General features: G+C 64.0%; 46 protein-coding genes (2 of these 46 running past the window's edge). 14 read left to right on the top strand and 32 right to left on the bottom strand.

What is annotated here, in order from left to right; all coding sequences use genetic code 11:
- Positions 1–2536, bottom strand: partial view of a phosphoenolpyruvate carboxylase gene (gene ppc / locus PFLCHA0_RS05825; RefSeq protein WP_041751972.1) — the 5' portion only. Its footprint begins 95 nt before the window's first position; 2536 of the gene's 2631 nt are visible here — the first part of the coding sequence; the start codon lies at positions 2534–2536; its stop codon lies beyond the left edge, outside the window.
- 204 nt (positions 2537–2740) lie between these two features.
- On the opposite strand from ppc, the gene PFLCHA0_RS05820 reads away from it, so the two are divergent.
- The 3 genes from PFLCHA0_RS05820 (at position 2741) to PFLCHA0_RS05810 (ending at position 4629) form a co-directional block, all read left to right on the top strand.
- Positions 2741–3085 (top strand): hypothetical protein, encoded by a 345-nt coding sequence (locus PFLCHA0_RS05820; protein ID WP_015634311.1) that lies wholly within the window; start codon positions 2741–2743, stop codon positions 3083–3085.
- 288 nt (positions 3086–3373) lie between these two features.
- The gene (locus tag PFLCHA0_RS05815; protein WP_011059493.1) at positions 3374–3787 is read left to right on the top strand and encodes a DUF4398 domain-containing protein; all 414 of its coding nucleotides are present in this window, start codon (positions 3374–3376) and stop codon (positions 3785–3787) included.
- A gap of 53 nt (positions 3788–3840) precedes the next feature.
- Positions 3841–4629, top strand: a complete 789-nt coding sequence (locus tag PFLCHA0_RS05810) for an OmpA family protein (RefSeq protein ID WP_011059492.1) — start codon at positions 3841–3843, stop codon at positions 4627–4629.
- Between the two features lie 112 nt (positions 4630–4741).
- On the opposite strand, the gene PFLCHA0_RS05805 is transcribed toward PFLCHA0_RS05810, so the two are convergent.
- The 7 genes from PFLCHA0_RS05805 to prfB form a co-directional block, all read right to left on the bottom strand.
- Complete coding sequence (locus PFLCHA0_RS05805; RefSeq protein WP_011059491.1) at positions 4742–5068, bottom strand: hypothetical protein; 327 nt, start codon at positions 5066–5068, stop codon at positions 4742–4744.
- On the bottom strand, positions 5065–5991 hold the full coding sequence (locus PFLCHA0_RS05800; RefSeq protein WP_015634310.1) for an alpha/beta hydrolase: 927 nt from the start codon (positions 5989–5991) through the stop codon (positions 5065–5067). Before PFLCHA0_RS05800 ends, PFLCHA0_RS05805 begins: the two co-directional genes overlap by 4 nt.
- Before the next feature lie 117 nt (positions 5992–6108).
- A complete protein-coding gene (locus PFLCHA0_RS05795) occupies positions 6109–7386 on the bottom strand; it encodes a flavohemoglobin expression-modulating QEGLA motif protein (protein WP_011059489.1) in 1278 nt (425 codons plus the stop codon).
- 35 nt (positions 7387–7421) lie between these two features.
- Entirely contained in the window at positions 7422–7967 is a 546-nt protein-coding gene (locus tag PFLCHA0_RS05790) for a hypothetical protein (RefSeq protein WP_015634309.1), read from the bottom strand.
- A gap of 88 nt (positions 7968–8055) precedes the next feature.
- A complete protein-coding gene (locus PFLCHA0_RS05785; protein ID WP_011059487.1) occupies positions 8056–8772 on the bottom strand; it encodes a TetR/AcrR family transcriptional regulator in 717 nt (238 codons plus the stop codon).
- A gap of 105 nt (positions 8773–8877) precedes the next feature.
- Positions 8878–10380: a lysine--tRNA ligase gene (lysS, locus tag PFLCHA0_RS05780; protein WP_011059486.1), complete on the bottom strand. Its 1503-nt coding sequence runs from the start codon at positions 10378–10380 to the stop codon at positions 8878–8880.
- 112 nt (positions 10381–10492) lie between these two features.
- A protein-coding gene (prfB, locus tag PFLCHA0_RS31625) for a peptide chain release factor 2 (RefSeq protein ID WP_100255254.1) occupies positions 10493–11588 on the bottom strand; the annotation gives its coding sequence in 2 pieces (ribosomal slippage) (positions 10493–11515 and positions 11517–11588; 1095 coding nt in all).
- A 188-nt stretch (positions 11589–11776) separates the two neighbouring features.
- Here prfB and PFLCHA0_RS05765 point away from each other — a divergent pair.
- The gene (locus PFLCHA0_RS05765; RefSeq protein WP_015634307.1) at positions 11777–12292 is read left to right on the top strand and encodes a hypothetical protein; all 516 of its coding nucleotides are present in this window, start codon (positions 11777–11779) and stop codon (positions 12290–12292) included.
- Between the two features lie 5 nt (positions 12293–12297).
- Here the strand turns inward: PFLCHA0_RS05765 and PFLCHA0_RS05760 are convergent, their stop codons facing one another.
- The 8 genes from PFLCHA0_RS05760 to PFLCHA0_RS05725 all read right to left on the bottom strand — a co-directional run bounded on the left by PFLCHA0_RS05760 (position 12298) and on the right by PFLCHA0_RS05725 (position 21736).
- Positions 12298–13299, bottom strand: a complete 1002-nt coding sequence (locus PFLCHA0_RS05760) for a response regulator (protein ID WP_011059483.1) — start codon at positions 13297–13299, stop codon at positions 12298–12300.
- A gap of 48 nt (positions 13300–13347) precedes the next feature.
- Positions 13348–14358, bottom strand: a complete 1011-nt coding sequence (gene cheB, locus PFLCHA0_RS05755; protein WP_011059482.1) for a chemotaxis response regulator protein-glutamate methylesterase — start codon at positions 14356–14358, stop codon at positions 13348–13350.
- Positions 14355–16685 (bottom strand): hybrid sensor histidine kinase/response regulator, encoded by a 2331-nt coding sequence (locus PFLCHA0_RS05750; RefSeq protein WP_015634306.1) that lies wholly within the window; start codon positions 16683–16685, stop codon positions 14355–14357. Before PFLCHA0_RS05750 ends, cheB begins: the two co-directional genes overlap by 4 nt.
- A complete protein-coding gene (locus tag PFLCHA0_RS05745) occupies positions 16682–17368 on the bottom strand; it encodes a chemotaxis protein CheW (RefSeq protein WP_015634305.1) in 687 nt (228 codons plus the stop codon). The genes PFLCHA0_RS05750 and PFLCHA0_RS05745 overlap by 4 nt, the downstream gene beginning before the upstream one ends.
- Positions 17365–18639, bottom strand: a complete 1275-nt coding sequence (locus PFLCHA0_RS05740; protein ID WP_015634304.1) for a CheR family methyltransferase — start codon at positions 18637–18639, stop codon at positions 17365–17367. The genes PFLCHA0_RS05745 and PFLCHA0_RS05740 overlap by 4 nt, the downstream gene beginning before the upstream one ends.
- Positions 18636–19172: a chemotaxis protein CheW gene (locus tag PFLCHA0_RS05735; RefSeq protein ID WP_015634303.1), complete on the bottom strand. Its 537-nt coding sequence runs from the start codon at positions 19170–19172 to the stop codon at positions 18636–18638. The genes PFLCHA0_RS05740 and PFLCHA0_RS05735 overlap by 4 nt, the downstream gene beginning before the upstream one ends.
- A complete protein-coding gene (locus PFLCHA0_RS05730) occupies positions 19172–20794 on the bottom strand; it encodes a methyl-accepting chemotaxis protein (RefSeq protein WP_011059477.1) in 1623 nt (540 codons plus the stop codon). The genes PFLCHA0_RS05735 and PFLCHA0_RS05730 overlap by 1 nt, the downstream gene beginning before the upstream one ends.
- Positions 20795–21010: 216 nt before the next feature.
- On the bottom strand, positions 21011–21736 hold the full coding sequence (locus PFLCHA0_RS05725; protein ID WP_015634302.1) for a tellurite resistance TerB family protein: 726 nt from the start codon (positions 21734–21736) through the stop codon (positions 21011–21013).
- Positions 21737–22008: 272 nt separating this feature from the next.
- Between PFLCHA0_RS05725 and PFLCHA0_RS05720 the strand changes: the two genes are divergently transcribed.
- The 4 genes from PFLCHA0_RS05720 (at position 22009) to PFLCHA0_RS05705 (ending at position 25266) form a co-directional block, all read left to right on the top strand.
- Positions 22009–22419 (top strand): hypothetical protein, encoded by a 411-nt coding sequence (locus PFLCHA0_RS05720; RefSeq protein ID WP_015634301.1) that lies wholly within the window; start codon positions 22009–22011, stop codon positions 22417–22419.
- The gene (locus PFLCHA0_RS05715) at positions 22409–22852 is read left to right on the top strand and encodes a hypothetical protein (protein ID WP_015634300.1); all 444 of its coding nucleotides are present in this window, start codon (positions 22409–22411) and stop codon (positions 22850–22852) included. Before PFLCHA0_RS05720 ends, PFLCHA0_RS05715 begins: the two co-directional genes overlap by 11 nt.
- A gap of 50 nt (positions 22853–22902) precedes the next feature.
- Positions 22903–23925, top strand: coding sequence for a hypothetical protein (locus PFLCHA0_RS05710; RefSeq protein ID WP_228102379.1), 1023 nt, complete (start codon positions 22903–22905; stop codon positions 23923–23925).
- A 147-nt stretch (positions 23926–24072) separates the two neighbouring features.
- Positions 24073–25266, top strand: coding sequence for a DUF418 domain-containing protein (locus PFLCHA0_RS05705; protein ID WP_015634298.1), 1194 nt, complete (start codon positions 24073–24075; stop codon positions 25264–25266).
- On the opposite strand, the gene PFLCHA0_RS05700 is transcribed toward PFLCHA0_RS05705, so the two are convergent.
- A complete protein-coding gene (locus PFLCHA0_RS05700) occupies positions 25263–25796 on the bottom strand; it encodes a GNAT family N-acetyltransferase (RefSeq protein WP_011059471.1) in 534 nt (177 codons plus the stop codon). The two genes, PFLCHA0_RS05705 and PFLCHA0_RS05700, sit on opposite strands and share 4 nt — an antisense overlap.
- A 200-nt stretch (positions 25797–25996) precedes the next feature.
- Between PFLCHA0_RS05700 and PFLCHA0_RS05695 the strand changes: the two genes are divergently transcribed.
- Entirely contained in the window at positions 25997–27616 is a 1620-nt protein-coding gene (locus tag PFLCHA0_RS05695) for a glucan biosynthesis protein D (protein ID WP_015634296.1), read from the top strand.
- Between the two features lie 257 nt (positions 27617–27873).
- Here the strand turns inward: PFLCHA0_RS05695 and PFLCHA0_RS05690 are convergent, their stop codons facing one another.
- From PFLCHA0_RS05690 to PFLCHA0_RS05680, 3 genes are all read right to left on the bottom strand, one after another.
- Positions 27874–28980, bottom strand: a complete 1107-nt coding sequence (locus PFLCHA0_RS05690) for an NADH:flavin oxidoreductase/NADH oxidase (RefSeq protein WP_015634295.1) — start codon at positions 28978–28980, stop codon at positions 27874–27876.
- A 410-nt stretch (positions 28981–29390) separates the two neighbouring features.
- Complete coding sequence (recJ, locus tag PFLCHA0_RS05685) at positions 29391–31100, bottom strand: single-stranded-DNA-specific exonuclease RecJ (protein WP_015634294.1); 1710 nt, start codon at positions 31098–31100, stop codon at positions 29391–29393.
- A gap of 57 nt (positions 31101–31157) precedes the next feature.
- Entirely contained in the window at positions 31158–31700 is a 543-nt protein-coding gene (locus PFLCHA0_RS05680) for a YaeQ family protein (protein WP_015634293.1), read from the bottom strand.
- 219 nt (positions 31701–31919) lie between these two features.
- On the opposite strand from PFLCHA0_RS05680, the gene PFLCHA0_RS05675 reads away from it, so the two are divergent.
- Together PFLCHA0_RS05675 and PFLCHA0_RS05670 are read left to right on the top strand one after the other, a co-directional pair.
- A complete protein-coding gene (locus tag PFLCHA0_RS05675) occupies positions 31920–33656 on the top strand; it encodes a hypothetical protein (RefSeq protein ID WP_015634292.1) in 1737 nt (578 codons plus the stop codon).
- Between the two features lie 70 nt (positions 33657–33726).
- A complete protein-coding gene (locus PFLCHA0_RS05670; RefSeq protein ID WP_015634291.1) occupies positions 33727–35445 on the top strand; it encodes a tetratricopeptide repeat protein in 1719 nt (572 codons plus the stop codon).
- A 29-nt stretch (positions 35446–35474) separates the two neighbouring features.
- Here PFLCHA0_RS05670 and PFLCHA0_RS05665 read toward each other — a convergent pair whose 3' ends face one another.
- The 6 genes from PFLCHA0_RS05665 to bacA form a co-directional block, all read right to left on the bottom strand.
- On the bottom strand, positions 35475–36164 hold the full coding sequence (locus PFLCHA0_RS05665) for a phospholipase D-like domain-containing protein (RefSeq protein ID WP_015634290.1): 690 nt from the start codon (positions 36162–36164) through the stop codon (positions 35475–35477).
- A gap of 36 nt (positions 36165–36200) precedes the next feature.
- Positions 36201–41348 carry a DNA repair ATPase gene (locus PFLCHA0_RS05660; RefSeq protein ID WP_015634289.1) on the bottom strand — a complete coding sequence of 1716 codons (5148 nt, stop codon included), beginning with the start codon at positions 41346–41348 and terminating at the stop codon, positions 36201–36203.
- A gap of 176 nt (positions 41349–41524) precedes the next feature.
- Positions 41525–43600: a flotillin family protein gene (locus tag PFLCHA0_RS05655; protein ID WP_015634288.1), complete on the bottom strand. Its 2076-nt coding sequence runs from the start codon at positions 43598–43600 to the stop codon at positions 41525–41527.
- Between the two features lie 37 nt (positions 43601–43637).
- Positions 43638–44279, bottom strand: coding sequence for an OB-fold-containig protein (locus tag PFLCHA0_RS05650; RefSeq protein WP_011059461.1), 642 nt, complete (start codon positions 44277–44279; stop codon positions 43638–43640).
- Positions 44280–44345: 66 nt separating this feature from the next.
- On the bottom strand, positions 44346–45041 hold the full coding sequence (locus PFLCHA0_RS05645; RefSeq protein ID WP_015634287.1) for a PspA/IM30 family protein: 696 nt from the start codon (positions 45039–45041) through the stop codon (positions 44346–44348).
- Positions 45042–45056: 15 nt separating this feature from the next.
- Positions 45057–45677 carry a biofilm formation regulator BacA gene (gene bacA, locus PFLCHA0_RS05640; protein ID WP_011059459.1) on the bottom strand — a complete coding sequence of 207 codons (621 nt, stop codon included), beginning with the start codon at positions 45675–45677 and terminating at the stop codon, positions 45057–45059.
- 320 nt (positions 45678–45997) lie between these two features.
- On the opposite strand from bacA, the gene PFLCHA0_RS05635 reads away from it, so the two are divergent.
- Positions 45998–47197 carry a CaiB/BaiF CoA transferase family protein gene (locus PFLCHA0_RS05635; protein ID WP_015634286.1) on the top strand — a complete coding sequence of 400 codons (1200 nt, stop codon included), beginning with the start codon at positions 45998–46000 and terminating at the stop codon, positions 47195–47197.
- Positions 47198–47273: 76 nt separating this feature from the next.
- Positions 47274–48125, top strand: coding sequence for a TIGR02285 family protein (locus PFLCHA0_RS05630; RefSeq protein ID WP_015634285.1), 852 nt, complete (start codon positions 47274–47276; stop codon positions 48123–48125).
- A gap of 168 nt (positions 48126–48293) precedes the next feature.
- Here PFLCHA0_RS05630 and PFLCHA0_RS05625 read toward each other — a convergent pair whose 3' ends face one another.
- The gene (locus tag PFLCHA0_RS05625) at positions 48294–48581 is read right to left on the bottom strand and encodes a DUF3509 domain-containing protein (protein WP_011059456.1); all 288 of its coding nucleotides are present in this window, start codon (positions 48579–48581) and stop codon (positions 48294–48296) included.
- A 208-nt stretch (positions 48582–48789) separates the two neighbouring features.
- Here PFLCHA0_RS05625 and PFLCHA0_RS05620 point away from each other — a divergent pair, with 208 nt between their 5' ends.
- Positions 48790–49452, top strand: coding sequence for a response regulator (locus tag PFLCHA0_RS05620; RefSeq protein ID WP_011059455.1), 663 nt, complete (start codon positions 48790–48792; stop codon positions 49450–49452).
- Here the strand turns inward: PFLCHA0_RS05620 and PFLCHA0_RS05615 are convergent.
- The 5 genes from PFLCHA0_RS05615 to PFLCHA0_RS05595 form a co-directional block, all read right to left on the bottom strand.
- Positions 49449–50708 (bottom strand): EAL domain-containing response regulator, encoded by a 1260-nt coding sequence (locus tag PFLCHA0_RS05615; protein ID WP_011059454.1) that lies wholly within the window; start codon positions 50706–50708, stop codon positions 49449–49451. The genes PFLCHA0_RS05620 and PFLCHA0_RS05615 overlap by 4 nt on opposite strands.
- A gap of 90 nt (positions 50709–50798) precedes the next feature.
- Entirely contained in the window at positions 50799–54401 is a 3603-nt protein-coding gene (locus PFLCHA0_RS05610; RefSeq protein ID WP_015634284.1) for an ATP-binding protein, read from the bottom strand.
- Between the two features lie 100 nt (positions 54402–54501).
- Positions 54502–55911, bottom strand: a complete 1410-nt coding sequence (thrC, locus tag PFLCHA0_RS05605) for a threonine synthase (protein WP_015634283.1) — start codon at positions 55909–55911, stop codon at positions 54502–54504.
- A gap of 107 nt (positions 55912–56018) precedes the next feature.
- Complete coding sequence (locus tag PFLCHA0_RS05600) at positions 56019–57323, bottom strand: homoserine dehydrogenase (protein ID WP_011059451.1); 1305 nt, start codon at positions 57321–57323, stop codon at positions 56019–56021.
- 134 nt (positions 57324–57457) lie between these two features.
- Positions 57458–57671: the end of a thioredoxin fold domain-containing protein gene (locus tag PFLCHA0_RS05595; RefSeq protein ID WP_011059450.1), read on the bottom strand. It continues 518 nt past the right edge of the window; only the last 214 of its 732 coding nucleotides appear in the window; the start codon falls outside the window, past its right edge; its stop codon occupies positions 57458–57460.

Genomic DNA, 57671 nt, shown 5'->3' with positions numbered 1-57671 from the left:
AGCGCGCCAGGAGCTCGGCCTGCAACAGATGCAGCGGGTCGAGGTAGGTGTTGCGCAGGCGGATGAACTCCAGGGTATCGGGGCTGTGCGCCAGCAGTTGCGACTGCCCGGTCAGGCCCAGGACCACCGCGCAAGCCTGCGACAATAGGTCGCGTAAATGCTCGCCCAACGGCAACAGTTCGGCCTCCACCAGGCGCTCGTCATAGGAGCGGGCGATATCCGCGTCGGCCTTGGCCAGCACCATCTCCAGCATGTCGATGCGGGTGCGGAAAAACGGCCATTGCTCACGCATCTGCCCCAGCAGGTCACCCTCGCCACGGGCCAGGGCCTTGCTCAAGGCCGCTTCCCAGCCGAGCCAGGCGGGCAACATCAGGCGGGTCTGGGTCCAGCCGAAGATCCAGGGGATCGCCCGCAGGCTCTCGATGCCCCCGGCACGGCGCTTGGCCGGGCGGCTGCCCAGCGGCAGGCGGCCCAGCTCCTGTTCCGGAGTGGACTGGCGGAAGTACTCGACGAACTGCGGATTGTCCCGCACCACCTCGCGGTAGGCCCGGACGCCATCGCTGGCCAGCTCGTCCATCAGGTGACGCCAGGCCGGCTGCGGTGGCGGCGGCGGCAACAGGGTCGCCTCCAGTACCGCGGCCAGATAGAGGTTGAGGTTCTGCTCGGCGATGTCCGGCAGGCCGAATTTGAAGCGGATCATTTCCCCTTGCTCGGTGGTGCGGAAACGCCCCGCCACCGAGCCCGGCGGCTGCGACAGAATGGCCGCGTGGGCCGGGCCGCCGCCACGCCCCACGGTGCCACCGCGGCCGTGGAACAGCAGCAGTTCCACCTGTTGCTCGCGGCAGATGTCCACCAGCCGCTCCTGGGCCCGGTACTGGGCCCAGGCCGCAGCCGTGGTGCCGGCATCCTTGGCCGAGTCGGAGTAGCCGATCATCACTTCCTGCGGCCCTTGCAGGCGCGAACGATAGCCCGGCATGTGCAGCAGTTTTTCCATCACCGGGCCGGCGTTGTCCAGGTCCGCCAGGGTCTCGAACAGAGGCACCACGCGCATCGGTCGCAGCACACCGGATTCCTTGAGCAGCAACTGCACCGCCAGCACATCGGAGGCCGCGCCGGCCATGGAAATCACATAGGAACCCAGGGACGCCGCTGGCGCACCAGCAATTTCGCGGCAGGTGGCGAGCACTTCGGCGGTGTCCGCCGAGGGCTTGAAATAGCCTGGCAACAACGGCCGACGGCTGCTCAGTTCGCGCATCAGGAAGGTGATGCGATCCTCCTCGCTCCAGTCCTCGTAACGCCCCAGGCCCAGGTAATCGGTGATTTCGGTCATGGCCGAGGTATGCCGGCTGGAATCCTGGCGTACATCCAGGCGCACCAGGAACAGACCGAAGGTCACTGCCCGGCGCAGACAGTTGAGCAGCGGCCCGTCGGCAATCACTCCCATGCCGCACTCGTGCAACGACTGGTAGCACAGCTGCAGCGGCTCCAGCAGGTCACGGTTGTTGTGCAACACCTCGGCGCCCGCCGGCACCGCCGCGCTGAGCGCCGCGTGGGCCCAGTTGCGGGTGGCCCGCAGGCGTTCGCGCAATTGCTTGAGCAGCGCCCGATAAGGCTCGGCGCTATCTCCGGCCCTGGCCAGGAGCGCCGGGCTGGCCTGCTGCATGGACAGCTCGGCCGCCAGGTGGTCGATGTCCCGCAGGTACAGGTCGGCGGCCATCCAGCGCGCCAGCAGCAGTACTTCGCGGGTTACCGCAGCGGTGACATTGGGGTTGCCATCACGGTCGCCGCCCATCCACGACGCAAAGCGGATCGGCGCCGACTCCAGCGGCAGGTGCAGCCCGGTGGCCTCGAACAAGGCCTTGTCGGCCTTGCGCAGGTAATTGGGGATCGCCTGCCACAGCGAATGCTCGATCACCGCAAAGCCCCACTTGGCTTCATCCACCGGGGTGGGTCGGGTCCGACGGATTTCCTCGGTGTGCCAGGCCTCGGCGATCAAGCGTTGCAGGCGCTCCTGGATCTGCCCGCGCTCGGCGCTGGTGAGGTCACGGTGGTCCTGGGCCGCCAGTTGCCCGGCAATCGCATCGTATTTCTGGATCAGGGTGCGGCGCGCCACTTCGGTGGGGTGAGCGGTCAGCACCAGCTCGATTTCCAGGCGCCCCAGTTGCCGGGCCAGAGCATCGGCGCTATGCCCTTCGGCCCGCAGGCGAGCCAGCAGCTCCGGCAGCACCCGAGCCTCGAAGGGTGCCGGCTGCGACTCGTCGCGGCGGTGGATCAACTGATACTGCTCGGCGATGTTCGCCAGGTTGAGGAACTGGTTGAAGGCCCTGGCCACCGGCAGCAGTTCGTCCTCGCTCAACTGGTCGAGGCTGGCGCTCAGCTCGGCCCCCGGCGAGCCCCGGCGATCGGCCTTGGCGCCTTTGCGAATCTGCTCGATCTTGTCGAGGAAAGCCTCCCCGTACTGGTCGCGGATGGTATTGCCCAGCAGTTCCCCCAAGAGGTGAACGTCTTCGCGCAAGCGCGCATCAATATCGGTCATCGAGGTGTTCTCCAGCGGACTCAAGGCGGCACGGAAGGCTCAAGAGTGCCGCCTGCACACCTCGCTTAGCAAGCGTGGGGCAAAGCGCACCAAACCTTCGGCGATGCAGCTAGTCTCAAGCATAGGCCGCACGAGGGCCGCCTACCGGCCCCGGCCGGTCCACTCAACCCAGCCTGCCACGAGCAGGTGTTCATTGAGGTCATCATGAAAATCCGTGAACTTGCGCAACACTGGGAAGAAAACGCCAAGGGTCGCCTGACCCGGACCGGCTACCGGATTCACCTGGATGTGGAAGCCGCCGCACGCCTGGCCGCCCTTTCCGAGATGTACCCCAAACGCCAGACCGAAGAACTGCTCGGCGAACTGATCGGCGCCGCCCTGGAAGAGCTGGAGGCGAGCTTCCCCTACATCCAGGGCCAGCACGTCGTGGCCACCGATGAAGAGGGCGATCCACTGTACGAGGATGTGGGACCCACCCCTCGTTTCCTGGCATTGTCGCGCCAGCATCTGCACCTGCTGGCGAGCCAGTCCGACAAGCCCAAGCACTGACCTTCCACACTCCCGCGGTCACCTGACAATCATCCTTCCCGGCCCTGCAAAGGGTCGGGGATACCCCTGCGCACGGCAAAAGTTCCCGATCTAGAGCCCTGTCCGATGCGTCAGATTTTTTTCCGGCCAATCGCCATCTTTCTCTGAACTATTCAAAAAAGCCTCGGGTCACACCCATTAGCCATCACTGGAACGGCCGTTTCAAATTTTGCCATCAGCGCTCGTCGTCACTGAAGCGTCACGGCGCCAGAACCAGGATGGATTTTGATGTTTTCCAGGAGTTACCCAATGGAGTTGAAGACCATGAAGATCAGCACTGCCAAATCCTCGTTCACCTCTCTGCGCGGGCTGAAGCTGGCCGCGCTGGCCCTCGGTAGCAGCATGGTTCTGGCCGGTTGTGCCGGGAACCCGCCCACCGAGCAGTACGCGGTCACGCAATCTGCGGTCAATAGCGCAGTGAGCGCAGGCGGTACCGAATTTGCTGCCGTGGAAATGAAGTCGGCGCAGGACAAGCTCAAGCAAGCCGAGATTGCCATGCACGACAAGAAGTACGACGAAGCCCGCCGCCTGGCTGAACAAGCCGAGTGGGACGCCCGCGTAGCAGAGCGCAAGGCCCAGGCCGCCAAGGCCGAGCAGGCGCTCAAAGACTCGCAGAAAGGCGTTCAGGAACTGCGTCAGGAAGGCATGCGTAGCGTGCAATAAGAAGCCGCCGCCGATTCCCACGTACTCGTATTTGATTGAAAGGACGAACCATTATGCGCAAACAATTGATGATCCCAGCCCTGTTGGCCATGAGCGTAGCCCTGGCGGCCTGCTCCACCCCGCCTAACGCCAACCTGGAAAACGCCCGCACCAACTTCTCCGCCCTGCAGGCCAACCCGCAGGCCAGCAAGGTCGCCGCCCTGGAAACCAAGGACGCCGCCGACTGGATGGACAAGGCCGACAAGGCCTACCTGAACAAGGACGACGAGAAGAAGGTCGACCAACTGGCCTACCTGACCAACCAGCGGGTTGAAGTGGCCAAGGAAACCATTGCCCTGCGCACCGCCGAAGCCAAGCTCAAGGACGCCGGCGACCAGCGCGCCCGCGCCATCCTCGATGCCCGCGACGCGCAGATCAAGCAGTTGCAGGACAGCCTCAACGCCAAGCAGACCGACCGCGGCACCCTGGTGACCTTCGGTGACGTGCTGTTCGCCACCAACAAGTCCGACCTGAAATCCAGCGGCCTGGTGAACATCAACAAGCTGGCGCAATTCCTCCAGCAGAACCCCGATCGCAAGGTGATCGTCGAAGGCTACACCGACAGCACCGGCAGCGATTCCTACAACCAGTCGCTGTCCGAGCGCCGTGCCGGCTCGGTGCAGATGGCTCTGATCCGCATGGGTATCGACCCGGCGCGCATCGTTAGCCAGGGTTATGGCAAGGAATATCCGGTGGCCGATAACGGCAGTGTTTCCGGCCGCGCCATGAACCGTCGCGTGGAAGTGACCATTTCCAACGACAACCAGCCGGTAGCACCACGTTCGTCGGTCAGCCGCAACTGATCGGGCACCCTGCCTATATAGGCAGGTAAGACAAAACGCCGCCGACCTCTTCAGGTCGGCGGCGTTTTTTTATGCCGTTATCCATGTAGGAGCCGGCTTGCCGGCGAACAGATCACTGTTCCAGTTGCGGGGTTTCCTGCCCCATGCAGCGCACAGCCTGCTTCTTCTTGTTCACCAGCACCCCGGTCAGGCCTTTCTGCTGGGTGTCGAACAGCACCAGTACACCGTCGATGCACTGGGCCACTTCATCGGCAGGTTGCAGGGAGATCTTGTAGTCCTCGCCGGGCACGGTCTTGAGCATGGTGAAGTCGCTGAGCAGCAATGCATCCTCCGGTTTGGCGAAGTGCAGGTAGCCGTAGTACCACAGGCTGCCCACGGTGACGATGATGCTGCAGATACCGGTGATGATCATGGGAATGGCGTTGCGTTCTTCACTCATTGCGGACTCTCTGGAGGTTCAACTGCTGAATTCGGGGGCGTCGGGTAATTGGGGATCTCCCCCAGGCGGCGCAACCCGTCGAAATGCTGCGGATCATCGAGGTAGCGCAGCATCACGCGGCGCCAGGTCGGATCGGCAAAGGTTTGCACATGACCGCCGCGGGTCAGCTGCAGGACCCTGGGCGGGGGCGCAGCTTGATACACACGGATGCCATTGGAAAGGGGCACGATGGGATCGTCGATGCTGTGGTAGATCAGTTTCGGTACCCCGGTCAGGCGCGGCATCGAGTGAATCGCGCTGTCGGCGTCCGGCACCAGCCACGACAACGGCACCTGCAACGGCCAGGTCAGCCAGGAAGTGCTCAGGGCATAGCGCCCGACATCGCGATAACTGGCCGGTACCCCATCGAGGACGATGGCCTTGAGCTGGGCCTGACGCTCGGGGTGCTGTACCAGGTAGTGGATGGCCAGGGCGCCGCCCAGGCTTTGCCCCAGCACGATCAATGGCTTGCCCTGCACTTCGGGTGCCTGGTCCAGCCACTTGAACGCGGCATCCAGATCCTGATAGATCGCCGGCAGGCTCGGTGCACCTTCGGACAGGCCATAACCGCGATAGTCCACCAGCAGCACCTGATAGCCCTGCTCCGGCAGCCACCAACTACCCCCCAGGTGCCAGGCCAGATTGCCGCCGTTGCCATGCAGGTGCAGCACCGTGCCCTTGACCGCCACTCCGGGTTTGGCCGGCAGCCACCAGCCGTGCAGCTTGAGGCCATCGGCGGTGGTCAGGGTCACGTCACGGTATTCAAGCCTGGCCCGCTCAGGGGTGAAAGGCAGCCCGGGTTCGGGATAGAACAGCAACGAACTGCAGCCCTGCAGGCCCAGCAGCAGGGCAAATACCGCGCAATACTTCAGTAGCCGGCTCATCCGCAGCCCCCTGGCCTGTACCCGGATGGGCGCTGAAGGCTCTGCGGGCCTTGTCGCAGCCTGTGCCAGTGGCTACAGCTGTCTGTGGATACGTCCATGTGCGCCCCCCGGCAGAAGTCAAAGAATGTTGGAGTAGTCCGCCTCGATCCGGTCCAGGCTCAGATGGTTGAGGAAGTTGGAGAAACACATCCAGGCCGACAGCGCGTTCATGTCGCGAAACTGTTCGGGCAGGTACTTGGGTGCCACCACCAGCCCTTCGTCCACCAGCTGGCGCAGGGTGCGCATGTCCTCGAGGGTGGTCTTGCCGCAGAACAGCAGCGGCACCTGCTCCAGCTTGCCCTTGCGCACAGCCAGCTGAATGTAGTTGTAAACCATGATGAAGCCCTTGAGGTAGGACAAGTCTTTGGTAAACGGCAGCCCCGTGGGCACCGACCCGCGGAACACCCGGCTGGCATTGCCGTAGCTCTCGGCCATCTCGAAGCCCTGCTCGCGGAAGAACTCGAACACCTGCAGGAAGTCCGCGCCCTCCTCCACCATATGGATGGCCCGGGTGCGGTTGGTCAGCTTGCGCAAGCGGCTGGGGTAAGAGGCAAAGGTGATGATCTCCATCAGGATCGCCAGCCCCTCCTGGGTCACTGTGGACGAGGGCGGGCCCTTGGCCAGGAAGGTGCAGATCGGCTGGTTGAGGCCGTTCAGGGTGGTGCCCACGTGCACCAGCCCCTCATGGACTTCCAGGGCTCGCACGTCACGGTTGTTGAACATCGCATCGCTGCGGATCTTGATGTAGTCGGCGCCCGCCGCGGCGTCGGCAACGATACCGTCGGACTCGAACACCCGGATGGTTTCCTCCGCCTCGCCGAACACCTTGTTCAGGCGGCTCTGCAGCAGGCTCACGGCATCCTTGGCACTCAGGGTCTTGGGTTCGTCCTTGAGATCGCCCCGACCGTCGATGTTGTTCAGGTAATCGGACATCATCAGCCCCAGGTCCGCCAGGGTCGGGTCGCCGGCATGGAAGGCATCGGATGCGGCGCCGTACAGCTCCTGCGAGATCAGGCCGAAGTCGCCGGTACCCCGTGCTTCGAGCATGCGCACCACCATGCGGTATTCCTTGCACATGCGGCGCATGATCTGCCCCACCGGGTTGAACTGGCCCAGTTGGCGGGTGATGTCGCGCTCGATGTTCTGGAATTCCAGCTTCACCGCGCCAGAATCGAAAGACAGTGGCCGCCCCTCGTAATAGGCGCGGTCCACCGCCGGCATTTCCTTGCCCTTGGCCTTGAGAAAGCCTTTGCGGACGTTCTCGTCCCACTTCACCGCATCCAGCACGCGGATCGGTGTCTGGGCCAGCACTATGCGATCGGACAAGGTGCGTATCGTCTGCTGGTAATCGTCCACCAAAAGCTCCTATTGAATGGGTCTGTAGCGCGGGGTCACTTGCCCACGCGCTTGAAGCGCGCCGCCTCGACGAACAAGTCGGAATTGGCGGGGTCGTCAAGGTAGGCGAAGACCTCGGGCAAGGGGCTGCTGATCAGCACGCCATCGCCTTCGGCCGTGGCCATGGGCTCACCGTTCAAGGCCTTTTGACCCAGGGCCTGGCGAATCTGTTCCAGGTCCAGGGTGTAAAGCACCAGTTCGTGCCTTGCCGTCAACTCGAAGCCGGCAATGCTGTAGTGCCCGCCAAAGGCCTGGGGCACCGCCGCCGACAGGTACCAGCGGTTGCCATGCCGGGACACGGTGAAATCATAGGTGTCTCGCGGGCGCGCCGTGCCGCCTGGGTAACTCGAGGCACGGTAGCGGTTGGCGCCGATCTGGCTGAGCTGGATGTTCAGCGGCTCGCCCCAGGCATTCTTGCTGGCCCACTTGCCCAGCAATTGGGCAGGCGCCGCCTGCGCAGCCGGCAGCGGCTCCTTGAAGGCCACCAGGCAACCGCTGAGCAGCAGGAACGACAGGGCAATCAGGACGCGCCAGGCTTGCATGCAACTCTCCCATGAACACCAGAATCACTGTAGCCGCTGGCGCGGGCCGCGACCGCCAGGCCGCAGCCGGCAAGCCAGGCCGGGCGGCTCAGACCGAAGCCAGAACCAGATGCATGTAGCGCGTGAGGATGCCGAGCATCTCTTCTTCCACCAGCGGCTCGGCGCCGTTGAGCAGGCCCTGATATTCCATCCGGCCGATTATCGACGTCAATACCTTGGCATCCTGCTGCGGCTCCCGCGAACCCAGGACCTGGAAAAACTGGCAAGTGCCGTGCAGCAGGATCTGCTGGTGCGAGCGCACCAGCTGCGCCAGGCGCGGGTTGAGCAAGGCTTCCTGGCGGAAGGCCTGTTCGGCCATCAAGTGTTCACGACGGGTACTCAACTGGCGCCGTACGTAATCGGCGGTCATACGCGCGATATCGTCGGCCAGTTGCGAGCGCGAGGCGGCGCTGCCGTCGCCATAGGCGACCATTTCCCGCAGCAGCCCCTCGTTGCTGGCCCACAGCTTGGCCATGAACGCCGCGCTGCGCTCCACGTACTGGGCGAAGGTATCGGTGAGCAGGTCATCGATATCCTTGAAGTAATAGGTGGTGGCCGACAAGGGCACACCGGCTTCGGCGGCCACCGCGCGATGGCGCACGGCCCGCACGCCGTCACGCACGACAATGCGCATGGCGGCATCGAGAATGTCCTGTCTACGCTGCTCACTGCCTTGGCGGCTGGCCTTGCGGCCCTGGTACTGAACACTTTCAGCCACCGCAGTGGCGATGCCAGCTGCACCTTCTTGAGCAATTGCGCGGTTCACGACAGGTATTCCCTCTTAAAAATCACACAGAATTAGAAGCGGTACGTCAGTTCCAACCAGACAATAAAAAGCCGCCTGATAAAGGCGGCTGATTATTCAGAGCACTTAAGCTTGCGGCCGCATGTGCGGGAACAGGATCACATCGCGAATCGACGGCGAGTTGGTCAGCAACATCACCAGGCGGTCGATACCGATGCCCTCGCCGGCGGTGGGCGGCATGCCGTATTCCAGGGCACGGACGAAGTCGGCGTCGTAGTGCATGGCTTCGTCATCACCGGCGTCCTTGTCCGCCACCTGGGCCATGAAGCGCTCTGCCTGGTCTTCCGCGTCGTTCAACTCGGAGTAGGCGTTGGCGATTTCGCGACCACCAATGAACAGCTCGAAACGGTCGGTGACGTTGGGGTTATCGTCGTTGCGACGGGCCAGCGGCGACACTTCGAACGGGTACTGGGTAATGAAGTGCGGCTGCTCCAGCTTGTGCTCCACCAGTTCCTCGAAAATCATCACCTGCAACTTGCCCAGGCCTTCGAAGCCCAGCACCTTGGCACCGGCCTTCTTGGCGATGGCGCGAGCCTTGTCGATGTCGTTCAGGTCATCAGCGGTCAGTTCGGGGTTGTACTTGAGGATCGAGTCGAACACCGACAGGCGCGCGAACGGCTCGCCGAAGTGGAACACCTTGTCGCCGTACGGCACGTCGGTGCTGCCCAGGACCAACTGCGCCAGTTCGCGGAACAGTTCTTCGGTCAGGTCCATGTTGTCTTCATAGTCGGCGTAAGCCTGGTAGAACTCCAACATGGTGAATTCAGGGTTGTGACGGGTCGAAACACCTTCGTTACGGAAGTTGCGGTTGATCTCGAACACTTTCTCGAAACCGCCAACCACCAGGCGCTTCAGATACAGTTCAGGGGCGATACGCAGGAACATTTCCATGTCCAGCGCGTTGTGGTGGGTTTCAAACGGCTTGGCCGCAGCGCCGCCAGGGATGGTCTGCAGCATCGGCGTTTCGACTTCGAGGAAGTCGCGCTTCATCAGGAAGCTGCGGATGTGGGCGATCACTTGCGAACGCACGCGGAAAGTCTGGCGTACTTCTTCGTTGACGATCAGGTCGACGTAGCGCTGACGGTAGCGCTGCTCGGTGTCGGTCAGGCCGTGGTGCTTGTCCGGCAGCGGGCGCAGCGACTTGGTCAGCAGGCGCACATTGGTCATTTCAACGTACAGGTCACCCTTGCCGGAACGGGCCAGAGTGCCTTCGGCAGCGATGATGTCGCCCATGTCCCAGGTCTTGACGGAGGCCAGGGTTTCTTCGGACAGGGTTTTACGGTTGACGTAGACCTGAATGCGACCGGTCATGTCCTGGATCACCATGAACGAGCCACGGTTGAGCATGATGCGACCGGCAACCTTGACCGGGATTGCAGCCTCTGCGAGCTCTTCCTTGGTCTTGTCCGCGTATTTCTTCTGCAGATCTTCGCAGTAGTTTTCGCGGCGGAAGTCGTTCGGGAAGGCATTGCCCTTGGCGCGCTCGGCAGCAAGCTTTTCCTTGCGCAGGGCGATCAGGGAGTTTTCTTCCTGTTGCAGGGCTTGCGGGTCGAGTTGTTGGTCGCTCATGTCTTTTGAAATTCCATCACAGGTTCATTGCCCCCAGGCCTTCGGCCTGGAGATCGCCGGCAAGCCGGCTCCTACGGGATCGCACCGTGTCAGCCGATCCCGTATTGCAGTATTACAAGCCCGATTTCAGGCTGGCTTCCAGGTATTCGTCGATGTCGCCGTCGAGTACCTTGTCGCAGTCGCTGCGTTCGATGTTGGTGCGCAGATCCTTGATCCGCGACGCATCGAGCACGTAGGAGCGGATCTGGTGACCCCAGCCGATGTCCGACTTGGTGTCTTCCAGCGCTTGCGACGCGGCGTTGCGCTTCTGCATTTCCTGCTCGTACAACTTGGCCCGCAGCATTTTCATGGCGGTGTCCTTGTTGGCGTGCTGGGAACGTTCGTTCTGGCAGCTGACCACGGTGTTGGTCGGTACGTGGGTGATACGTACGGCCGAGTCGGTGGTGTTTACGTGCTGACCACCGGCACCGGAGGAACGATAGGTGTCGATCCGCAGGTCTGCCGGGTTGATTTCGATTTCCACCTTGTCGTCGATCTCGGGCGAGACGAAAACGGCGGAAAACGAGGTGTGGCGACGGTTGCCGGAGTCGAACGGGCTCTTGCGCACCAGACGGTGCACGCCGATCTCGGTGCGCAGCCAGCCAAAGGCGTATTCGCCCTTGATGTGCACGGTCGCACCTTTGATACCGGCGACTTCACCGGCCGACAGTTCCATGATGGTCGCGTCGAAACCGCGTTTGTCGGCCCAGCGCAGGTACATGCGCAGCAGGATGTTGGCCCAGTCCTGGGCCTCGGTGCCGCCGGAGCCGGCCTGGATGTCCAGGTAGGCGTTGTTCGGGTCCATTTCGTGGCTGAACATGCGGCGGAATTCGAGCTTGGCGAGGTTTTCCTCGAGACGGGCCAGCTCGGCGACGACATCGCCCACCGCGCCTTCGTCCTCTTCCTCGACCGCCATGTCCAGCAGATCGCGGCAATCGGCCAGGCCGCCGTTCAGTTCGTCCAGGGTCTCGACGATCTGTGCCAGCGCTGCGCGCTCGCGGCCCAGTTCCTGGGCGTATTCGGGTTTGTTCCAGACACTCGGATCTTCAAGCTCGCGATTGACCTCGGTCAGACGCTCATGCTTTTGATCGTAGTCAAAGATACCCCCGAATAGTTTCGGAGCGCTCGGACAGGTCCTTGATGGTGTTCAGGATCGGGTTGATTTCCATGGGGGGCGGCACTCGTTGGCGAACTTTTGAAAGCCGGAGATTATAACGGAATCACTGATTCACGGCAGCCCGCTTAGCGGCTTTAAGCGCAATTAGACCCGCTAATTTAAGCGCCAGGACCTATACAATCCGAGCGTGAATGCCACTTCTCGCACTCGATTGCCAGCAGAACCAGGAAACAGCCCGCCATGGAGAGAACCCTCAGCGACTCGCAAATCCGCTACATCAAGGCCCGCGAGCGTCGCAATCTCAGGGGAGCACAGGCATTCATATGCCTGTTCCTGAGCCTGTTCGTGCTGATCCTGCTGCAAGGGGTCTGGCTGTTGATCTCCCCACAACTGGCCTGCGCCCTGCTGGTGCCGTGGGCGATCTTCCTGTGGTGGTGGGTCTTGCATCGTCTGAAAGGCCAGCAAAGCGAGGTGGCAGCCCGGACCCAGTGGCTGCAAGGCCAATTTAGTGCCACCTGGGTCTCCAGCCACAGAAATGGCCACTTCAGCTACAGCTTCGGTGACTACCCCATCGCCGCCTGCTGCCGGCTGAACAACCTCTTCAACGAGAAAAGGCTCGACCTGCACACCCGATACAGGGTCGAAGCCGCCCTTCTCACCTGCTCGCAAACCGCGAGCCACAGCTACTACCTGTTCGGCGACACCCTGGTCACCGTCCCTCGGGACCCGGCGACCGACGAGCAGCCTGGAAGCTGAGGCGGTTACTCGATCCCGACCTGGTTGCGGCCGTTGTTCTTGGCCAGGTACAGCCCCTTGTCCGCCGCCGAAATCAACTGCCGGCAATGGCTGTTGGGCTGCGGCGTTACGGTGGAAAGACCGATGCTGATGGTCAGGCTCGCGCCCTCCACCGGCGCGATATGGGGGATTTTCAAGGCTTCCACGGTCTGGCGCAGCTTCTCGGCCACCAGTCGCGCCCCGCCCGGCGAGGTATTGGGCAGCACCAGCACGAACTCTTCGCCGCCGTAGCGGGCCGGCAGGTCGGAAGGCCGGCTGCTGGCCTCGCGAATCGCCGTGGCCACCTTGCGCAGCGCTTCGTCGCCCTCCAGGTGGCCGAAGGTGTCGTTGTAGGTCTTGAAGTAGTCGACGTCGATCATCAACAGCGACAGCTGGCTCTGTTCACGCATCGCCCGCCGCCACTCCAGCTCCAGGTACTCATCGAAATGCCGGCGGTTGGACAGCCCGGTCAGGCCGTCGGAGTTCATCAGCCGTTGCAGCACCAGGTTGGTGTCCAGCAGTTGCTGCTGGCTGACCCGCAGGGCGCGGTAGGCCGCGTCACGCTGCAACAGGGTCATGTAGGAACGGGAGTGATAGCGAATGCGCGCCACCAGCTCGATGTTGTCCGGCAGCTTGACCAGGTAGTCGTTGGCCCCGGCGGCAAAGGCCGCGCTCTTGATCAGCGGGTCTTCCTTGGTGGAGAGAACGATGATCGGGATGTTCTGGGTCGCCGGGTGGTTGCGGTACTCGCGCACCAGGGTCAGGCCGTCCAGGCCCGGCATCACCAGGTCCTGGAGAATCACCGTGGGCTTGATGCGGATCGCCTGGGCAATGGCCTGGTGCGGATCGGCGCAGAAGTGGAAATCGATGTTTTCCTCGTTCGCCAACCCACGCCGCACCGCTTCGCCGATCATGGCCTGGTCGTCCACCAGCAACACCATGGCGGCATTTTCGTCGGTCTTGAATTCGTCGAGCTGTAAGTCATTCATGGGTTGTCACCTGAATTGCTACCTGGCCAGGACAGCTGCGTTTATCAGTCATTTGGCAAATATCTCCAGCAAACGTGGAGCGATCTTGTCCAGCGGGCGAATCTCTGAGGCGGCGCCGATGGCAGCGGCCGCCTTGGGCATGCCATACACCGCACTGCTGTTCTGGTCCTGGGCGATGGTCAGATAACCCTGATCACGCATCAGCTTCAAGCCCTGGGCGCCGTCACGGCCCATGCCGGTCAGCAGCACCCCCACCGCATCGCCATTCCAGAAACTGGCAACGCTCTCGAAAAACACATCGATGGAGGGCCGGTAGATCTCGTTCACCGGCTCGGCGGTATAGGCCAGGGTGCCGTTCTTCAATAGACGGATATGATGGTTGGTGCCCGCCAGCAGGACCTTGCCGCTTTGCGGCGGCTCGCCTTCCCGGGCCAGGCGCACCTCCAGGCCGGAGGCACTGCTGAGCCATTCGGCCATGCCTGCGGCAAACACCTGATCAACGTGCTGGACCAGCACGATGGCGGCGGCAAAGTCCTTTGGCAAGCCCTTGAGCAACACTTCCAGAGCCGCCGGCCCACCCGCGGAGGAGCCAATGGCCACCAGGCTCTGGCGTGGCGCACCGCTGCGCAGTGGCTGGGGCGCGGAACGCACCCGGCTGCCGCGCTGGCCGATCAGCCAGCCGATATTGAGGATCTTGCGCAACAGTGGCGCCGCCGCTTCCTGGGCATTGCCCGCGCCCAGGGCCGGGGTGTCCACCACATCCAGCGCGCCGTGGCCCATGGCTTCGAACACCCGGTGCACATTCTGCTGGCGATCGACGGTGACGATCACGATGGCGCACGGCGACTCGGCCATGATCCGCCGCGTGGCCTCGACGCCATCCATCACCGGCATGATCAGGTCCATGAGAATCAGGTCCGGGGTCAGTTCGGCACAGTACTTCACCGCTTCCGCACCATTGGTGGCGACCCACACCACCTCGTGGCTGGGGTCGAAGGCCAGGGCACGGCGCAGGGCCTCCACGGCCATGGGCATGTCATTGACTATCGCTATCTTCATGCCCGCGCTCCTCCAATCAGTTCCACCACTGCATCCAGCAGGGCGTCGTCATGGAAACTGGCTTTGGCTAGATAATAGTCGGCACCGGCATCCAGTCCACGGCGCCGGTCTTCCTCACGGTCCTTGTAGGACACCACCATCACCGGCAGGGACTGCAGGCGATTGTCACGACGCAAGAGTGTGACCAATTCAATTCCATCCATTCGCGGCATGTCGATGTCGGTGATCAACAGGTCGAAGCTTTCCGAACGCAAGGCATTCCAGCCATCCATGCCATCCACTGCCACCGCCACGTCGTAACCGCGGTTGATCAGCAGCTTGCGTTGCAATTCACGCACCGTCAGCGAATCGTCCACCACCAGAATACGCTTGCGCGCGGCCTGTGCGTGCTGCTGATGGTTGCGCGCAATGCGCTCCAGACGCCCGGTATTGAGCAGTTTGTCCACCGAGCGCAGCATGTCCTCGACATCCACGATCAGCGCCACCCGGCCGTCATCGAGCAGGGCTCCGGCGGAGATGTCCTGAATCTTGCCCAGGCGGTCGTCCAGCGGCAGCACTACCAGGGTGCGCTCGCCGATGAAACGCTCCACGGCGATCCCGTACACCGCATCGCGCTCGCGGATCACCACCACTTTCAGAGTTGGCGCGCTTTCCTGGGTTGCCGGCCGCTGCAGCAACTGGCTGGCGGCGACCAGGCCGACATGCCGGCCTTCGTGCCAGAAATGCTGGCGCCCTTCCACCTGGACGATGGCCTCGGGCTCCAGGTCGCACATGCGTTCGATATGGGCCAGCGGGAAGGCGTAGGCCTCGTCGCCGACCTCCACCACCAGGCTGCGTACCACCGACAGGGTCAGCGGCACCTCCAGATGGAAACGGCTGCCCTGGCCAGTGTCCTGTTCCAGCACCACCGCCCCGCGCAGCTGACGCACCATGTGCTGCACCGCATCCAGGCCGACGCCGCGACCGGATACCTCGGTGACCTTGTCCCGCAGGCTGAAGCCCGGCAGGAACAGGAAGGTCAGCAACTCTTCCTCACTGAGCTGGGCCGCGGTCTGCGCCGGCGACAACTGGCGCTCGACAATGCTCTGGCGCAAACGCTCCAGATCGACCCCATTGCCGTCGTCACTGAGTTCCAGCACCAGCAGACCGGCCTGGTGGGATGCCCGCAGGCGAATCACCCCTTCCGCCGGCTTGCCCGCCAGCAGGCGCTGCTCCGGCAGTTCGATGCCGTGATCGACGGCGTTGCGCAGCAAATGGGTCAGCGGCGCTTCGAGTTTCTCCAGCACATCGCGGTCGACCTGGGTCTTCTCCCCCTCGATCTCCAGGCGTACCTGCTTGCCCAGGCTGCGACCCAGGTCGCGAACCATGCGCACCTGGCCGGTGAGTACGTCGGCAAAGGGCCGCATGCGGCAGGCCAGCGCGGTGTCGTAGAGCACCTGGGCGCGCTGGCTGGCCTGCCAGCCGAATTCGTCGAGCTCGGCGGTTTTCTCCGCCAGCAACTGCTGGGATTCGGCCAGCAGGCGCCGCGCATCCGCCAGGGCCTCCTGAGCCTCCAGGCTCAAGGCATGTTCCTTGAGGTGCAGGTTGAGGTTTTCCAGGGCGGTCAGGCTGTTGCTCTGGATCCGTCGCAGGCGCTGCAAGGTGGCCAGGTAGGGCTTGAGCCGCTGGGTTTCCACCAGGGATTTGCTCGACAGGTCCAGCAGGCTGTTGAGACGTTCGGCCGTGACCCGCAGCACCCGCTCGCCGCCTTCGGTCATGCGCTTGCCCGGGCGAGCGGGCTCATGAGCGGGTTCGCTGGCAGCCAGCAGCACGGGCTCGGCCTCGGCCTCGGGCTCGCCCAGGAACGCTCCATGGGCTTGCACCGGGGCTTGCGGTTGTGCGATTGGCAGCTCCGGCACTGGCGGTTCCGGCACTTGCGCCGCCGGCATCGCGGCCCCTGGGGTCAACAGGCGCTCCATCAGGGCCACGTACAACGGGATGTCCGCGGCGACCAGCTCCGCACCGCCCGGGGTGGCGATGCGCATCAGCAGGTCGGTGCCCTGCAGCAGGGCGTCGATATGCTCGGGCTGCAGGTACAGCCGCCCTTCCTGGGCGCTCACCAGGCAGTCTTCCATCACGTGGGCAACGCTGACCCCGGCATCGACCCCGACAATCCGCGCCGCGCCCTTGAGGGAATGGGCTGCGCGCATGCAGGCTTCCAACTGGTCGGCCTGGGTCGGGTTGCGCTCCAGGGCCAGCAGCCCGGTGCTGAGCACCTGGGTCTGGGCTTCGGCTTCCAGGCTGAACAGCTCCAGCAGCGAGGCGTCGCGCATCTGATCGGGGGTCATGTCAGGCTCCGGGTCACGGCCGCGAGCAATTGCTCTTCGTCCAGCAGGCGCAGGCTGCGCCCCTGCCATTGCAACACGCCACGGGTGTACTTGGCATTGGCCTGCTCGCCGGAGGCCGAGGCGCCGTTGAGGATGCGCTCGTCGATGGCGTGGATGCCGTGCACTTCGTCCACCGGCACCACCACCGGGCCTCCGGCGGCGCCGATGATCAGCATGCGCGGCATCACCCGTCCTCCTGCCGGCGCGGCCGGGGAAGGATCCAGCCCCAGAAGCTCGGTCAGCGACAGGCAGGCCACCAGCGCCCCGCGGACATTGGCCACCCCCAGCAGGGCGCGCGAGCGCTGGTGCGGCAAGGAATGAATCGCCTGCTGCGGTGCCACTTCCAGCAGGCAGCGGGTCGGCAGGCCCAGCCACTCTTCGCCGAGGCGGAACATCAGCAGCGAGCGAGTGACCACATCGCTGTCGGCCTCCAGCACCACCGAATGCTCGCGGTCCTCCTGGCGCAACGAATAGCGGTCCAGCAGGCGGGTGGCGGCGGCCGAATACACCGAGCAGTTGCGGCAATGAATGTGCTCGGCCAGCAACGGGCAGGACTTGTCGCCATGGATACCGATGCGGTTCCAGCAATCATCGATGGCCTGCGCATCTTCACGGGTGACGTCCAATGAATAGGGATGGCTCATCGTTTCAACTCACTGTCGGCAGAGCGAACGCTGCGGGCCGCGCGCTCCTGCAATCGTTGGGCCCCGGCCACATCACCCTGGGAAGCCAGCAGCGCGCCCAGGTGCGCCAGGGCTTCGGGGTGCTGGGGCGCCAGGTACAGGGCCTTGCGGTAGTAACCCTGGGCTTCCATGGCGTTGCCGGCCACATCGCTGAGCAGGCCCAGCCAGTAGAACACCTGGGCCACCGGCTCGTGCTGCTGCAAATAACGCTCGCAGGCGGCACGGGCCTCGGCGCTCTTGCCCTCGTTGGCCAGGGCGGCAATGGTGGCCAGCAGGCTGGCGGCATCGCTTTCCATCAGCGCGCCGTCGCTCAACGGCGCCGCTACCGGGCGCCTGGCGAACGGCCGTGGGCGCGGCGCCGGGGGCACCAGGCTGCGCACGGGAACCGGCAGCGGCAAGGGTTGCGGCAGCACCACCGGGGCCGGCTCGGGCTCATGGTGGCGGCTGAAGGCGAAGGACTGCGGGATGCCGATGGAGCGCATGCCCAGGCGGCCCAGGAGGCTGCCTTCGGCGGGGCCGATGAACAGCACGCCCTCTTCATGGGTCAGGCGCTTGAGCACCTCGAACACCTGGCGCTGGGTCGGCTGGTCAAAATAGATCAGCAGGTTGCGGCAGAACACGAAATCGAAGGCCGGTTCACTGGCCAGCAAGCCCGGATCCAGGACATTGCCCACCTGCAACCGCACCTGCTCACGAACCCGCTCGCTCAGGCGATAACGCTCGCCTTCTTCAGGGTTGAAGTGCCGCTCGCGAAACTCGATGGGCTGGCCACGAAAGGAATTCTTGCCGTACAGCGCAGCCTTGGCCCGCTCCACCGACAACGGGCTGACGTCCAGGCCGTCGACCTTGAACTGATGCGGCGCCAGGCCGCCATCGAGCAGGGCCATGGCGATGGAATAGGGCTCCTCGCCGGTGGAGCACGGCAGGCTCAACAGGCGCAGGGCCCGCATGCCCTTGATCTGCGCCAGCCGCGCCTTGGCCAGCTTGACCAGGGTAGCGAAGGATTCCGGATAGCGGAAAAACCAGGTTTCCGGAACGATCACCGCTTCGATCAGGGCCTGCTGCTCATCCCGCGAACCTTGCAGTTTCTGCCAGTACTCATCGCTGCTGCGGGCATACAGGGCATTGCAGCGCTGGCGTACCGCGCGCTCGATGATCGCCGGCCCCACGGAGGCGACATCCAGGCCGATACGTTCCTTGAGGAAATCGAAAAATCGTTGCTCCTCGCTCATCGAGGCTCCTCAAGCGATGCCGGATCCAGGGGCACGGCGGGAAACAGCAGCTCACGCACCTTGAGAGGCAGCAGGTCGTCGACCCGCACCCATTGCAGCAGGCCCTGGGCGTCTTCGCGCACCGGCCCCAGGTATGGCGCCTGGCGGTTGTCCAGGCCATAGGGCTGGAACTGCGCCGGGTCGCAGCGCAGGGTGTCGTTGGCCTGCTCCAGCAACAGCCCGAGAATCCGCGCCGGCTGCCCGGCATCGCCACGGTAGTGCACCAGCACCAGCCGGGTACTGGTGCGCAACTGCGCCGGGCGGCCGAAGGTCAGCTCGCACAGGTCGATGACTGGCACCACCACGCCGCGATAGGCAAACACCCCGGCCACCCAGGACGGCGCCTGGGCAATGGGCTTGAGCTGCAGGCGCGGCAACACCTCCACCACATCCACGGCCTGCAGCGCATAGCGCTCCTGGCCGATGCGGAACACCAGGAACAGAGCATTCTTGGCACCAGTTGCGCCGTTGCGCTTGTGCGCGAGCTCATCCATCAGACTTTGAAACGCGAAACGCCGCTGCGCAGCCCCACCGCCACCTGGCTCAGCTCGTCGATGGCAAAGCTGGCCTGGCGCAGGGACTCGACGGTCTGGCTGCTGGCATCCCCCAGTTGCACCAGGGCATGGTTGATCTGCTCGGCACCCGTGGCCTGGGCCTGCATGCCCTCATTGACCATCAACACCCGCGGAGCCAAGGCCTGGACCTGATGGATGATCTGCGACAGCTGTTCACCCACCTGCTGCACCTCGGCCATGCCGCGGCGCACCTCCTCGGAAAACTTGTCCATGCCCATGACCCCCGCCGACACCGCCGACTGGATCTCACGGACCATCTGCTCGATGTCATAGGTGGCCACTGCGGTCTGATCCGCCAGGCGCCGCACTTCAGTGGCGACCACGGCAAAACCGCGGCCGTACTCGCCGGCCTTCTCGGCCTCGATGGCGGCGTTGAGCGACAGCAGGTTGGTCTGGTCGGCGACCTTGACGATGGTCACCACCACCTGGTTGATGTTGCCGGCCTTCTCGTTGAGGATCGCCAGCTTGGCGTTCACCAGGTCTGCCGCGCCCATCACCGAGTGCATGGTGTCTTCCATGCGCGCCAGGCCCTGCTGGCCGGAGCCGGCAAGCACCGAGGCCTGGTCGGCGGCGCTGGACACTTCGGTCATGGTGCGCACCAGGTCCCGGGAGGTCGCGGCGATCTCCCGCGAGGTGGCGCCGATTTCCGTGGTGGTGGCGGCCGTCTCGGTGGCGGTGGCCTGTTGCTGCTTGGAGGTGGCGGCGATCTCGGTCACCGAGGTGGTGACCTGCACCGAGGAGCGCTGGGCCTGGGACACCAGGGCGGTGAGCTCGGTCATCATGTCGTTGAAGCCGGTTTCCACGGCGCCGAACTCGTCCTTGCGGTCCAGGTTCAGGCGGCCGCTCAGGTCACCGGTGCGCATGATTTCCAGAATGCTCACGATGCGGTTCATCGGCGCCATGATTGCGCGCATCAGCAGCAGGCCGCAGAGCCCGGCAGCCAGCACCGCCAGCAGCAACGACACGCCCATGCTGACCTTGGCCGCGGCCACTGCATCGTCGATGGCGGCGGTGGCGGAGTCGGCCACGGCCTTGTTTTCGCTGATGATGTCGTTGAGTTTCATCCGCCCGGCGGTCCAGGCCGGGGTCAGTTGCTCATTGAACAGGCGGATTGCCTCGGCCTCCTGGCGACGCTGGTGCAGATCGAGCACGGCGGCCTGGATGCGGTTGAACTCTTGAAGATCCTTCTCGAAGGCATCGAACTCGCTCTGGTCCTCGCGGCTGTTGATGGTCTGCTTGTAATTGGTCATCTGGGTCTGCAGGCGTTCTTCGAAGGCCTTGAAGTCCGCCTTGTCCTCGGCGCTGATGTCCTGATTCTGCTTGAGGCCGATGATTTCCTGGGTCTGCAGGTAGGTGTCGACCCAGGCGCTGCGGATCATCGAACTGAAATAGACCCCGGGCACCGCGTCATTGCGCATGCGCTCTTCACCGGATTCGATCTTCAACAGCCGCGAGTACGAGACGACGACCATCAACAGCATGATGGCGATAATCACCGCAAAGCTCGCCAAAATGCGTTGGCGCAACGTCCAGTTCTTCACAGTCAGTCCTCGAGGCCATTCAAAAATGTGGGGAGTATAGCCGAGGACGATGCAGGTTTTATGGGTGGTTTAGCACCACGGTTGGCACTTTCGATAAATTTGTGCACCCGCTCTGGATGGCGGCTCAGCGGCGGTTTTATCACCCCAACCAAGGCAATTCGGCAAATCCATCCGGCAGAACCGCCATCCGTGGCGAACGGCACTCCCAGCGCCGCTTCAGAGATTGTTCTGGCGCACCTGGTTCTCCAGTTCGGCCTTGAGCCCCGGCGCCAGTTGCAACTGGCGCGCCAGCTCGTCCAGGTAGGCTTTTTCCATGAAGTGCTCTTCATCCACCAGCATCACGCTGGCCAGGTACATTTCCGCGGCCATTTCCGGCGTGCTCGCGGCCCGGGCGACATCCGCCGGGTCCAGGGGCTTGTTCAGTTCACTGTGCAGCCACTGCTGCAATTGCGGGTCGTTGTCCAGCTTGCGGAACTCGCCCTCGATCAGCGCCCGCTCGCGCTCGTCCACATGGCCGTCGGCCTTGGCCGCCGCCACCAGCGCCTTGAGGATCGCCTGGCTGTGCAATTCCACCTGCTGCGCCGGCAGGCGGTCCAGGGTCTGGGGTTCGTTGCGCGGCGCGGCGCCCTGCTGCGCCTGCCAGTTGCCGTAGGCTTTGTAGGCCAGCACGCCGAGGGCCGCGAGACCGCCGTAGGTCAAGGCCTTGCCGCCGTACTTGCGGGCCTTCTTGTTGCCCAGCAGCAGGCCCATGGCCCCGGCTGCCAAGGCACCGCCACCGGCGCCGGAAAGCAGCCCACCGAGGCCGCCGGACTGGCCACCGAGCAAGCCGCCGAGGCCGCCCTGCGAGCCCTTGCCGTGCTCCGCCGGCGCTGCGCCTGCCTTGTTCTGCAGCATTTCCTGGCCGGACCTGAGTAATTGATCGAGCAATCCACGGGTGTTCATCTGCTGCCTCCGGAAAATAGGTGTCATGTCGACACATAAGGCTGTAAGCCTAGAGAGAAGTGCCCGGGTCGATGCGGCGATAGTGCTTCTGAATGTTGCTTTGCCCGGCCTGGAACACCGGCGTCGCCCCACTGGATTGGCGCCCCGAGTTACGGCACTATCCGCCTCCTGAAAAGCACCGGCGCCACTGCCCGGGCTCACCCCATACCTTCCGGCAGCAAGGATGCGCCCATGCCCCGTGACAACCCCACCACCGCCTGCGAGTGCCGCCCATGAGCCTGGACGCTGCCAGCCGTTATCAGGTGACGCGAATCCTCACCGGCCTGGTGCCCCATTGCCTGCCACCGCTGCTGTTCTACTACGCCCATGTCTGGGGCATACCGGTGTACCGCAGCCACTTCGGCGCTCTCGCCAAGGGCTTCGGTCTGGGGATGATGGTGGAACTGCTGCTGCAACTGCTGATCGTCGTCAGCTTCCTGCTGGTCCTGGTGCCCCAGCTCAAGGTCAAGCTGGTCCTGATTGGCACCCTGGCGCTGTTCACCGCCTGGGCAATGTTTCCCGACCATCCGATACGCGGCTACGTCTACTGCTTCCTGATGACCGTGCCGCCATTGCTGGCGATCTGGCTGGCGCAGGGTCTGTGCCGGCTGTGCCTGCCCGGGGAGCAGTTGCATGCCCAGTAGAAACACCCCAATTGCGCGCTTCTGGCTGGCGCTTGTACTGCTGATCATTGGCCGCCCCTGCCTGGCCATGAGCCTGGAGCAGCAGTTCGCCGGGCTTGCCGACTGCTCCATGGAAAACGTCTATCTGGACGCCAGCGACCACCAGCCCCGGGGCGCGTACTTCAGCGAACGCCAACTGCAGCCCTGCGAGCTGGACGAAGCCGCCCGCTATTGCGTCGACGACCAGTACCACGGCCTGGCAGTCAGCGCGGTGATGATTCCCTATCGCGGGCCGTTCTCGGTCCACGCCCTGTATCTCAAGGACAGTGTCGACAGCGTGCGCCAGCGTCTGGGAACCGCCTTCTTCGGTGATGGCCGGGAACGCCCGCTGCTCACCGAAGACCGCCATACTCCCGGCAGCTCGGTGCTGTATTGCGACCCGCAAAGCCAATGAGCCTGCTTGCCCACATGCCTGTTCTGTATCGCCCCCGGATAACCCTGCCGATGCCCACCCCCCGTCGCTGTTTGCACCTGATCGCCCTGAGCCTGATGCTCGGTGCCGCCGCCCAGGCCGCCGCCGCACCTGCCTGCCCGTCCAGCGACCTGAAGGTCTTTGCCCAGGCCTTTGCCAGCAGCCCGGAACTGCAGCAGGCATTCACTGCCGTGCCACTGGTCGAGCAACGGCCGATCACTGACGAGCGCGGCCGGGAAGTCACCGCGCGCTACAAGCTCACGGGCGACACCCACCACCTGCTGACCCGGCTCGCCCCCAAGGCCCAGGCCGAAGCTGGCCTGCAGAGCTTCTGGGAGGGCAATACCCTGGTGGTCAACGATCCCCTGGGCGATGTGGTGCAAGCCTTCGTCTTTGAACAGGGTGCCTGCTGGCAACTGGTGCGCGTCGAGCAATGGTCCATGGACGAATTGCTCACACACAACGCCCCCGCAGGCGAAAGCGCCCTGCAGCGACAGATGCGCAAGGCTGACCTGTTCCTGGGCTACGGTGGACGCGAGCAGTACCCGCTGACCGCGTACTTCTTCGAGCTCGGGCAACGCATCCTGCTCGATGCCGCCCGCCACGGCTCACCCAAGGCCGCGGTGCAGGCGGTCAGCCTCGGCTACTCGGGCATGGCCCCGGCGCTCAAGCCGGGGGAGCCGGAAGAACTGCTGCTGCCCTACGCCAAGACCGATGCCGAGGCGGCGCTGATGCTGTCCATGTACTACTGCGACCCAGTCGGCGATGGCTCGATCACCCAATGCCAGCAGCCGCGCAAGTCCGAAGAGCTGGTGCTGCGCACCGCCAGGGAACTGGATTCAGGCAGCGCCTTCTACTACCTGGGCAGTGGCTATGCCGATGGCCAGTGGGGCGTCACCGACAGACCCAGGGCCCTGGCCTGTCACCAGGAAGCACTCAAGCGCGGTGACCTGCATAGCCTCTGGCCGCTGACCTGGTGGAGCAAAAAGAATGAGATGCCGGCCAGCGGCGCCCAGTGCCTGGAACCTTCAGCGCCCGCCCAGGCGGGAAGCTGAGCCCGCATCTTGACGCTTTTTAACAAAATCCCCATAGCTGCGCCCCGGCCTGATCGGGTTAATTGAGCCTCTGGCTCGATCAACCCCGGAGGTCCGTTCCATGCGCTGTACCCCGCTTTCATCACCGCTGTTGCCGGTACCCCGCAGATGACGGCCTCCGGAGCGACGCAAGCAGCGCGCCTGGAGCAGGTGGACGCCCTGCGCGGTTTCGCCCTGCTGGGCATCCTGGCGGTGAATATCTGGTCCTTCGCCGATCCGTACTACGCCTCGTCGGTGAGCAACCCGGGCTACGCCAGTAGCCTTGACCACCTGGTTCGCTGGCTGGTGTCGGTGTTCTTCGAGACCAAGTTCTACCTGCTGTTCTCGTTCCTGTTCGGCTATAGCTTCACCTTGCAGATGACCTCCGCCGAACGCTCGGGGGAGCGCTTCGTGCCGCGCATGTTGCGCCGGCAACTGGCCTTGCTGGTGATCGGCCTGATCCACGGCGCCCTGCTGTTCTATGGCGAAATTCTCTCGCTGTACGCCGTGCTGGGGCTGGTCCTGCTGATGCTGCGCGGCTTGTCGGTCCGCTGGGCGGCGGCCCTGGCCGCACTGTTGATCAGCGGCACGGCGGCGCTGTTCCTGCTGTTCGGCATCACCCTGCTGGAGGCCGGCCTCTACACCGGCGCCGCCGATGGCGGGCCGGTACTCAAGGACCTGGCCCTGAGCGGCAGCGCCCTGCAAACCCTGGCCTACAACGCCTCGCACCTGCTGGAAACCGCCTCCGCGCTGTGGCTGCTGCAGGGCCCCTGCACCCTGGCAATGTTCCTGCTGGGCTATGTGGCGGGGCGCAACAAGCTGCTGGTGGCGCCCTACGCCTTCGAACCGCACTTGGCACGGCTGCTGAGGATCAGCCTGCCGCTGGGCCTGGGTGGCGCCCTGCTCTACGGCTACTGGGCGGCCTATGCGCCCGGCGGCGGCCTGGAAGTGCTTGGCTACGGCATCAGCCAACTGACCGCACCACTGCTCTCGGCCAGCTACGCCATGCTGCTGCTCAAGGCCTTCGGCTCGGCCCCGGGCCAACGCCTGTGCCGACGGCTGGCGCCACTGGGGCGCATGTCCCTGAGCAACTACCTGCTGCAATCGCTGATTCTGGGGCTGCTGTTCACCGGCTACGGGCTGGGGCTGGTCAACCACTTGCCGCCGCTGTGGATTGTGCTGCTGGTGGTTGCCATCTACCTGCTGCAGATGCAGCTCAGCACCCTGTGGTTGCGCAGCCACCAGTACGGCCCCTGCGAGTGGCTGCTGCGGGCCGTGACCATCGCGGCCTGGCCAAGCTGGCGCAAGCGCCTGGCGGCCTAGGCCAGGCGCAGGTACAGGTGGATGTCCTCGGGCTCGATGCGCAGCAGTTGCGGGTCGGGCGTGGCCAGCAGTTCGCAGCCCAGGCGCATGTAGAAATCCACCGTATGCCGCGACGGCGTGGCCGACACATACAAGCCCTGCCCCCCCAGGACCAGGGCCTGCTCCCGGGCCAGCGCAAACAACTGCCGGCCCAGGCCAAGGCCGCGATAGGCCTGGCTCACATGGAGGAACTTCAATTGCCGCAGATCCAGCCCGGCACAGGCGATCGGCAGGCAATCCACCACCACCGCGGCCACCAACGCCGGGCCGTCGAACACCCCGTACAGCCAACCGCCACGCCGGTAACACTGCTGCAAGATCAGCGCATCATGCTCGGCCTCGCCCTCCGGCCAGCCCTGCACCACTTCATGCTGGGCGTAGCAGCTCAATTGCCCATTGCACAGGCGGTAGAACTCATCGATGACCTCGGCGCGGTCGATCCATTTGAGCAAGGGGATATCGTCTTCGCCGAGCAAGCGCGGGTGCAGCATGGGAGCAGCTCCTGAAGGGGATCGGGCGGTTACCAATGGACACAAGCTAATCATTTTTCTGCCCCTGGCGAACCGTTTATTCTATCCGGCGTCTGTTTATAGTCCGTTGCGTTTGGCCGATGGCATGACCGAACCACCCCTCGCGATCCCCCCACGCAGCCAGGAACGGCTTGGGATCTTTCTCTGATCAAGGTTCAACCATGCACCGCAGGAATCTCCTCAAAGCCTCCATGGCCCTGGCGGCCTATACCGGCCTCTCGGCCAGCGGCCTGCTGGCCGCCCGCGCCTGGGCCGGCGCCGCTGATGGCCAGGCCCAGGCGTTCGATTTCGACCAGCTCAAGGCCCAGGCCAAGCAACTTGCCGCCAGCCAGTACGTGGACACCAAGCAGGTGTTGCCGCCCACCCTGGCGAAGATGACCCCGCAGAACTTCAACGCCATCCAGTACGACAGCAAGCACTCGCTGTGGAACGAGTTGAACGGGCAGTTGGACGTGCAGTTCTTCCACGTCGGCATGGGCTTCAAGCAGCCGGTGCGCATGCACAGTGTCGACCCCAAGACCCGCCAGGCGCGGGAGGTGCACTTCCGCCCGCCACTGTTCAACTACCAGAACACCAGCGTCGACACCGCCCAGCTCAAGGGCGACCTGGGCTTTGCCGGGTTCAAGCTGTTCAAGGCCCCGGAACTGGACAAGCACGACGTGGTGTCCTTCCTTGGTGCCAGCTACTTCCGCGCAGTGGACGCCACCGGCCAGTACGGCCTCTCGGCCCGTGGCCTGGCCATCGACACCTACGCCAAGCGCCGCGAGGAATTCCCCGACTTCACCCAGTTCTGGTTCGAGACCCCGGACAAGGACAGCACCCGCTTCGTGGTCTACGCCCTGCTGGACTCGCCGAGCGCCACCGGTGCCTACCGTTTCGACATCGACTGCCAGGCCGAACGCGTGGTGATGGACGTCGACGCCCACATCAATGCCCGCACCGCCATCGAACAACTGGGCATTGCCCCCATGACCAGCATGTTCAGCTGCGGCACCCATGAACGGCGCATGTGCGACACCATCCACCCGCAGATCCACGACTCCGACCGCCTGGCCATGTGGCGCGGCAACGGCGAGTGGATCTGCCGCCCGCTGAACAACCCGGCGAACCTGCAATTCAACGCTTTCGCCGACAAGGACCCGAAAGGCTTCGGCCTGGTGCAGACCGACCACGAGTTCGCCAGCTACCAGGACACCGTGGACTGGTACAGCCGCCGCCCGAGCCTGTGGGTCGAGCCCACCACTGCCTGGGGCGAAGGCAGCATCGACCTGCTGGAAATCCCCACCACCGGCGAAACCCTGGACAACATCGTGGCCTTCTGGACCCCGAAAAAACCGGTGGCCGCCGGGGACTCGCTGAACTACGGCTACAAACTCTACTGGAGCGCCCTGCCGCCCGTGGGCACGCCCCTGGCGCGAGTGCACGCCACCCGCTCCGGCATGGGTGGTTTCGTCGAAGGCTGGGCCCCGGGCGAGCATTACCCGGAAGTCTGGGCGCGGCGCTTTGCCGTGGACTTCACCGGCGGCGGCCTGGATCGCCTGCCAGCGGGCACCGGCATCGAGCCGGTGGTCACCGCGTCTAACGGCGAGGTCAAGGACTTCAACGTGCTGGTGCTGGACGAGATCAAGGGCTATCGCATCACCTTCGACTGGTTCCCCACCAACGACAGCGTCGAACCGGTGGAACTGCGGCTGTTCATCCGCACCAACGACCGTACCCTGAGCGAGACCTGGCTGTACCAGTACTTCCCGCCGGCGCCGGACAAACGCAAATACCCGTGACCCGCTGCCAGCCCCGGCCCGCCCTACGGGCCTCTTCGCCGGCAAGCCGGCTCCTACAGACCACACCGCCTCCGTAGGAGCTGGCTTGCCAGCGAAGGCGTCGGTGCATACAGCGCCTGCCTCAAGGGCCTCTTCGCCGGCAAGCCGGCTCCTACAGATCGCACCGCCTCCGTAGGAGCTGGCTTGCCAGCGAAGGCAGCCTGAAGCCAGGCACAAAAAAACGGCCCACACGGGCCGTTTTTTACATCGGCAAAAGCCTAATCGCGCAAATCCGACTCATGAATCGGCTGGTCCCTGTGGGTCGCCCGCTGGTACTGCGCCGGCCAGATCGCCTTGCGCCCGCCCAGGTCGTCATCGGCATGCAGCGGCCAGTAAGGATCACGCAACAGCTCACGGGCCAGGAAGATGATGTCCGCCTGACAGGTACGCAAAATATGCTCCGCCTGGGCCGGTTCGGTGATCATCCCCACGGTCCCGGTGGCAATCCCCGACTCCTTGCGCACCCGCTCGGCAAAGCGCGTCTGGTAGCCCGGCCCGGTGGGAATCTCGGCATTGGCCGCGGTGCCTCCGGACGACACATCGATCAAATCCACTCCCAGGTCCTTGAGGCGCCGCGCCAGCTCCACGGTCTCGTCCGGGTTCCAGCCGTCTTCCACCCAATCGGTGGCCGACACCCGCACGAACAGCGGCAGCTCCTCGGGCCACACCGCGCGTACCGCCTCGGTCACCTGCAACACCAGGCGAATGCGGTTTTCGAACGAACCGCCGTATTGGTCCTGGCGCTGATTACTCAAGGGCGAGAGGAACTGATGCAGCAGGTAGCCATGGGCAGCATGCACTTCCACCACCTTGAAACCGGCCTCCAGCGCACGTTTGGCGGCCGCAACGAAGGCCTGGATGATCTCGCCGATCTGCCCTTCGTCCAGTTGGGTAGGCGGCGTGTGCTGTGGGTCGAAGGCAATCCGCGAGGGCCCCACCGGCACCCAGCCGCCATCCTCGGGTTTGACGCTGCCGGACTTGCCGAGCCAGGGCCGATGAGTACTGGCCTTGCGCCCGGCATGGGCCAGTTGGATGCCGGCCACGGCGCCTTGGGCGGTGATGAAACGGGTGATGCGCTGCAAGGGTTCGATCTGCGCGTCGTTCCACAGCCCCAGGTCCTGGGCGGTGATCCGGCCTTCGGCGGTAACCGCCGTGGCCTCGGTGAAGATCAACCCGGCGCCGCCGACGGCGCGGCTGCCCAGGTGCACCAGGTGCCAGTCGTTGGCCAACCCGTCCACCGACGAGTACTGGCACATGGGCGACACGGCGATGCGGTTGAGAAGGGTCAGTTGACGCAGGGTATAGGGTTCAAGCAGCAGACTCATGGGGCACCTCTCGGTCAATGGTCAGGCTCCAGGGTTCTGTTTGAACGGTCGACGAGTGACTGCGAAGTGAAGCGCCCGCCCCCGCGGGTAGAAGAATGACAAAAGGTCACAAGGCCAATCAGACAGTGCTTAGAGACTAGTCGACAACACTGTCGCCGGCAGGGTTCCTGATGCGTGCCCGGGCAAAAAAGGCGCTGCTCCCCTTGTAGCCGCTGCCGCAGGCTGCGATCGGCTGCGTAGCAGACGTGGGGCTTCAAAGGCCCTCAGAGGTCGGCGCAAGATTGCCGGCAAGGCCCTGCGGGCCTTTTCGCAGCCTCGCCACAGGCTCGGCAGCGGCTACAGGGGTTGCCAGCAGAGGCGGGGGAAGGTGGTGAGGACGCACAAGGCAAGGCCCGGCGCCCTTTCGCAGGTCAGCGCGGTTCGATATGGGCAATCATCAACTGCACGGTTTCCTGGCCACGGAACTCGTTGAGGTCGAGCTTGTAGGCCAGTTCCACCCAGCGGATGGTGGGGTTGGGCCAGACTTCGCGATCGATGCCGAAGGCAATGCCGTCCAGCTTCAGCGAGCCGCATTCGCTGCGCAGCACCACTTTCAGGTGGCGTTCGCCAACGATGCGCTGCTCCACCAGTTCGAACACGCCATGGAACATCGGCTCGGGGAAATGCTGGCCCCAGGGCCCGGCATGGCGCAGGGCGCGGGCCAGTTCCAGGTGGAACTCTTCCACGGCCAGGGTGCCGTCCGACAGCAGGCGCCCGGTGAGGTCTTCTTCGCGCAGCTGGCGCCGCACTTCTTCGTCGAAGGCCTCGGCAAAGGCCGGGAAGTTCTGCTCCGGCAGCGACAGCCCGGCGGCCATGGCGTGGCCGCCGAACTTGCTGATCAGTTGCGGATGGCGCGCGGCCACGGCGTCCAGGGCGTCACGGATATGGAAGCCCGGCACCGAACGCGCCGAGCCCTTGAGCATACCGTCGCCGGCATCGGCAAAGGCGATGGTCGGGCGGTGGTAACGCTCTTTCAGGCGCGAGGCGAGAATCCCGATCACGCCCTGGTGCCAGTCGGCGTCGAACAGGCACAGGCCGAACGGCATCGACTCCACCGGCAGTTCCTTGAGCTGGGCCAACGCTTCGCGCTGCATGCCCTGCTCGATGGATTTACGGTCCTGGTTCAGTTCGTCGAGCTGGGCGGCCATGGCCCGAGCGGCGGAAACGTCGTCGCTGAGCAGGCACTCGATACCCAGGCTCATGTCGTCCAGGCGTCCTGCAGCGTTAAGCCGCGGGCCGAGGATAAAACCCAGGTCGGTGGAGGTGATGCGCGAATGATCGCGCTTGGCCACTTCGAGAATCGCCTTGAGCCCCGGCCGCGCGCGACCGGCGCGAATCCGCTCCAGGCCCTGATGCACCAGGATGCGGTTGTTGGCGTCCAGGGGCACCACGTCCGCCACGCTGCCCAGAGCCACCAGGTCCAGCAGCTCGCCAATGTTCGGCTGCGGCCGGGTTTCATAGCGACCCAAGCTGCGCAGGCGTGCGCGCAGGGCCATCAGCACATAGAAGATCACCCCTACCCCGGCCAGGGCCTTGCTCGGAAACTCGCAGCCCGGCTGGTTGGGGTTGACGATGGCGTCCGCCGCCGGCAGTTCATGGCCGGGCAAGTGGTGGTCGGTGACCAGCACTTGCAAGCCCGCTGCCTTGGCCGCCGCCACGCCTTCGACGCTGGAGATGCCGTTGTCCACGGTGATCAGTAACTGCGGCTCGCGCTGCAGGGCCACGGCGACGATTTCCGGGGTCAGGCCGTAGCCGTATTCAAAGCGGTTGGGCACCAGGTAATCGACATGGGCCGCGCCCAGCAGGCGCAGGCCCAGCAGGCCCACGGTGCTGGCGGTGGCGCCGTCGGCGTCGAAGTCGCCGACGATGAGGATACGCTGGCGCTGGTCCAGAGCGGTCACCAGCAGGTCCACCGCGGCGTCGATACCCTTGAGCTGCTGAAACGGGATCAGCCGCGCCAGACTCTTGTCCAACTCCTCCACCGATTGCACGCCACGGGCGGCATAAAGGCGGGTCAGCAGTGGCGGCAGATCGCCAAGAAAGGGCAGGACGGCGGGCAACTCACGGGGTTCGATACGCATGGGCTAACAGCAACTTCTCTGGGGGGACGGTGGATCGTTCAGGGGCAGAGCGGGCGATCAGCCGCGCTCGCCCAGCAGCCATTCCAGCTGCACTTCGTGCTGGCCGCGATCGTCGGTGACGAAGATCGTGCCTTCGCTGATCATCACGTCCCACTTGATGACGCGCGGCATGTCCTTGGCCAGGGTCTCGAGGACTTCCTGGGGCACGCCGGCAATGTTGAGGTTCTTCAGGTTCTTCACCGCGTCCAGCACCCGGGTCTGCCAGACCCGCAGGCTGCCGTAGGCCAGGAGGCTGGTGCGTTCGGTGCGGCGCGAGCACCAGGTCAGGCGATCGGCGTCCGGCTGGCCAACTTCGATCCAGTGCAGGACGCGGTCATCCAGGCTCTTTTCCCACAGGGCGGGTTCATCCACGTCCGACAGACCCCGACCGAACGACAGGTGCTCGTTGTACCAGAAGGCGTAGGACAGCAACCGTACGGTCATGCGCTCTTCGGTTTCCGAAGGGTGACGGGCGATGGTCTGCTTGACGCTTTCATAGACCCCACGATCGAGGTCGGTCAGGTTCAATTCGAATTTGTAGGTGGTGGACGGCTGGGCCATGTGCGGGCTTCTTGAGTGTGCGAAAAGGCGGCAAGTCTAACCCGAAACCCGCCGCCCTGCCCGACCGCTGACCGGGCCACCCCCGCCCTGGATGACATCCGCTGAAACGCATTGGCTGGGTAAAGTCGGTTGCCAGCCTGTAGCCATGGCTTTATAACCCCGCGCAAACCGGCTGACGCGCACCGCGCCAGAGCCGCTGTGCAATAGAAAAGGACGTCCATGACCCTCTTTGTCACCCTGCTCGTCATCGTGCTGCTGTTCATCGCACTGATCCTGTACTTGCGCCAGAAATCCGCCGACCAGCAGCAGTACCTGGAACAGACCGGCAACCTCACCGCCCAGATCAATCAGACCCTGCTGATGAGCAAGGCCGAGCCGCAGCTGGCCCTAGAACTGGCGCTGCAACTGCCGGAGGGCGAAGCGCAGCAGTTGGCCTTGCAACTGGTGGCCAGCGAGCTCTATGTAGCTGGGCACAAGGCCCAGGCCACGGCGATCTACCAGCAACTGCCGCCTCACGCTCGGGAATACGTGCTCAATACCCTGATTGAAACGCTGCTCGACAGCCAGGATACCCAGGCCTGCCTGGAGCTCCTGGAGCACTGGGGCGAATCCCTGCCCAGCTGGCCGCTGTTGCAGGTGCCAATCCTCCAGGCCCGCGGTGAACAGGCGCGCGCCCTGGCCCTGATCGGCGAGCTCGGCGACCCGAAAAACCCTGCGGCCCATGAACGCCAGAGCATCGGCAATCTGCTGATGCTGTCGCGCCTGCAATTTCAGGCGGGCATGCAAGACGCCGCGCTGATCAGCCTCGAACAGGCCTGGGCGAGCTTCCAGCAACCCGGGCAGGAGCGCTATCACACTGTGCTGCGCAGCCTGTTCGACGCCTTCGCCACCCAAGGGCATGCCGAGCGGATTCTGGCCCACTCGGCCGAACTGCCGGCCGAGGAACAGGTGCAGGCGCTGATCGCGCTGTTCGATGCCGGCCAGGTGGAGCCGGCCTTCAGCTTGCTGGCCGACAACGGCACCCTCTACTCCTCGACCTACAGCGACCTGATGGACTCGGCCCTGAAACGCCAGCCAACCGAAACCGCCCTGCGCCTGCTGGACCTGACCCCCGAGATGCACCAGCACAGCCTGCTGCTGCAACTGCTCAACCATCTGGCGGCCCAGGGCCAGACCGCCGAAGTCGAGGCCCTGCTGCAGGCGCGAGCCAGCCACGAGTCGCAGCGTCCGGGGCTGATGCTCAACCTCTGCGATGAGTTGCACCAGGCGCAGCCGCAATGGACCACAGCCCTGCTGGCCCAGGCCCTGCAACTGATCGACGGCTACAGGAATGAACATGAGTTCTACAACAGCTTGCGCATGCAGGCCCTGCAAACCCAGCTACTGATGCAAAGCCACCTGCCAGCTCATCGCCGGGACAGCTGGCTGGTGCGCAGCAGCATCGAGGAAATGCACCGCCTGCGCCAGCAGATGCCCGGTGACGAGCAATTGCTGCATCTGTGCGACCAAGCCAAGCTGCTGCACGCCCTGGACCAGACCGCCCAGGCCAGGTCCCTGCTGGAGCAGGCGGTGCAGCTACTGGATGGCGAGCCGCTGCCGGATGTGGATGAGATGGACGCCCGCTTCTACCTGGAGGACATCGCCAGCGCCTACCTGAGCATCGACGATGTACAACAGGCCCAGGCCCTGCAGGACCGGCTCAACGCCGAGGATTCGGGCAGTCGCATCCTGGAAGAGGAACTGCTGCTCAACCATATCCAGCATCAGCGTTACGCCCAGGCCATCGAGGGCCTGAACCTGGGCATCCTGCTCAGTGACAAGAAGCCCCTGTCGCTGCTGTACCAGGCCCTGGAAGACCTGCAGCAGCGTGCCCCCGAACGTGCCGGCGAGCTGAAACAGCAACTGATGGCGCGCATCGCCAACGGCCAGATCTGGCTCAGTTCCCAGACCAACTGACGTCCCCCCGGTTGCGCGCCCTTGGCGGGGCGCGTCACCGGCCAACAGCCGCACCCGAGGAAGATTCATCATGGAAGTACTTGTCATCCTGCTGCTGATTACCGGCGTGATAACGCTGCTGGTGGTCTATGCCAACAAGCGCAGCGCCGGCAATGACCTGGGCATCACCCTGGACGAGGCGGCGCAGATCAATCGCGCGGCGCACCTGAGCGCCATCGAACCGCAAGTGGGCCTGCAACTGGCCCAACGCCTGACGGGCAAAGCCCGGCAACTGGGGCTGTTCCAGATGCCCGCAGCGCTGTACCGGCAGGGGCACCCGGAACAGGCCCTGGAAGTACTGGCCGAGCTGGATGAAACCTACCAGCCCATGGCACTGAACCAGTTGCTCGAAACCCTGCTCGACAACGACGGCCCGCAGGCTGTGCTGGGCTTGCTGGAGCGCCTGCATCAACCCCTGCCGTCAGCGCCCTTGCTGCGCATCCCGCTGCTGCTGGCCAAGGGTGAACACGAGCAGGCCCGCGCCTTGCTGGTGACCTTCGGCGTCAACCAGCTGAGCCCGGACTCCCCCGGCGAGCACCGGCAGTTGGCTGCCCTGCAACGCAGCTTGGGCCTGGCCGACGAGGCTGCCATCAGCATCGGCCTGGCCTGGCAACTGCTGCTCAAACAGCCGGTCAACGAACTGGACCCACACGAGATAGAGCAGACCCTGCGCGAGTACCGTGCCCAGGGGCAAGATGCGCAGTTCCCGGCCATGGCTGCGCAATTACCCGGATCGGCTCGGATCATCGTCGTGACCCTGCTCATGGAAACCGGGGAATTCGAGGCCGGGTTCGAACTGCTGGCGCAGGCCCCCGAGCCCGAGGACTACTTCGGCTACCCGCCGCTGCTCAAGCTGATACTGGACGCCAACCGCCCGGATCTGGCTCCACGGCTGATCGCCCAGATACCGGAAAGTTACGCCAGCGATCTACTGCTGAGCCTGTTGAACTGGCATGTCGGGCGCAATGAAATGGCCGAGGCCGAGGCGGCCTTGCAGGCCTGCGCCGTTTCGCCCTCGCAGCGTATCTGGTGCCTGGTCTGTCTGTGGGGGACCTACGTCGAGGAACACTCGCAATGGTGCGCCCATCTGCTGGAGCAAGCCTTGCTGGCACTGGAGACCTTGCGTGGCGATGAGCAATGGCCGTGGTTGCGCCTGCTGATCCTGGAAACCCAACTGCGGGTGCAGGCCGACCTACCGCGCCTGCGCCGCGACAGCTGGCTGATCCGCAACAATCTGGAGGAAATGGCGCGCCTCAACACCCAGCTCGAATACGCCGATCGACCGATGAAACTGGCCTTGCAGGCCAAGCTGCTGCACGACCTGGAGCAGACCCGGCAAGCCGGTGAACTGCTGGACCAGGCCGTGCAAGCCCTCGACGACAGTCAGAATGCGCCTCTGGATCCAGCGGAAAAAAACTTCTTCCTGGAACAGCTGGCGCTGAGCTACGTCTACATCGACGACCAGGAAAAGGCTGTCGAACTGAAAGCTCGCCTGGAGCAGCAGGCGGCCTACACCCACCAGTTGAGCCAGGCCATGGTGCTCAAGCACATCCACGAGCAACGCTTCGACGAGGCGATTGCCGGGCTGGAACCGAGCAACCTGTTTATCGGCGAAAACCCGGTGCAACAGTTGCACCTGGCCCTGGAAACCCTGCGCCAGAGCGCCCCGGAAAAAGCCCAAGGGCTGTGCCAGAAGTTGATCGACCACCTGGCCGCCGAGAGCGCCTGGGGCCAGCCGAACGCCGCCTGAGGCCGCGTCAAGGCCCGCCGCTGCACGCCTTAACGCGGCGCGTAGCGGCTCCAGAGTTCGTTGAACTCCTTGAGGTAACTGGCCACCAGTTGCGGGTGGTCGATCACCAGCAGGTTTTCCTCATTGCCGGTGGTGGCGCTGCGGGTCCAGTTGAAGCTGCCGTTGAGCAGGGTCCGGCCATCGAACACGGCGAACTTGTGGTGCATGTGGAACGGCGTGTCGTCGATCCGCACCGGCACCCCGGCCTCGCGCAGCGCGGCGATATCGCTGCCGACATCGAACTGCTTTTCACTGTCGCTGATCACCCGTACGGCCACGCCGCGCTGGTGGCAGGCGCGAATTTCGTCGCTCAGTTGATCGTCGGAAATGGTGAACACGCAGATATCCACCGAGACTCGGGCCTGGCGGCACAGGTCGCGGATCTTGCGCCGGCAGTCTTCGCCGGGGCTGAAGTGGGCGCTGGCCATGTCCCGCACCGGGGCGCTGTTGGCGTCCAGGGTCTTGATCACTTGTTCCAGCCACTTCAACGCCGGCAGCACATTGACGCTGTCCGCCAGCGCCAGCTCGCGTACCAGGTCAAAGGCACGGTTACGCATGTAGCGCACCTGGTCCTGGCCCAGTTCGCTGCCCAGCTGGCGCAGCTCGTCCCGCTCTTCGTTGCTCAGTTTCAGGTCCAGCACGCTGTCGCGCAGTTGCTGGTCCAGGTGGGCAAAATCCATGTCGTGATCCTTGGCTGTTCGCCGGCAAGCCGGCTCCTACGGTTGGGAGTCCTTGAGGGTCGGAACCTCGCCGTTACTGAGCATCTGGCTCAGTTCGTCGAGGCGCGTGGCAATGTCGCCAATGCGCTGGTGGCTGTGCAGGTCGACATCGATCTTCTTGTGCATGACCTTGAGCAGCGGCAGGAAACTCTGCTCCAGGTGCTCGGAGAGGTTCTCCAGCACTTCACGCATGCCTTGCTGCGGCGCGGGCCGGGCCAGGCCGCGCACGCCTTCCACCAGATCGTTGAGCTGGGCCACGACGCGGGTACCGACATCGCTGTCGCTGCCGCCCATGGAACGGTTGCGCACGAAGTCGCGCTTGATCTGGGTCCAGCGCTCGCTCTGCTCCGGGGTCTGGTTGCCCCGCAGTTCGGCGAGCTTGAGCAGGTTCTCTTCGGCGCCGGTGGTCAGCAGCTGGGATTCGCCCTGGTAGTGGTCGGCCAAGAGTTGCAGGAGCTCGGCGTCGTTCATCACCGCCGAGATCTTCTCGGCCATCTTGTTCATGTTGCGGTAGCTGCCCTGCAGCTTGAACGGCGGCTCGCTGCGGTACTGGTCGGCCTGGGCGGCGCTGGCGATGTACTGCTGGTTGACCCGCAGCACCACGTCGCGCACCTGCATCAGGCGTTGCAGGGTGGTGGTGATCTCGTTGATCTCGGCACCGCTGTAGCTGTGGCTCAGCTCGTTGCTGGAGAAGGCCTTGCCCTCGGCCTTGGCGACGAAGCGGTAGACGTCCGCCATGTCGCGGGTGGCCAGTGGCGCCAGCACCGGGTTGGAGGTCAGGCCGTTCTCGATGTAGCTCAGGGCGAAGGCGTCCTGCATGCCCCCCAGGGTGTCGCCGAGGTTATAGATGTCGGCCCGGTTGGCCAGCATGTCGGGGATCTTGAACACTTCGCCGGACTCGGTGTACGGGTTGCCCGACATCACCACGCAGAACTTCTTGCCGCGCATGTCGTAGGTCTTGGTGCGGCCTTTCCACACGCCTTCGATGCGCCGGGTGCCGTCGCACAGCGAGATGAACTTCTGCAGGAATTCCGGGTGGGTGTGCTGGATGTCGTCGACATAGAGCATCACGTTGTTGCCCATCTCCAGGGCCAGGTTGAGCTTCTCCAGTTCCTGGCGCGAAGTGGCGTCCGGCGCCTGGGCCGGGTCCAGGGAACGGACCTGGTGCCCCAGGGCCGGGCCGTTGATCTTCATGAAGATCAGGCCCAGGCGGTGCGCCACGTACTCCATCAGGGTGGTCTTGCCGTAGCCCGGTGGCGAAATCAGCATCAACAGGCCCATCAGGTCGGTGCGCTTGTTCTCGCCCACGGTGCCCATCTGCTTGGCCAGGTTGTCGCCGATAAAGCCCAGGTACACATCGTTGATCAACTTGTTGCGCACGAAGGAGCTCAGCGGCCGCGGCTTGAATTCGCTCAGGCGCAGGGCCGAGCGTTCACGACTGATGATGCCCTGGCGCAGGCTCTGGTAACGCTGCAGGCCAGGCAGGAATTGTTCGCGGTGAGCCCGCAGGCGAGCGAAGAAGCCGTCCACGGTGAGTGACAGGCTGCGCTCCTGGATGCGCGGGTGCTCACCCATCAGGTTGTCGACCTTGAACCGCAGATCGACTTCGGTGATGCGCTTGGCAAAGTCTTCCCGCAGCAGCGACAGGGCCACCGCCTCGGGCACGTAGTCGGCCCACTCGGCGAACTCGCCCTCGGCGCACAGGGCCGAGAGCCAGTTCTCGGTCAATGCCCACTGTGCAGCAGGCCGTTCCACCAGCCGCGCCAAGGCCTGCTGGTAGTCGTCCCACATCCGCGCGCCCTGCAGACGCAGGGTCAGGGCTTCCTGCAGCTGCTTGGCGTATTTGCTGAAGGTGAATTCGATGCGTTCTGCGGCCAGTTCCTGAACCAGGTACTCGGCAGCCTCCGGCAACAGCTCCGCGGCCAAGGTGAAGGCGTGCTGCTGATGCCAGCCACCCAGCGCCACGAGGATTTCCTCCTGCAATTGCAGCAAGCCTTCACGACGCCCGAACAGTTGCTGGATATGCCGGCTGGTACGGGCACGTTCCACCCATTGCCGAGGTTGCGGCTGTTCCTGCTGGCGATCCCAGAAGAGGGTGGCAAAGGCACGGGCAGCCGCGCCGAAACGCAGCAGGCCGGCGCTGTCGCGCAGGGGCAGCAGTTGCAGGAGGATCGCTGCGGCGTCGTGGTCGTGGATGCCCTTCTCGTAGCCTTCCTTGTAGCGCGGCGCGGCAAAGTCGCGGATCACCCGCGCCAGTTCTTCAGGGTGCGCCAGCAAGGGTTTCAGGCTTTCCAGGCTCAGGCCTTCCTCGCCCCGATCGGCGGCGTCCAGCACTTGCCCGGCGAGGTATTCGGCGCGGTACAACTGGGCCGATTCCGACTCCAGGGCTACCTGCCAGAAGTCCCGCAGGGCCTCCAGCTCGGGGTCGCGCAGGGGTTCGAGGAAATCCGTGCCGGTGAGGTGCAGGTGCAGCTCATCGCCCCGGGGCATCAGGGTCAGGTCCAGCTCCTGGGTGTTGACGCTGAAGCGGTGGCGCGGCCCCAGCTTGATGACGTTGCCGCCCTCTTCGAACAGCTCGGTCTTGTCGCGCAGGGCACGCACGGCCTGGTCCCGGGCGCCCTTGAGGCGCGACTCGACATCGTCGGCCTTGACGCTGTCCTTGAGCTCGCGCAAGCGCTCGGCCAGCTCCCGCAGCTTGAGGATCAGCGGGTCGGCGGCGAAGAACGCATTGAGCTCTTCGGCCTGGGTGAACTTGGCGGTGCGCCGACCGAGGCTGTCGAGAATCCGCCGCGCGGCATCCAGCAGGCCCTGGGCCTTGCGCTGGCGCTCGTCGAGCAGCGATTGCTTGTGGGCCTCGAAGGTTTCCAGCAACTCCTCGCGCTTGCCGAGGATGTCGCCGAGGAACTGTTCGTGATCGCCAAAGCGACTCTCCAGCTCCTCAAGCTGTACCAGCAAGCGCGACAGTTGCTCATCGCAACGCTCGGGGTCCTGGGCCTGGGCCAGGGCGTTGGTGATGCCCTGGCTGAAGAGTTTGAACTGGGCGCCGAACTGGGCCACGGTCTCGGTCGAACCCAGGGCCTTGCGCCGTTGTTCGGCGCGGGCCTTGGCCTGGTTCAGGCGGGCGTAGATCTGCGAGATGGATTCGATGATCCGGGTGCGCTGGGTGGCGTCGTCGATCTGCAACGAAGCCATCAGGCTCGACAGCATGTCCAGGTCCCCGGCCATGGCTTGCAGGGCGCCCAGGGGCTCGCTGAGCTGGGCCACGGTTTCGGCTTTCTGCGCCTGGGCGTCCAGGGTTTCGAGCTGGGTGACGAAGGGTTGCAGGGCCTGCTCGCTGGCAAGGAAGGTCGCGGTGCCGGCGGCAGTGCGTTCCTGGGCCTTGAGCAGCTCGGCTTCCATGGCGTCGATGCGCGCCACGTCGATGTAGCGGTAGTCGCGAATGGTCAGCAGCAGGCCGCGCTGGGTGGTGATGCCGTTCAGCGCATCGACGAAGCTCTGCACCTGGTCCCAGCTGTCCACCAGCAGGCTGTCCAGCAGGGCTTTCTGCTTGGCCTCCGCGGCCACCATGGCCTGGTCCGACTGGCGGCGGATGCTTTCGACCTTCTCGTATTCGTCCAGCACCAGCTCCGACGTGGACGCCACTTCCCGCAGCAGCGGGGCCAGGCCGTCCAGCTCGTCGCTGCCCAGCCAGTGGTACACATCGAACAGCCGACGGGTGTTCTGGCACAGCAGCGAATAGCGCTGCACCGACACCGCCGGGGTATCGATCTCGCGGCACAGATCGTAGAGATCGGACACGCTGCGCACCAGTTCGGCATTGCCGATGCGTCCGAGAAAACCGCTGCGGGTCGGCTGCCGCGCGGCGTACTCCTCGGTGAAGAACGGTGTCTGCCAGACCTGCATCGGATGGACCCGGGTCGGCTCGTCGCCCTCGGCGGCGAAGATCACCATGCGCCCGTCTTCCAGGCGCGCGTAACCGTGGCCGAACAGCGGGTTCTGCAACTGGCGGTTGATCATGTTGTAGGTCAGCAGCACCGAGCGGCCCTGCTCCGGGTGGTAGAAGATGTACTGCACATCTTCACCGTTGGGCGAGCGCACCGAGCGCTTGAAGCGCATGCCTTCCATGGACTGTTCGAAGGTCTTGTACTCGCCGCTCTGCAGGTAATAGCCGCCGGGGAAGATGATCCCGTGGTCTTCCGGCAGCTGCACGCAGGCCAGGCCGATGGCGTCGATGCGCTCCACCTGGCGAGTCAGGCTGTTGAACACCAGATAGCGCCACTGCTCTTCGCGGTACGGCAGAACCTTGAGCAGGATCAGGCTGCCCAGGCGGGCGAATTCGATCTGCGAGTCGTCCAGGGACTGGGTCTTGTCCAGCACCTCTTCACGGTAGATGCCCAGACCCGACTCGGTGTTGTTCTCGACCTTGATGGTCAGGTCGCCGCCGATGGTTTCGACGAACACCGTGTCGAGGATGTTCAGGTGCGGGAAGCGGCCTTCGACCACCATCTCGCGGGTGGCCTTCTTCCATTCGAAGTCGAAGGGCGCCGGCAGGGCGATATCTCGCTCGCCGCGATTGTCGATGTAACGGACGTCCCGTCCGTCCACCGAGATCGACCAACGGAACACCCGCACATCGGTGACGCGCTCGCCGATCTGGAAACTCGCCAGCAACTTGCCGTCACGGATCGCCAGTTGCAGCAGGCGGGTGTTCTTGTAATAGGTGTAGAGCTCGTTGAAATCGTTGAGGAAGCCCTGGGCCGCCAAAAAACTGCCTTCCAGGGGCACGGGCTCGGCTTCGTAGCCTTCGCCCTCTTCCACCAGGCGGTAGAGGGAAAACACGTCGGCGACGCTGGTTTCCTTCTTCAGGCCGATAAAGACGTTGTAGCCAAACAACAGGCAGTCGCCGACCTGGACGATGTCCCGGGCGATGCAGTTGTTCTCGGTACGGATGCGCACCCGCCCGACCACTTCCATGCGGCTGTTGCCGAACTCGTCGAGACGCCTCTGGTTGAGGTCGTCAGTGGTGGCCCGCAGGCGCTGGCCCTGGTCCAGCAGGCGCTTTTGCAGCACCTCATAGGCGCCGCCTTCGGCGACGGCCTTATCCAATACGTCCTGTGGGGGAGTTGCGACTTGAGCGTCCGACATCGTGGCCTTCCTGGATCTACGGCGGTGTGCAAAAAAGCGGGCTCCTCAAACCTGGAGCCCTGCACCTGAAACCAGCCAGCTGAAACCCGCCGCCTGACACCTGCCCTGCAGCCGTGGATAAAAACGGTGGCTACAGGATCAGGTGAGGGCTGGTGAATCAGCTGTGGTCAGGCATTTCAGGCTTCGGCAGACGGAGCGTCGGCCTTGCGCGTAACGGCAGCGGCGGCCAGCTCAGCGGCTACGGCCGGAGCGCCCTTGCCATTGAGCAGGCGTGCCAGGACGTCCTGGACCACCGGGCTCTTGCCCACCACGCCCTCGATGGCCTTGCCCACCGACAGCGACTTGGCGAAGGAGTTGAAGAAGTCGCCTTCGCCACCAACGATCTCGATCTTGGCCTTGCTGAGGGCGGCGGACAGCACTTCGGCCTGGTCCTTGGCGATTTCCTTGTTGGCGGCGATGGCGGCCATCGCTTCCTCGAAGTTCTTCTCCAATTGCATGCGGAACTCTTCGTGCTGACGTGCGCTGTCGCTGAGGGAGTCCAGGGCACCGAACTTCTTGCCCAGGCCTTCGGCTTCGGCGTTCAGACGCTGCAGCAGCACTTCGGCTTCAGCCGAACCCAGGTCCTTGGTGGCCTTGGCCTTGGCCGCGCCCAACTGTTCTTCGCCACGGGCCTGGGCACCGAGCTTCTCTTCCATGACCTTGGCTTCAGCGAGGCCGTCCTTCTCTTTGGCAGCCGCCTGGGCTTCCATGATGCGGGCGTCGGCCAGGCCTTTTTCCTGCTCGCCACGGGCTTCGGCAATCAGCTGCTCGGTGCGTACGCGAGCCTGGGCCAGGCCTTCTTTTTCCTGGGCCGCTGCGGTGATTTCCAGCACGCGGGCATCGGCCAGGCCAGGCGCGGCGCGCTCGGCTTCCAGGCCTTCGGCCAGGCGTTTCTTGGCTTCGGCCTGTTTGGCCGCGGCTTCCAGTTCGGCCTGAGCCAGGTTGTTGATTTCCACGGCCTTGTGCTTGGAACGGGTCTCGTCGGCTTCGGCCTGCTTCACCTGGCGCACCAGGTCCTGCTCGGCTTCGGCCTGGGCCTGGATCACCACCACTTGCTTGGCGCGCTCGGCTTCGGAGACTTCGCGCACTTCCTTGATCCGCTCTTCCTCCTGGGCCACGGTCTTCTCCACCGCTACCCGCTCACGGATCACTGTGGCGATGTTCTTGCGCTGCTCTTCCAGAGCCTTTTCTTTCTCGATGCGTTGCAGTTCCACTTCACGCTCGCGGGCCACCACTTCCAGGTCCTTGGCGCGGGTGACTTTCTCGACTTCGATGACCACCGCACGCTGGCGGTTCTGCTGGGCCACTTCGACTTCGCGCTGATGGTTCTCGGTGCGCACGTCGATTTCCTGCTGGGACTGAATGCGTGCCTGTTCGGCCTTCAGGCGCTCTTCTTCCTTGACCTTGGCGGTCTCGGCTTCCTCGCGGGCACGGATGGTTTCGATCTCGCGCTTCTGCCGGGCTTCGGCATCGGCCTGCTGGCGTTCGAGGGACAGCGAGGCTTCGCGGGTCTCGACGTTCTTCTTCTGGATCGCCAGTTCCTGGTTACGCTCCAGTTCGTTGGTGATGACGTTCTGCGCCGCGGTCAGCTCGGTGATCTTGCGGATACCCTCGGCGTCGAGAATGTTGCTCGGGTCCAGGGAGTGCTTGGCGGTCTGCTCCAGGTAGTCGATGGCCACGTCTTCCAGCACATAGCCGTTGAGGTCGTTGCCGATGATCTCGATGATGCGGTCGCGGAAGTCCTGGCGGTTCTCGAACAGCTGGACGAAATCGAACTGCTTGCCCACGGTCTTCAGCGCTTCGGAGAACTTGGCGTTGAACAGTTCGTTGACCGCGGCGCGGTCGGAGGCACGGTCGACACCGATGGCCTTGGCCACCTTGAGCACGTCTTCCTGGGTTTCATTGACCCGCAGGTAGAAGGCCACGGTGATGTCGGCGCGCATGTTGTCGCGGCAGATCAGCCCGTCCTTGGCCCGACGGTCGACTTCCAGGGTGATCAGCGAGATGCGCATGAACTCCTTGAGGTGGATCACCGGGTACACCAGGGCACCGGTGAAATGCACCTTGGGGGTCGAGGACATGTCGTTGACAATCAACGCCGTGCCTTGGGGAACCTTGATATAGAAGGCCTTGAACAAGGCCAACAGGCCGAAGACCACCAGGACGACGAGGCCGATCCCGAGCAGGATGGGCAGCAGCGACGGTAAATTCATGCAATCAATCTCCTTTGATTCTTGAGGGAGCCCGGGCTCAGAGGCCGCGAAACTCGTCCTCTGTAATGACCCGATAGGCGTGTTGCGCCTCCAGATACTCCAGTAACACGACGCGATCGCCGCGTTTGAAAGCTCGTGCCTCATCGGCACGCACACGCAGGATCAGGCCCGCGCCGCCGTCCTCGAGCACGGCTTCGCCATGTTCCAGGGTGACTCTGCCGCTGCGTACCACAGCCGTCTGCCCCAGCACCGACTTGCTGCTGGTGGCCTCCATCTTGAGAAACAGCGGGCGCAGCGGACGACAGATCGTCGCGCTGATGGGCGCTGCCAGGAACAGTGCGAGCACCGCCAGCAACAGGCCCAGGGGATAGCGCAGCCAACCCAGGGGCAGGTGGCTGAGCACGTAGAGTTCGGCGAAATAGGTCAGGAACCAGCTGAAGAACATCAGCAGGGTCAGCACCAGGGTGACCGGCACCCCGTTGAGTTTGAACTTGATCAGCAGCCCGGCCAGGCCTTCGCCGGCGTGGGCACTGTCGAGCAGCGAGTCGGCCTCAAAGTCCAGCAGGTCGACTTCAAGCATGCCCATGGCCACCACGGCCCAGTAGATCACGGCCAGGCAGAGCATGAAGCTGAACAGCACTGTGGGGAACGACAACACTGTCTGCAGGAAGATTTCCATTGCTTTCCTATCCCTGAAAAAGCCGGGCAAGGCCAGGCGGCCCCGCCCCTACAACACAACGGTGAATCAGGACTTGCTACGGTCCTTGAGGCGCGCCAGCACGCTGTCGGCGCTGGTGCTGCCGGCAACGATCCCGGCTTCACGCAACTTGGCATCCAGGGCATCGTCCGGGCTGCTGGTACTGGCCAGCTCGGCCGCGGCGTCCATCTTTGCCGCGCGCTCGGCCTGCTTCTGCTTGATCCGCTCCAGGGACTCCACGGCGGTGTGCAGCTTGCTCTGGGAGCCGCCGTAGCGCTGGGCCACGGCCTGCTGGGCCTTCTGCACGCTTTCGGTGGCCTTGACGGTATCCACCTGTTGTTTCAAATGCTTGATATTGCCCTCGGCCTGGGTCACGGCCTTGCGCAACTGCGCGACGCTGGCGGCAAAACCATCGGCCTGCTCACGCTCCACGGCCAGGTCATTTTCCAGGTTGGCGATCTTTTGCGCCACTTCCTGGGCAAGGGCTTCGTTGCCCGCTTCCAGGGCCTTGAGGGCGTAGCTTTCATACTCGGCGATCTTGGCCGCGCTGCCGTTGGCGCGCTCGGCGGCGAGTTTCTGCCGGGCCATGATCTCGGCCAGGGCTTCCTTGGACTTGCGCAGTTCCTGATCGGCGTCGCGGATCTCCTGATCGAGAATCCTCAGTGCCTGGCTGTCCACCAGGGCCTCGCCCGCCTCATTGGCACCACCGCGCAGCGCGGTGAGCAGCTTGCTCCATACGTTCATGTGCATTCCTCCAGGTCAGGCCTGAGCCTTCAGGTAGCCTTCGTAGGCCTCGGTTGCCCTGATCACGTTGCTGGCCAGGGTTTCGATCTCGTAGAGCACGTTGGAGAGAATCGAGGTTGCGCTCAGGGCGCCGTACATCATGTAGTGGCGCTCACCGCCAAAGCGGGTTTCCAGGCCGATGCTCGACAGCGGGAACAACTGGCGGCTGAGCAACACTTCCTCGTTGAACGCGGCCACATCGGTCACTTCGCTTTGCGGCCACAGCAGCGCCTCCACCAGGATCTGCTCGCCGGACAGGGCCACGAACAACGGCAGGTCGCCGTATTCGCGCATGGTCACGTGCAAGCTCGGCTCGGCACCCTCCAGCAGTTCAACGCTGGCTTCGCCACTGCTGAACAACTCGGTGGCTACCAGGGCCTGGCACAGCGATCGGGCATTCCAGATCTGCGGCATGCTCATTTCTCCATCCTTTTCCACAGGAGCCAGCCCTTCTGAGGGCTGACGCAGTTTGCGTTCAACCGCCAGCAACGCCTGGGCGTTCTCCGGCAGTATCCAGACTTCCTTTTTCACCAGGCCCTGATCACGCAGGCGCTGGCGGAATAAACGTTGGTAATGGGCTGAGGATTTGTTTTCCATGGCGCAGAGACTAGAACATCACATGTAAGGTTTTCAATTCATCACATGTAAAATTTACAGGCGACATTTGTAACAAGAAATATCAGGAGGATCGCTCGGCAAACAGCCGCAAGGCATCCATCGCTGCATAGACCCTTTTACAGCTTTCGCAACCGCTCTTTTTTCAAGCGGCGTCATTAAACCCTGCCGCCCAATGGAATGAGAAGCACAATAATCCTTGGCCCGAGCGGGAAATAATCGGCAAAGGCAGGCGTCAGGCGCTGCCTTAATGGCGACCAATGGTCTAGGCTAGGCGGATTTTCCTGCCCAGCGGATGCCCCATGACCAGCCTCAGCAAGCCCCTCGCCGGATTGAAAGTGATAGAACTCGGCACCCTGATCGCCGGCCCTTTCGCCGCGCGCATCTGCGCCGAGTTCGGTGCCGAGGTGATCAAGGTCGAGTCACCCGATGGCGGTGATCCGCTGCGCAAGTGGCGCAAGCTGTATGAAGGCACCTCGCTGTGGTGGTTCGTCCAGGCACGCAACAAGAAGTCCCTGACCCTGAACCTCAAGCACCCGGAAGGCCTGGCGGTGCTCAAGCAACTGCTGGGCGAAGCGGACATCCTGATCGAGAACTTTCGCCCCGGCGTGCTGGAAAAACTCGGCCTGGGCTGGGACGTGCTGCACGCCCTCAACCCCAAACTGGTGATGGTGCGGCTATCGGGCTTTGGCCAGACCGGGCCGATGAAGGACCAACCGGGCTTCGGCGCGGTGGGCGAATCCATGGGCGGCCTGCGCTACATCACCGGTTTCGAGGACCGCCCACCGGTGCGCACCGGAATTTCCATCGGCGACTCCATCGCTGCCCTGTGGGGGGTGATCGGCGCGCTGATGGCGCTGCGTCACCGCGAGGTCAACGGCGGCCAGGGGCAGGTGGTGGACGTGGCGCTGTACGAGGCGATCTTCGCCATGATGGAAAGCATGGTTCCGGAGTTCGATGTATTCGGTTTCATCCGCGAACGCAGTGGCAACATCATGCCCGGCATCACCCCTTCGTCGATCCACACCAGTGCCGACGGCAAGCACGTGCAGATCGGCGCCAACGGCGATGCGATCTTCAAGCGCTTCATGCTCCTGATCGGCCGTGAGGACCTGGCCAATGACCCGGCCCTGGCCAGCAACGACGGGCGCGACACCCGCCGCGACGAACTCTATGGGGTGATCGATCGCTGGGTGGCGTCCCTGCCCCTGGAGCAGGTGCTGGAGCAGTTGAACCAGGCCGAAGTCCCGGCGAGCCGGATCTTCAGCGCCGAGGACATGTTCCACGACCCGCAATTCCTCGCCCGGGAAATGTTCCTCCAGGCCAGGCTGCCGGACGGCAAGGCCTTCAAGATGCCCGGCATCGTGCCAAAGCTCTCGCAGACTCCGGGCTCGGCCGACTGGGTCGGCCCCGAGCTCGGCGAACACTCCAGCGAAGTTCTGGCCGGCCTGGGCTACAGCAGCGAGCAGATCCAGGACCTGCGCAACTCTGGGGCAATCTAAGCTGAAACAGCCGTCTCACACTGCCCCCCCGCAACGGGCCCAGCGACGCCCGAGGCCAGGCCTTGGCCGGTTGACGATGGCGCTCGCGACCTGCCTGCTGTGGCTGCCCTGCGCCCCCGGCCACGCCGGCGAAATGCTCACCTGGCTGCTGCGCGACCTGCCGCCGCTGAATATTTTCGAGGGCCAGCAAAAAGGTCGAGGAGTGGTCGACCTGCTGATGCCGCAATTGATTGCCAGCCTGCCGGAGTACCAGCACGAACTGGTACGGGTCAATCGCGCCCGGGGCATGCAGATGTTGCGCGACCCTAGCTTCACCTGTGATCCGGCGCTGATCTGGAACAAGGAGCGTGCGCAATGGGTGGCCTTTTCCATCACCAGCTTTCGAGTGCTGAGCAATGGCCTGGCGATCCGCCGTGCCGACCGTGAACAGATCGCGCACTTCATCCATGACGGCAAGGTCGACCTGCATGGCCTGCTCGACAGCGGCAAGGAACTGATCGGGGTGGTGGCCGAGCGCAGCTACGGGCAACAGCTCGACAACCTGCTGCAGCAGGTTGCTCCGCAGCAAATCCGCGCCCACTACGGCAACGACGCCCTGGGCAGCCTGCTGCAGATGCAGCGCCTGGGGCGCCTGCAACTGCTGTTGGGCTACTGGCCGGAAATCCGCTACCAGGCCGTGCAGCAGGGCATGGACCCGCAGGATCTGGAGTTCTACCCGGTCGAAGGCACCAGCAAGTATCAGGAAATCCACGTCGGCTGCTCCGATACCCCGCAGGGCCGCAAAGCCATCACCCGGATCAACCAGGCCCTGCTCAAGCTGCGCGAGGAGCGACTGGTGGAGTTGTATGCCGCCTGGCTGGACCCCGGAATGCGCGATGAATACCGCGCCGATGCCCGGGCCTACTTCCAGGACTTGAAGGACCACTGACAAACGCCGGGCAAAAAGAAACCCCGAGAAGTGGGGAGACGACTCGGGGTTAAACGTGGTCTTTGCAGACCCGTACCAGCAGGCCACAAGCACCGGAGCACAATGCCTGATCCTGCTGATACTGAGTCTGACTGACGGGCCTGGCGGAAGGTTCCGTAAAATTTCAGATCAATTGCGCCGGGCGAACGCCTTGTCTTCGGCGGCATGGCGCAGGGCGGCGATCACGCAGGGTTCGAGCCGGCCTTCGGCGATCAGCACATCACGGTGCAGGCCGTCCACCACATCAGTGAGCAGGCGCTTGTCAGTGAGCTGGGCCCGATTGACCTCACGCTCCACCACGATGGCGCCGGCAGCATTCTTCAAGGTCACCAGGCATTCGCCCCGAGCCCCGCAAGGCGTCAGAGCAACCTGGTAAGGGCTCAGGGCCTCACTCAATAAAAGACTGATACTTTCCATCTAGATCACCACTCAATAGCTCGAATTAAAGGTTCGAAAACAAAAATGCCGGTAGCTTTCTGACATTCAAGTGACCATCGCTCAGAGAAGAAAGTTCGCCACACCTACTGCTGCCGACCTGAGTCAATCGAGCATGCACGGGTAATATGACAGCTGAAAAACGGCCGACCAGGCGCAAACAACGCCGCCTTTGCATTGGAGCTCAGCTTTGAAAGCAACGACGAACAACAAATTGCGCATCATCCTTGCCGACGACCACCCGATCTTCCTCATTGGCCTGCGCGCCGTCCTGGAACAGGACGACAGCCTGGCCATCGTCGGCGAGGCCAGCTCGCCCTCCGCCCTGGCGCAACTGATGCAGGAGATCGAATGCGATGTGCTGGTGACGGATTTCATGATGCCAGCCGAACAGCAGAACGACGGCCTGCGCCTGATCGAACAGCTGCGCCGCCGCCACCCCGACCTGCCCATCGTGGTGGTGACCATGCTCAACCACCCCGGGCTGTTCCGCTCGATCCTCGATCTGGGAGTAACGGGCCTGCTGAGCAAGGCCAGCCTGGCGGACGAGCTGCCGACTGCCATCGCCCGGGCGCGGCAACACAAGCCCTACATCGCCCAGGCCATCAAGCAGGCCCTGAGCCTGGCCGGCGAAGTGGGGCCGGACCGCCTGGTTTCCAGCGATCAGTTGTCGCCGCGGGAGCTGGAAGTGATCCGCCTGTTGGCCGCTGGCCATGCGGTCGGGGAAATTGCCGCGCAACTCAACCGCAGCAAGCAGACCGTCAGTGCGCAGAAGGTCAGTGCCATGCGCAAGCTCGGCCTGTCCAGCGAAGCCGCGCTGTACATCTACGTGCAGGAGCACGGGCTGTCCTAGGCACACAGGCCCTCAGCGCCAGCCCCCTCAGCACCCCGGTCCAGCGCCTGCGCCAGCCACTGGCGCATCTGGGCAGCGCTCATCGGCCCGGCCAGGAAGCAGCCCTGCAGATGGGCTGCCCCCAGGGCCTTGGCCGCCTTATAGTCGGCCTCGCTCTCGATCCCGGCCACCACCACTCCCAGGGACATGCGCCGGGCCATGTTCATCGCCCCACCGACCAGGGCCACCTTGCGCTCGTCGGCCGCCATGCCCGCCACGAACACCGGGGGAATCTTCAACTCGGTAAAGGGCAGTTCCAACAGGCGCTGCAGGCTGGTGCCGCCGATGCCGAAGTCGCCGATGGACAATTTGCAGCCGATCATCCGCAGGCGCAGCAGCGCCTCCACATGGGCGGTATCGGTCTGTAGCCGGGTGGTGTCGATGATTTCCAGGGTCAGCAGCCGGGCTGGCACTTCGAAACGCCTGAGCAAGGCCTCCAGCTGACGGGGAAACAGCGGCCGTTCAAGGATGCCGATGGGAATGTTCACTGCCACCGGCAACGAATGGCCCATCACCAGCTTCACCCCGGCCGCCAGCTCCAGGGCCTGTTCCAGCATGTGCCAGGTAAAGATCTCCTGCAGGCCGGCGAACTCGATCAATGGCAGAAACTCCCCGGGCATCAGCAGCCCGCGCTCGGGGTGCTGCCAACGGGCCAGGGCCTCGACCCCCTGGAGCTCGCCGTGGGGCTGGATGACCGGCTGGAAATGCGCCACGCCGTGGCCCAGGATCGCCGCCAGCCCTTCCTCCTGGGTGACGCTGTCGAGGGAAAACGGCTCCAGCCCGAGCAAGTCCCGCAGCAACGCCTGATCCGGCGCCGGCGCCCCCTGCCTGGAGTGCTGCTGGTAGGCCGTGAGCAAGTCGCCGATCACCGTCACCGAGGCCGGCTTGGGCAGGCAGCCCAGCACTTTCAGGCCCAGCTCCCGGGCCATGCCGGCCGCCCCCTCCAGCACATCCTCTTCAGCATCGCTGAGGATGATCAGCGCCCGGGCCCGCTCCTGGCGGGCCAGGTCACGGATCAACTCCAGCCCGTCGGCCTGCTCCAGGTACAGGTCGCAGATGGCGATATCCACCGGCCCCTTGCTGTCCAGCGAACGCCGCGCGGCCTCGACACTCTCGGCGGTCAGCACATTGAACACGCCATTGGCGTTGAGCATCTGGTGCAGGGCCATCAATTGGAACGAGTTATCTTCGAGAATCAGCACTTTAAGCGAATGCATGGGGCAACCTCCGGTACGACGTGCGTGGCAAGTATCCACAACGAGCCGGCAGGTTAATCAGACAATTCCTACACACACATAGGACAAGTCTTAATCATCCAGGACAGCCTGGATATCACTGCGCAAGCTGGCGATGACCTCCAGCAACAATGGCCAATGACGATCGATGGCCTCGTCCTGCCGCCCCTTGACCAGCCCCTCGAGCTCGATACAGGCCCTGGCCAGGGGCAGGGCATCGATCAGGCAGCACACGCCCTTGAGCCGATGCAGGGTACCCCCTAGGCGTTCCCGGTCGCGGGCCTGGTGCGCCGCTTCCAGCGCCTGCTGCTCCTCGGCGAGGTTGCGCAACAACTCGTGCAGCATGCGTTGCAGCACCTGGTCGTCGGCCTGGGTCATGCTGCGCAAGGTCTGGATGTTGAAGGATGGCGGCGGCAGGAAGCGCGCCAGGGCCTGGGCCAACTGATCCAGGGTTACCGGCTTGACCAGCAGTTGATCCATTCCGGCCTCCTCGCAGCGCTCGCGTTCGTCTTCAAAGGCATTGGCGGTGCAGCCGATCACCGGACAACGCCCTCGCCCTTCCTGTGCCTCGGCCTGGCGTATCGCCTCGGCCAGGGCGTAGCCGCTCATGTCCGGCATGTTGCAGTCAGTCATCACCACGTCGAAGGTGCCGCCACGCCATTGCTGCAACGCCTCCCGGGCATTGTCACAGGCCACCACCCGGTGCCCGAGGAACATCAGTTGCTGGCACAGGACCATGCGGTTGGCGCTCAAGTCATCCACCACCAGCACCTCCATGCTCCGGCTCGGCGGACGTTCCTGCGTCGACGCCGGCCCAGACTCGAAATCGTCACTGACCCGCTCCAGGTACAACTCCAGCGACACCACGGTACCGACCCCAGGCTCGCTGAGCAGGTGAATCCGCCCGCCCATCAGTTCCACCAGTTGCCGGCAGATACTCAACCCCAGCCCGGTGCCGCCGTAGGCCGACGAGGTCATGGCATCGGCCTGGACAAAAGGCGTGAACAGCTTGGCCTGCTGCTCGGCGCTGATACCGCGGCCGGTGTCCGCAACACTGATGCGCAGGCACTCAAGGCCGGACTCGTCAGGCTGGCACTCCACCGTCATCCGCACCTCGCCCTGGGCGGTGAATTTCAGCGCGTTGCTCAACAGGTTGTGCACTACCTGGCGCAGGCGCGCCGGGTCGAACAGATAACGGCCCTTGGCCCGCTCACTGAACACCAGCTGCAACTGCACGCCCTGGTTGCGCGCCGTGACCTCGAACAACTGCCGGATACTCTCGAAAAACGGCTTGAGGGCGGTGACCTGGGGCACCAGGTGCATATACCCGGCCTCGATCTTGGCCAGGTCCAGGCTATCGCCCATCAGGCCGATCAATTCCTGGGCAGACTGGTAAGCCACCCGCAGGGCTTCGGAAAAGGGCACGCCGCGCAGCCGCGCCTGCTCTTTCTCCAGTTCCAGCAGGCCAAGGATGGCGGTCATCGGTGTGCGGATCTCGTGGCTCATGGTGGACAGGAAAGCCGTCTTCGCCGCGTTGGCCTGATCGGCCGCCTGGCGCGCCTCCACCAGTTGGTTCTCCAGGCGCTTGCGCTCGGTGATGTCGATCCAGCCGCCCAGCAAGCCCTGCAACTGCCCTTCTGCACTGTAGAAGGGCACCGCCCACTGATAGACATCGATAGGGCCATCCCTGGACTCCACCTGTCGGTCGGCGAACACCGACTCACCGGAGGCCAGCAACTGCATGAACTCACCATGCAACTGCTGGGCGGTGGCCGGCGGCAGGATGTCCAGTTCGGTCAGTTGCCGCCCCTGGATCTGCGCCAGGCTGGTGCCCAATTGCTGTTCATAACTCTTGTTGCAGGTCATCAAACGCCCCTGCAGGTCGCGCACGAAAATCGGGTTGGGAATACCGTCGAGCAAGGCCCGCTTGAACACCAGTTGATCATTGAGCCGCTGTTCAGCCAGCAATCGCTGCTGGATCTGGCGCTTGAGGCGACTGTTCCAGGCCAGGGAAATCAGGCCGAACAGCAGCGCTGTGGCAATCGCCCAATACACCCAGTTCGGCACGCGCTGCCAGGCAGGCACCGGCACTGGCGTAGCCCCCAGCCATTTCAGGCGCAGAGCGCTGAGCTCCGCTACCGGCAAGGCTTCCAGTGCCTTGTTGAGAATGCTCAGCAGCTCGGGCTGGTCCTTGCGCACGGAAAACTCGTCGGCCGACCAGGTGCCCTCGACACTGCGCCCTACCATCACCCCGGTCTCGGCCGGCCCCAGGGCTTGCACCTCGCTCTGGATAGTCGCCATGGCCTCGCCATTGCTGACCAGGGCCCGGGCCTCTTCATAGCTGGCAACGCTGCGCAGGCGAATGTCCGGGTAGTTGCGCCGGATAAAACTCTCCAGGGTGTGCCGGGCCGGAAGCACCAGCACCTCCCCCGCCATCTGCTTCAGGCTGCTCAGGCGCCGGTCCTCGGGACGCACCACGAACACCCAGGCCGCGCCGCCGAAGGCATGGGAGAAGTTCAGGAACAGCCGCCGGTCATCGCTGGCCGTGAGGGTGGTGTTCATCTGCGCCTCCCCGCTTTCCAGCAGTTCCAGAGTCTGGGCAGTAGTCTGGCTTTCCTTCTGCACGAAATGCAGCCCGGTCATGCGCGAGATACGGTTGAGCAGGTCGATATTGAGGCCGGTCCACTGGCCTTCCTTGTCCTTGAACACATGGGGCGGGTATTGCTGGGAGGCCACCACCACATGCTGGTGCTGGAGGATCCAGGCCTGTTCCTGGGCGCTGAGCTCGATCGGCTCGGCGAAGTTGCTCGCCCCAAGGCCAGTGGTCCAGCGTGCCTGGATTTCCCGGCGTATGGATTCATCGATGCTTTGCAGGGCCTTTTCCAGCAACTGTGCCAGCAGCACATTGCTGTCGCGGGTGGCGAAGGCGAAGCCGGTGGGCGGCAGGCGGCTTTCCACGTGGATCTGCAACCCCAGGTAGGGACGCAGGGCCTTGTAGGCGCGAACGATCACCTCGTTGCCGATGAAGGCGTCGGCATCCCCCTGCTTCACCGCTTCCAGGCCGCTGTAGAGGTTCGGTGAAAGCATGATCTGGCTGTCGGGATAGGCCGCATGGACCTGGGCGGCATTGGCGTAGCCGTCCAGCAGCACCACCTTCTTGCCCGCCAGGTCGTCACTGGGCTGCGGCTCGTCCCGACGCACCACGACCACCGCCAGGTCCGGCATGTAGTCACTGGTAAAACGCAGCCCCGGCGCTCCGCGCTCATAGCCGTTGGCACTGGTCAGCACATCGATGGTGCCGTTGCGCAGCGCTTCCACCGCCTGCTCGCGCTCGGAAAAGCCCAGGACCTCCATGGACGTCCCCAGGCGCTCGCCCACCAGGCTCAGGTAATCGGCGCTGATGCCCTGGTAACGGTTACGGTCGCGAGTGATGTCGATGGGCTGGTAGTCATCGATGGAAATCCCCACCCTTAGGGTCCGGTGGCTTTTCAGCCATCGCTGCTCGGCGGGAGCCAGGGGCAAGGGGTCGAGATCGACAAAGGCCGGCACCAACTTGAAAGACAGGTTCTGAGCGGCGTAGGCAGGTGCCGCCCAAGCGAATATTGCACAGACCAGCACAGGCCCGTACAGCCAGCGCTGGACGGGCAGTTTCCGATAGGTTCGACGGCGAATCATCCGGGCCTCCCGGCGTCTTGCGAGCCACACTCATGCCACTGGGGCAAGAAAAAACAAAGCCCGTCAGAAGACGGGCTTGTTAGTCGGCAAAGCCAATGAATCAGAGCGGCTTGCCACGATTGCCGTGCTGGCTGACAAAAGCCTGCACCGCTTTCAGGTCGTTGGCCAGGACCGTGCAGCGCTCTTCACGCTGAAACAGGTCGGACAGGTGCGCCGGCAGCTCCAGAGCCTTGCCGACACCGGCCTTTTCCACCGCATCCGGGAACTTGACCGGGTGCGCGGTGCCCAGGACCACCATGGGTGTATCCAGGCTGCGCCGGCATTCACGGGCGGCCTTGACCCCGATCGCGGTGTGCGGGTCCAGCACTTCGCCGGTCTGGGCGAAGACTTCGGCGATGGTTTCGCAGGTCTGCTCGTCGCTCACCGCCAGGGAGTCGAACAGCTTGCGCGCTTCGGTCCAGCGATCCTGTTCGACGCTGAAACCGCCGCCCTGCTTGAAGCTGTCCATCAAGGCCGCCAGGGCCGCGCCGTTGCGACCGTGCAAGTCGAACAGCAGACGCTCGAAGTTCGACGAGACCATGATGTCCATGGACGGCGACAGGGTCGCGTGCAGGGTTTCCTTGACGTACTGATTGCCGCTCATGAAGCGGTGCAGGATGTCGTTGCGGTTGGTGGCGACGATCAGCTGGCTGATCGGCAGGCCCATGTTGCGCGCCAGGTAGCCGGCGAAGATGTCGCCGAAGTTGCCGGTGGGCACCGAGAACGCGATGGAACGTGCCGGGCCGCCCAACTGCAGGGCCGCGTGGAAGTAGTAGACGATCTGGGCCATGATCCGCGCCCAGTTGATCGAGTTCACCGCCACCAGGCGAGTGCCCTTAAGGAAGCCCTGGTCGGCGAAGCTGGCCTTGACCATTTCCTGGCAGTCGTCGAAGTTGCCTTCGATGGCGATGTTGTGGATGTTCTCGCCGAGGATGGTGGTCATCTGCCGGCGCTGCACTTCCGATACACGGTTGTGCGGATGCAGGATGAAGATGTCGACGTTGTCGCAACGCTTGCAGCCTTCGATGGCCGCCGAGCCGGTGTCACCGGAGGTGGCACCGATGATCACCACGCGCTCGCCGCGCTTCTCCAGCACGTAGTCCAGCAGGCGACCCAGCAGTTGCAGGGCGAAGTCCTTGAATGCCAGGGTCGGGCCATGGAACAGCTCCAGCACCCACTCGTTGCCGTTGAGCTGGCGCAGCGGCGCAATGGCGTTGTGGGAGAAGGCGCCGTAGGTTTCTTCAAGGATCTTCTTGAAATCGGCGTCCGGAATGCTGCCGGTGACGAACGGGCGCATGACCCGGAACGCCAGCTCGTGATACGGCAGGCCAGCCCAGGAAGCGATTTCTTCCTGAGTGAAACGCGGCAGGTTCTCTGGCACATAGAGACCGCCGTCGCTGGCCAGACCTGCCAGCAGCACATCTTCGAAATTCAGGGCCGGTGCCTGGCCACGAGTACTGATATAGCGCATGGGGACAAACCTTCGGTTTGAGCCTCAAGCCGCAAGCTTCAAGCCTCAAGTCAAAGCCGATCAGCTTCTGACTTGGCGCTTGCCGCTTGCCACTTGCGGCTGCTTCATTAATTCAAATGTTCGACGCGGATACGCACCACCGGGCCAACGACGCCCTGCAGGGCCTCCAGGGCGGTGATCGCATCGTTGATGTGCTGCTCCAGAACACGGTGGGTCAGCAGGATCATCGGCACCAGGCCGTCCTGCTCTTCCACTTCCTTCTGCATGATCGATTCGATGTTGATGCCGCGCTCCGAGAGGATGCTCGCCACCTGGGCCAGTACGCCCGGGTGATCCTTGGCCTGGATGCGCAGGTAGTAGGCGCTCTCGCAGGACTCGATCGGCAGGATCGGATGATCCGACAGCGAGTCAGGCTGGAACGCCAGGTGCGGCACGCGGTTTTCCGGGTCGCTGGTCATGGCGCGAACCACGTCCACCAGGTCGGCCACCACCGAGGAAGCGGTCGGCTCCATGCCCGCGCCGGCGCCGTAGAACAGGGTCGAACCGGCGGCATCGCCATTGACCATGACCGCGTTCATCACACCGTTGACGTTGGCGATCAGGCGATCGGCCGGAATCAGGGTCGGGTGCACCCGCAGCTCGATACCGGCCTCGGTGCGGCGCGCCACACCCAGGTGCTTGATGCGGTAGCCCAGGGCCTCGGCGTAGTTCACGTCGGCGGTGGTGAGCTTGGTGATGCCTTCGGTGTAGGCCTTGTCGAACTGCAGCGGGATACCAAAGGCGATGGAGGCCAGGATGGTCAGCTTGTGCGCGGCATCGATGCCTTCGACGTCGAAGGTCGGGTCGGCTTCGGCGTAGCCCAGGGCCTGGGCTTCGGCCAGCACGTCTTCAAAGGTGCGGCCCTTCTCGCGCATTTCCGAGAGGATGAAGTTGCCGGTGCCGTTGATGATCCCCGCCAGCCAGTTGATACGGTTGGCCGAGAGGCCTTCGCGGATCGCCTTGATCACCGGGATGCCACCGGCAACGGCGGCTTCGAAAGCGACGATCACGCCCTTCTCCTGGGCCTTGGCGAAGATTTCGTTGCCGTGCACGGCGATCAGCGCCTTGTTCGCGGTGACCACGTGCTTGCCGTTCTCGATGGCCTTGAGCACCAGGTCACGGGCCACGGTGTAGCCGCCCACCAGCTCGATGACGATATCGATTTCAGGGTTGGTGGCCACGGCGAAGACATCGTTGGTAATCGCAATACCGGTCGTTTGGAACTGCGGCTTTGGCGTACGGGTAGCAATCTGCGCTACTTCGATTCCACGCCCGGCACGGCGGGCAATCTCCTCGGCGTTGCGCTGAAGTACGTTTAGGGTACCGCCACCGACAGTACCCAGCCCACAGATGCCTACTTTGACCGGATTCACTCTGAACTCCCCATAAAACGGCCGACTCTAGGCCGGCCGTGGAATACAGCCGCAAACTGCGCGGCTCTCTATTAATGGCCCGCCGGCTTGGCCGGCGGGCCATGATCGTCAAAGGCTAGCGTGACGATGCAGGATTATTTCGCACCCAGGGCCAGTTTGGCGATCTGCGGTGCCGGCTGGTAGCCGGGAATCACCTGGCCATCAGCCAGAACGATGGCCGGGGTGCCGTTGACGCCGATCGACTGGCCCAGGGCGAATTGCTTGGACACCGGGTTGGCGCACTTGGCGGCCTTGATTTCCTTGCCGTCGACCATCTTGTCCATCGCGGCTTTCTTGTCCGCCGAGCAC

This window comes from Pseudomonas protegens CHA0 (genome assembly GCF_000397205.1).
Lineage (GTDB): Bacteria > Pseudomonadota > Gammaproteobacteria > Pseudomonadales > Pseudomonadaceae > Aquipseudomonas > Aquipseudomonas protegens.
This window is presented reverse-complemented; position numbering and strand designations above follow the sequence as displayed.

What these genes read in the sequence shown, in the direction of transcription:
- PFLCHA0_RS05790 (WP_015634309.1), bottom strand. Translation starts at nt 7,967, where the DNA reads ATGCAAGCCTGGCGCGTCCTGATTGCCCTGTCGTTCCTGCTGCTCAGC.
- PFLCHA0_RS05650 (WP_011059461.1), bottom strand. Translation starts at nt 44,279, where the DNA reads ATGGAAATCTTCCTGCAGACAGTGTTGTCGTTCCCCACAGTGCTGTTC.
- PFLCHA0_RS05690 (WP_015634295.1), bottom strand. Translation starts at nt 28,980, where the DNA reads ATGAGTCTGCTGCTTGAACCCTATACCCTGCGTCAACTGACCCTTCTC.
- bacA (WP_011059459.1), bottom strand. Translation starts at nt 45,677, where the DNA reads ATGGAAAACAAATCCTCAGCCCATTACCAACGTTTATTCCGCCAGCGC.
- PFLCHA0_RS05710 (WP_228102379.1), top strand. Translation starts at nt 22,903, where the DNA reads ATGCCCACCCCCCGTCGCTGTTTGCACCTGATCGCCCTGAGCCTGATG.
- PFLCHA0_RS05740 (WP_015634304.1), bottom strand. Translation starts at nt 18,639, where the DNA reads ATGAGCGAGGAGCAACGATTTTTCGATTTCCTCAAGGAACGTATCGGC.
- PFLCHA0_RS05725 (WP_015634302.1), bottom strand. Translation starts at nt 21,736, where the DNA reads ATGAACACCCGTGGATTGCTCGATCAATTACTCAGGTCCGGCCAGGAA.
- PFLCHA0_RS05665 (WP_015634290.1), bottom strand. Translation starts at nt 36,164, where the DNA reads ATGGATTTTGCCCACCTGGACCAGCAACTGCGCGACAGCGTGCTGGAC.
- PFLCHA0_RS05680 (WP_015634293.1), bottom strand. Translation starts at nt 31,700, where the DNA reads ATGGCCCAGCCGTCCACCACCTACAAATTCGAATTGAACCTGACCGAC.
- lysS (WP_011059486.1), bottom strand. Translation starts at nt 10,380, where the DNA reads ATGAGCGACCAACAACTCGACCCGCAAGCCCTGCAACAGGAAGAAAAC.
- PFLCHA0_RS05635 (WP_015634286.1), top strand. Translation starts at nt 45,998, where the DNA reads ATGACCAGCCTCAGCAAGCCCCTCGCCGGATTGAAAGTGATAGAACTC.
- PFLCHA0_RS05760 (WP_011059483.1), bottom strand. Translation starts at nt 13,299, where the DNA reads ATGAATGACTTACAGCTCGACGAATTCAAGACCGACGAAAATGCCGCC.
- PFLCHA0_RS05720 (WP_015634301.1), top strand. Translation starts at nt 22,009, where the DNA reads ATGAGCCTGGACGCTGCCAGCCGTTATCAGGTGACGCGAATCCTCACC.
- PFLCHA0_RS05670 (WP_015634291.1), top strand. Translation starts at nt 33,727, where the DNA reads ATGGAAGTACTTGTCATCCTGCTGCTGATTACCGGCGTGATAACGCTG.
- cheB (WP_011059482.1), bottom strand. Translation starts at nt 14,358, where the DNA reads ATGAAGATAGCGATAGTCAATGACATGCCCATGGCCGTGGAGGCCCTG.
- PFLCHA0_RS05765 (WP_015634307.1), top strand. Translation starts at nt 11,777, where the DNA reads ATGGAGAGAACCCTCAGCGACTCGCAAATCCGCTACATCAAGGCCCGC.
- PFLCHA0_RS05715 (WP_015634300.1), top strand. Translation starts at nt 22,409, where the DNA reads ATGCCCAGTAGAAACACCCCAATTGCGCGCTTCTGGCTGGCGCTTGTA.
- PFLCHA0_RS05820 (WP_015634311.1), top strand. Translation starts at nt 2,741, where the DNA reads ATGAAAATCCGTGAACTTGCGCAACACTGGGAAGAAAACGCCAAGGGT.
- PFLCHA0_RS05675 (WP_015634292.1), top strand. Translation starts at nt 31,920, where the DNA reads ATGACCCTCTTTGTCACCCTGCTCGTCATCGTGCTGCTGTTCATCGCA.
- PFLCHA0_RS05645 (WP_015634287.1), bottom strand. Translation starts at nt 45,041, where the DNA reads ATGAACGTATGGAGCAAGCTGCTCACCGCGCTGCGCGGTGGTGCCAAT.
- PFLCHA0_RS05800 (WP_015634310.1), bottom strand. Translation starts at nt 5,991, where the DNA reads ATGAGCCGGCTACTGAAGTATTGCGCGGTATTTGCCCTGCTGCTGGGC.
- recJ (WP_015634294.1), bottom strand. Translation starts at nt 31,100, where the DNA reads ATGCGTATCGAACCCCGTGAGTTGCCCGCCGTCCTGCCCTTTCTTGGC.
- PFLCHA0_RS05810 (WP_011059492.1), top strand. Translation starts at nt 3,841, where the DNA reads ATGCGCAAACAATTGATGATCCCAGCCCTGTTGGCCATGAGCGTAGCC.
- PFLCHA0_RS05735 (WP_015634303.1), bottom strand. Translation starts at nt 19,172, where the DNA reads ATGGATGAGCTCGCGCACAAGCGCAACGGCGCAACTGGTGCCAAGAAT.
- PFLCHA0_RS05750 (WP_015634306.1), bottom strand. Translation starts at nt 16,685, where the DNA reads ATGACCCCCGATCAGATGCGCGACGCCTCGCTGCTGGAGCTGTTCAGC.
- PFLCHA0_RS05700 (WP_011059471.1), bottom strand. Translation starts at nt 25,796, where the DNA reads ATGCTGCACCCGCGCTTGCTCGGCGAAGACGATATCCCCTTGCTCAAA.
- PFLCHA0_RS05745 (WP_015634305.1), bottom strand. Translation starts at nt 17,368, where the DNA reads ATGAGCCATCCCTATTCATTGGACGTCACCCGTGAAGATGCGCAGGCC.
- PFLCHA0_RS05630 (WP_015634285.1), top strand. Translation starts at nt 47,274, where the DNA reads ATGGCGCTCGCGACCTGCCTGCTGTGGCTGCCCTGCGCCCCCGGCCAC.
- PFLCHA0_RS05610 (WP_015634284.1), bottom strand. Translation starts at nt 54,401, where the DNA reads ATGATTCGCCGTCGAACCTATCGGAAACTGCCCGTCCAGCGCTGGCTG.
- PFLCHA0_RS05615 (WP_011059454.1), bottom strand. Translation starts at nt 50,708, where the DNA reads ATGCATTCGCTTAAAGTGCTGATTCTCGAAGATAACTCGTTCCAATTG.
- PFLCHA0_RS05655 (WP_015634288.1), bottom strand. Translation starts at nt 43,600, where the DNA reads ATGAATTTACCGTCGCTGCTGCCCATCCTGCTCGGGATCGGCCTCGTC.
- PFLCHA0_RS05625 (WP_011059456.1), bottom strand. Translation starts at nt 48,581, where the DNA reads ATGGAAAGTATCAGTCTTTTATTGAGTGAGGCCCTGAGCCCTTACCAG.
- PFLCHA0_RS05660 (WP_015634289.1), bottom strand. Translation starts at nt 41,348, where the DNA reads ATGTCGGACGCTCAAGTCGCAACTCCCCCACAGGACGTATTGGATAAG.
- thrC (WP_015634283.1), bottom strand. Translation starts at nt 55,911, where the DNA reads ATGCGCTATATCAGTACTCGTGGCCAGGCACCGGCCCTGAATTTCGAA.
- PFLCHA0_RS05695 (WP_015634296.1), top strand. Translation starts at nt 25,997, where the DNA reads ATGCACCGCAGGAATCTCCTCAAAGCCTCCATGGCCCTGGCGGCCTAT.
- PFLCHA0_RS05805 (WP_011059491.1), bottom strand. Translation starts at nt 5,068, where the DNA reads ATGAGTGAAGAACGCAACGCCATTCCCATGATCATCACCGGTATCTGC.
- PFLCHA0_RS05815 (WP_011059493.1), top strand. Translation starts at nt 3,374, where the DNA reads ATGGAGTTGAAGACCATGAAGATCAGCACTGCCAAATCCTCGTTCACC.
- PFLCHA0_RS05705 (WP_015634298.1), top strand. Translation starts at nt 24,073, where the DNA reads ATGACGGCCTCCGGAGCGACGCAAGCAGCGCGCCTGGAGCAGGTGGAC.